At 61.1% G+C, this 56,841-nt stretch carries 52 protein-coding genes and 1 tRNA gene (2 of these 53 only partly in view); 23 read left to right on the top strand and 30 right to left on the bottom strand.

Features of this window, described 5'->3' with window-relative positions:
- The 5 genes from DDE77_RS02580 to DDE77_RS20030 all read right to left on the bottom strand — a co-directional run.
- Nucleotides 1–255, bottom strand: partial view of a competence protein CoiA family protein gene (locus tag DDE77_RS02580; RefSeq protein WP_157959623.1) — the 5' end (the start) only. The gene continues 1,197 nt to the left of window position 1, outside the view; 255 of the gene's 1,452 nt are visible here — the first part of the coding sequence; its start codon is at nt 253–255; its stop codon lies beyond the left edge, outside the window.
- Nucleotides 256–297: 42 nt separating this feature from the next.
- A complete protein-coding gene (locus tag DDE77_RS02575; RefSeq protein ID WP_157959622.1) occupies nt 298–453 on the bottom strand; it encodes a hypothetical protein in 156 nt (51 codons plus the stop codon).
- Nucleotides 454–473: 20 nt separating this feature from the next.
- Nucleotides 474–944: an AAA family ATPase gene (locus DDE77_RS02570; protein ID WP_108395844.1), complete on the bottom strand. Its 471-nt coding sequence runs from the start codon at nt 942–944 to the stop codon at nt 474–476.
- 5 nt (nt 945–949) lie between these two features.
- Nucleotides 950–1,543, bottom strand: coding sequence for a hypothetical protein (locus tag DDE77_RS02565; protein WP_157959621.1), 594 nt, complete (start codon nt 1,541–1,543; stop codon nt 950–952).
- A 143-nt stretch (nt 1,544–1,686) separates the two neighbouring features.
- Nucleotides 1,687–1,821, bottom strand: coding sequence for a hypothetical protein (locus DDE77_RS20030; protein WP_281261283.1), 135 nt, complete (start codon nt 1,819–1,821; stop codon nt 1,687–1,689).
- Nucleotides 1,822–2,064: 243 nt separating this feature from the next.
- Between DDE77_RS20030 and DDE77_RS20190 the strand changes: the two genes are divergently transcribed.
- A complete protein-coding gene (locus DDE77_RS20190) occupies nt 2,065–2,334 on the top strand; it encodes an ArsR/SmtB family transcription factor (RefSeq protein ID WP_108395896.1) in 270 nt (89 codons plus the stop codon).
- On the opposite strand, the gene DDE77_RS02555 is transcribed toward DDE77_RS20190, so the two are convergent.
- Together DDE77_RS02555 and DDE77_RS02550 are read right to left on the bottom strand one after the other, a co-directional pair.
- Complete coding sequence (locus tag DDE77_RS02555; protein ID WP_108395842.1) at nt 2,331–4,313, bottom strand: DUF6538 domain-containing protein; 1,983 nt, start codon at nt 4,311–4,313, stop codon at nt 2,331–2,333. The genes DDE77_RS20190 and DDE77_RS02555 overlap by 4 nt on opposite strands.
- A 109-nt stretch (nt 4,314–4,422) precedes the next feature.
- Nucleotides 4,423–4,496: transfer RNA gene (locus tag DDE77_RS02550), tRNA-Gln, on the bottom strand.
- A 177-nt stretch (nt 4,497–4,673) separates the two neighbouring features.
- Between DDE77_RS02550 and DDE77_RS02545 the strand changes: the two genes are divergently transcribed.
- Both DDE77_RS02545 and arfA read left to right on the top strand, forming a co-directional pair.
- A complete protein-coding gene (locus DDE77_RS02545) occupies nt 4,674–5,603 on the top strand; it encodes an ArsR/SmtB family transcription factor (RefSeq protein ID WP_108395841.1) in 930 nt (309 codons plus the stop codon).
- Between the two features lie 102 nt (nt 5,604–5,705).
- A complete protein-coding gene (arfA, locus tag DDE77_RS02540) occupies nt 5,706–7,217 on the top strand; it encodes an arabinosylfuranosidase ArfA (protein ID WP_108395840.1) in 1,512 nt (503 codons plus the stop codon).
- Nucleotides 7,218–7,466: 249 nt separating this feature from the next.
- Here arfA and DDE77_RS02535 read toward each other — a convergent pair whose 3' ends face one another.
- From DDE77_RS02535 to DDE77_RS02510, 6 genes are all read right to left on the bottom strand, one after another.
- Nucleotides 7,467–8,567: a M24 family metallopeptidase gene (locus tag DDE77_RS02535; protein WP_108395839.1), complete on the bottom strand. Its 1,101-nt coding sequence runs from the start codon at nt 8,565–8,567 to the stop codon at nt 7,467–7,469.
- A gap of 220 nt (nt 8,568–8,787) precedes the next feature.
- Entirely contained in the window at nt 8,788–9,825 is a 1,038-nt protein-coding gene (locus DDE77_RS02530) for a sulfate/molybdate ABC transporter ATP-binding protein (RefSeq protein WP_108395838.1), read from the bottom strand.
- 15 nt (nt 9,826–9,840) lie between these two features.
- Nucleotides 9,841–10,710, bottom strand: coding sequence for a sulfate ABC transporter permease subunit CysW (gene cysW / locus DDE77_RS02525; protein WP_108395837.1), 870 nt, complete (start codon nt 10,708–10,710; stop codon nt 9,841–9,843).
- Nucleotides 10,700–11,560 carry a sulfate ABC transporter permease subunit CysT gene (gene cysT / locus DDE77_RS02520; protein WP_108395895.1) on the bottom strand — a complete coding sequence of 287 codons (861 nt, stop codon included), beginning with the start codon at nt 11,558–11,560 and terminating at the stop codon, nt 10,700–10,702. Before cysT ends, cysW begins: the two co-directional genes overlap by 11 nt.
- Nucleotides 11,561–11,878: 318 nt before the next feature.
- The gene (locus DDE77_RS02515; RefSeq protein ID WP_108395836.1) at nt 11,879–12,355 is read right to left on the bottom strand and encodes a group III truncated hemoglobin; all 477 of its coding nucleotides are present in this window, start codon (nt 12,353–12,355) and stop codon (nt 11,879–11,881) included.
- Nucleotides 12,352–13,017: a helix-turn-helix transcriptional regulator gene (locus tag DDE77_RS02510; RefSeq protein WP_108395894.1), complete on the bottom strand. Its 666-nt coding sequence runs from the start codon at nt 13,015–13,017 to the stop codon at nt 12,352–12,354. Before DDE77_RS02510 ends, DDE77_RS02515 begins: the two co-directional genes overlap by 4 nt.
- A gap of 93 nt (nt 13,018–13,110) precedes the next feature.
- Between DDE77_RS02510 and DDE77_RS02505 the strand changes: the two genes are divergently transcribed.
- The 3 genes from DDE77_RS02505 (at nt 13,111) to DDE77_RS02495 (ending at nt 14,754) form a co-directional block, all read left to right on the top strand.
- On the top strand, nt 13,111–13,713 hold the full coding sequence (locus tag DDE77_RS02505; protein WP_108395835.1) for a superoxide dismutase: 603 nt from the start codon (nt 13,111–13,113) through the stop codon (nt 13,711–13,713).
- A 137-nt stretch (nt 13,714–13,850) separates the two neighbouring features.
- Complete coding sequence (locus tag DDE77_RS02500) at nt 13,851–14,390, top strand: flavin reductase family protein (RefSeq protein ID WP_108395834.1); 540 nt, start codon at nt 13,851–13,853, stop codon at nt 14,388–14,390.
- A gap of 85 nt (nt 14,391–14,475) precedes the next feature.
- Entirely contained in the window at nt 14,476–14,754 is a 279-nt protein-coding gene (locus tag DDE77_RS02495) for a DUF6894 family protein (protein WP_108395833.1), read from the top strand.
- A 494-nt stretch (nt 14,755–15,248) separates the two neighbouring features.
- Here DDE77_RS02495 and DDE77_RS02490 read toward each other — a convergent pair whose 3' ends face one another.
- Nucleotides 15,249–16,280, bottom strand: coding sequence for a sulfate ABC transporter substrate-binding protein (locus tag DDE77_RS02490; protein WP_108395832.1), 1,032 nt, complete (start codon nt 16,278–16,280; stop codon nt 15,249–15,251).
- A gap of 278 nt (nt 16,281–16,558) precedes the next feature.
- Here DDE77_RS02490 and DDE77_RS02485 point away from each other — a divergent pair, with 278 nt between their 5' ends.
- The 11 genes from DDE77_RS02485 (at nt 16,559) to DDE77_RS02435 (ending at nt 31,841) form a co-directional block, all read left to right on the top strand.
- The gene (locus DDE77_RS02485) at nt 16,559–21,214 is read left to right on the top strand and encodes an NAD-glutamate dehydrogenase (RefSeq protein ID WP_108395831.1); all 4,656 of its coding nucleotides are present in this window, start codon (nt 16,559–16,561) and stop codon (nt 21,212–21,214) included.
- Nucleotides 21,215–21,304: 90 nt separating this feature from the next.
- Complete coding sequence (locus DDE77_RS02480; RefSeq protein WP_108395830.1) at nt 21,305–22,252, top strand: class 1 fructose-bisphosphatase; 948 nt, start codon at nt 21,305–21,307, stop codon at nt 22,250–22,252.
- A 129-nt stretch (nt 22,253–22,381) separates the two neighbouring features.
- The gene (locus DDE77_RS02475) at nt 22,382–23,653 is read left to right on the top strand and encodes an AGE family epimerase/isomerase (protein WP_108395829.1); all 1,272 of its coding nucleotides are present in this window, start codon (nt 22,382–22,384) and stop codon (nt 23,651–23,653) included.
- 129 nt (nt 23,654–23,782) lie between these two features.
- Entirely contained in the window at nt 23,783–24,568 is a 786-nt protein-coding gene (locus DDE77_RS02470) for an SDR family oxidoreductase (protein ID WP_108395828.1), read from the top strand.
- Nucleotides 24,569–24,639: 71 nt separating this feature from the next.
- A complete protein-coding gene (gene cysQ / locus DDE77_RS02465) occupies nt 24,640–25,473 on the top strand; it encodes a 3'(2'),5'-bisphosphate nucleotidase CysQ (protein WP_108395827.1) in 834 nt (277 codons plus the stop codon).
- A 132-nt stretch (nt 25,474–25,605) separates the two neighbouring features.
- Nucleotides 25,606–26,154 carry a PadR family transcriptional regulator gene (locus DDE77_RS02460; protein WP_108395826.1) on the top strand — a complete coding sequence of 183 codons (549 nt, stop codon included), beginning with the start codon at nt 25,606–25,608 and terminating at the stop codon, nt 26,152–26,154.
- 14 nt (nt 26,155–26,168) lie between these two features.
- Nucleotides 26,169–27,446 carry an efflux RND transporter periplasmic adaptor subunit gene (locus tag DDE77_RS02455; protein WP_108395825.1) on the top strand — a complete coding sequence of 426 codons (1,278 nt, stop codon included), beginning with the start codon at nt 26,169–26,171 and terminating at the stop codon, nt 27,444–27,446.
- A complete protein-coding gene (locus tag DDE77_RS02450) occupies nt 27,443–30,781 on the top strand; it encodes an efflux RND transporter permease subunit (RefSeq protein WP_108395824.1) in 3,339 nt (1,112 codons plus the stop codon). Before DDE77_RS02455 ends, DDE77_RS02450 begins: the two co-directional genes overlap by 4 nt.
- A gap of 84 nt (nt 30,782–30,865) precedes the next feature.
- Entirely contained in the window at nt 30,866–31,027 is a 162-nt protein-coding gene (locus DDE77_RS02445) for a hypothetical protein (RefSeq protein WP_157959620.1), read from the top strand.
- Nucleotides 31,028–31,096: 69 nt separating this feature from the next.
- Complete coding sequence (locus DDE77_RS02440) at nt 31,097–31,312, top strand: hypothetical protein (RefSeq protein ID WP_108395822.1); 216 nt, start codon at nt 31,097–31,099, stop codon at nt 31,310–31,312.
- Nucleotides 31,313–31,322: 10 nt separating this feature from the next.
- A complete protein-coding gene (locus DDE77_RS02435; RefSeq protein ID WP_108395821.1) occupies nt 31,323–31,841 on the top strand; it encodes a Clp protease N-terminal domain-containing protein in 519 nt (172 codons plus the stop codon).
- Between the two features lie 5 nt (nt 31,842–31,846).
- Here DDE77_RS02435 and DDE77_RS02430 read toward each other — a convergent pair whose 3' ends face one another.
- The 8 genes from DDE77_RS02430 to DDE77_RS02395 form a co-directional block, all read right to left on the bottom strand.
- On the bottom strand, nt 31,847–33,742 hold the full coding sequence (locus tag DDE77_RS02430) for an ABCB family ABC transporter ATP-binding protein/permease (protein ID WP_108395820.1): 1,896 nt from the start codon (nt 33,740–33,742) through the stop codon (nt 31,847–31,849).
- Nucleotides 33,742–34,062, bottom strand: a complete 321-nt coding sequence (locus DDE77_RS02425) for an ArsR/SmtB family transcription factor (protein WP_108395819.1) — start codon at nt 34,060–34,062, stop codon at nt 33,742–33,744. Before DDE77_RS02425 ends, DDE77_RS02430 begins: the two co-directional genes overlap by 1 nt.
- Nucleotides 34,063–34,155: 93 nt before the next feature.
- On the bottom strand, nt 34,156–36,240 hold the full coding sequence (locus tag DDE77_RS19710) for a LysM peptidoglycan-binding domain-containing protein (protein WP_108395818.1): 2,085 nt from the start codon (nt 36,238–36,240) through the stop codon (nt 34,156–34,158).
- A gap of 9 nt (nt 36,241–36,249) precedes the next feature.
- Nucleotides 36,250–37,866, bottom strand: coding sequence for a citramalate synthase (gene cimA, locus DDE77_RS02415; protein ID WP_108395817.1), 1,617 nt, complete (start codon nt 37,864–37,866; stop codon nt 36,250–36,252).
- Between the two features lie 3 nt (nt 37,867–37,869).
- A complete protein-coding gene (locus DDE77_RS02410) occupies nt 37,870–38,343 on the bottom strand; it encodes a GFA family protein (protein WP_108395816.1) in 474 nt (157 codons plus the stop codon).
- Nucleotides 38,340–39,755 carry a cysteine--tRNA ligase gene (cysS, locus tag DDE77_RS02405; protein WP_108395893.1) on the bottom strand — a complete coding sequence of 472 codons (1,416 nt, stop codon included), beginning with the start codon at nt 39,753–39,755 and terminating at the stop codon, nt 38,340–38,342. Before cysS ends, DDE77_RS02410 begins: the two co-directional genes overlap by 4 nt.
- 236 nt (nt 39,756–39,991) lie before the next feature.
- Nucleotides 39,992–40,450: a c-type cytochrome gene (locus DDE77_RS02400; RefSeq protein ID WP_108395815.1), complete on the bottom strand. Its 459-nt coding sequence runs from the start codon at nt 40,448–40,450 to the stop codon at nt 39,992–39,994.
- 134 nt (nt 40,451–40,584) lie between these two features.
- Nucleotides 40,585–41,586, bottom strand: coding sequence for a fumarylacetoacetate hydrolase family protein (locus DDE77_RS02395; RefSeq protein ID WP_108395814.1), 1,002 nt, complete (start codon nt 41,584–41,586; stop codon nt 40,585–40,587).
- A 134-nt stretch (nt 41,587–41,720) separates the two neighbouring features.
- Here DDE77_RS02395 and DDE77_RS02390 point away from each other — a divergent pair, with 134 nt between their 5' ends.
- Nucleotides 41,721–42,890, top strand: a complete 1,170-nt coding sequence (locus DDE77_RS02390) for a DUF2865 domain-containing protein (protein ID WP_108395813.1) — start codon at nt 41,721–41,723, stop codon at nt 42,888–42,890.
- Here the strand turns inward: DDE77_RS02390 and gltX are convergent.
- From gltX to DDE77_RS02375, 3 genes are all read right to left on the bottom strand, one after another.
- Nucleotides 42,835–44,160 carry a glutamate--tRNA ligase gene (gene gltX / locus DDE77_RS02385; protein WP_108395812.1) on the bottom strand — a complete coding sequence of 442 codons (1,326 nt, stop codon included), beginning with the start codon at nt 44,158–44,160 and terminating at the stop codon, nt 42,835–42,837. The two genes, DDE77_RS02390 and gltX, sit on opposite strands and share 56 nt — an antisense overlap.
- Nucleotides 44,157–45,824: an NAD+ synthase gene (locus DDE77_RS02380; RefSeq protein ID WP_108395811.1), complete on the bottom strand. Its 1,668-nt coding sequence runs from the start codon at nt 45,822–45,824 to the stop codon at nt 44,157–44,159. The genes gltX and DDE77_RS02380 overlap by 4 nt, the downstream gene beginning before the upstream one ends.
- A gap of 120 nt (nt 45,825–45,944) precedes the next feature.
- Entirely contained in the window at nt 45,945–47,018 is a 1,074-nt protein-coding gene (locus tag DDE77_RS02375; RefSeq protein ID WP_157959619.1) for a hypothetical protein, read from the bottom strand.
- 215 nt (nt 47,019–47,233) lie between these two features.
- Here DDE77_RS02375 and DDE77_RS02370 point away from each other — a divergent pair, with 215 nt between their 5' ends.
- Nucleotides 47,234–47,641 (top strand): response regulator, encoded by a 408-nt coding sequence (locus DDE77_RS02370; RefSeq protein ID WP_108395809.1) that lies wholly within the window; start codon nt 47,234–47,236, stop codon nt 47,639–47,641.
- Here the strand turns inward: DDE77_RS02370 and DDE77_RS02365 are convergent.
- The 5 genes from DDE77_RS02365 to rpiA all read right to left on the bottom strand — a co-directional run bounded on the left by DDE77_RS02365 (nt 47,638) and on the right by rpiA (nt 53,819).
- The gene (locus DDE77_RS02365; protein WP_108395808.1) at nt 47,638–49,539 is read right to left on the bottom strand and encodes a PAS domain-containing protein; all 1,902 of its coding nucleotides are present in this window, start codon (nt 49,537–49,539) and stop codon (nt 47,638–47,640) included. The genes DDE77_RS02370 and DDE77_RS02365 overlap by 4 nt on opposite strands.
- Before the next feature lie 84 nt (nt 49,540–49,623).
- A complete protein-coding gene (locus DDE77_RS02360) occupies nt 49,624–51,000 on the bottom strand; it encodes a class II 3-deoxy-7-phosphoheptulonate synthase (RefSeq protein ID WP_108395807.1) in 1,377 nt (458 codons plus the stop codon).
- A 94-nt stretch (nt 51,001–51,094) separates the two neighbouring features.
- A complete protein-coding gene (gor, locus tag DDE77_RS02355) occupies nt 51,095–52,474 on the bottom strand; it encodes a glutathione-disulfide reductase (protein WP_108395806.1) in 1,380 nt (459 codons plus the stop codon).
- Nucleotides 52,475–52,589: 115 nt separating this feature from the next.
- On the bottom strand, nt 52,590–53,102 hold the full coding sequence (locus tag DDE77_RS02350) for a DUF2059 domain-containing protein (protein ID WP_108395805.1): 513 nt from the start codon (nt 53,100–53,102) through the stop codon (nt 52,590–52,592).
- Between the two features lie 15 nt (nt 53,103–53,117).
- Entirely contained in the window at nt 53,118–53,819 is a 702-nt protein-coding gene (gene rpiA, locus DDE77_RS02345; RefSeq protein ID WP_108395804.1) for a ribose-5-phosphate isomerase RpiA, read from the bottom strand.
- A 316-nt stretch (nt 53,820–54,135) separates the two neighbouring features.
- Here rpiA and DDE77_RS02340 point away from each other — a divergent pair, with 316 nt between their 5' ends.
- The 4 genes from DDE77_RS02340 to DDE77_RS02325 all read left to right on the top strand — a co-directional run.
- The gene (locus tag DDE77_RS02340) at nt 54,136–54,666 is read left to right on the top strand and encodes a L,D-transpeptidase family protein (RefSeq protein WP_108395892.1); all 531 of its coding nucleotides are present in this window, start codon (nt 54,136–54,138) and stop codon (nt 54,664–54,666) included.
- 94 nt (nt 54,667–54,760) lie between these two features.
- Entirely contained in the window at nt 54,761–55,774 is a 1,014-nt protein-coding gene (moaA, locus tag DDE77_RS02335; RefSeq protein ID WP_210204321.1) for a GTP 3',8-cyclase MoaA, read from the top strand.
- A gap of 38 nt (nt 55,775–55,812) precedes the next feature.
- Nucleotides 55,813–56,490 (top strand): dienelactone hydrolase family protein, encoded by a 678-nt coding sequence (locus tag DDE77_RS02330; protein ID WP_108395803.1) that lies wholly within the window; start codon nt 55,813–55,815, stop codon nt 56,488–56,490.
- On the top strand, nt 56,483–56,841 hold the 5' portion of the coding sequence (locus tag DDE77_RS02325) for a hypothetical protein (RefSeq protein WP_108395802.1). It continues 76 nt past the right edge of the window; only the first 359 of its 435 coding nucleotides appear in the window; it begins with the start codon at nt 56,483–56,485; the stop codon falls past the right edge of the window. The genes DDE77_RS02330 and DDE77_RS02325 overlap by 8 nt, the downstream gene beginning before the upstream one ends.

Genomic DNA, 56,841 nt, shown 5'->3' with positions numbered 1-56,841 from the left:
CAGGATGCTGCCCTCGCCACGCTCATGCGCAATTGCCCGCCTCACGGTGGTGAGGTCGACTGCGGTGAGGCCATCTAGCACCGCATCAACCGGCATCAGCACTGGCTCAGAGCCGCGGGCATCGATGACCTTCTTGATAGCGCGGCGGGTCTTCCGGTTGCCGACGACAGCTGGAATGGAGCTGCTGCGCTGTGCGACAGCACTTCCGCTTTGAACGGTTGCGGCGAGGTTGTTAGCTTTCTGAGTGCTGGTCATGATGAAAAGCTTTCGATTTTTGGATTTTTTCAAGAAATTGGGTCAGTGCAGGGATGGACGGCGCAGCGTGGCCTCTGCGGCATCGAGTGCCTTGTGAAGCTTGCGCAGGCTCTTGATCTGACCCCGGGCGCAGGCGCGGGTCAGTGCAGTGATGAGTTCGGGCTCAAGATGACGCTTACGAACCTCGGCTTCAGCCACAGTGGTCAGGTCCTTGGGCGTTAGCGGCGGTATCTGGATGACCTTGCAGCGGTCGCGCACGGTCTTTGGGACCTTGTCGATGTCGTTGGCGAGCAGCACCAGTTGAGGAAGCGCAGGTCGAGATCGATCTGCAGGAAGTGCTCGCGCACCCGTCCCGCAGTTGCCGGCTCCAAGTACGGCAGCAGGGCTTCGGCTGGGTTCTCCCGAGCGCCGTGGCTCATGTCTGCGAGCTTGTCGATCTCGTCGAACGCCATGATAGGGTTGCCGACCCCGTGCTGGATCAGTCCCTGGACGATTGTGCTGGGCGGCGACGAGCGGAACACGGCGTCACCGCCAGTCAAAGCCACGGTCGTCATCATGGTGGATCCATCGAGACGGATGACCGGCAACCCCGCAGCTTCCCCCACCATGCGAACAACGGTGGTTTTGCCCATCCCCGGCGGCGATACGATGAGCAGCGGCCGGAAGTGGAGGTAGTTGGCGCCGCGCATAAGGCTCAGATGCGCGCTGTCGCGCAGAGCCTGCAGGAATGGTGCGAAGGCGGGGCACGCTCATAAAGCGCGCTCACGACTTCATCGATGGCGTGTTCGGTAGGCGGACCAATCAGCTTGAGCGGGGTGTCCGCCTCCAGCTTGAGCTGAAGCCTCTGCTGGTGCTCAGCTCCATCACTTCGGGAGCCGTCCCTGATACCGTCCTTAGTCAGACGGTCGGTGAGGCGCAGATAGGTGACGGGACCCGTTGAGAGCAGCACCGTCCTGGGCTTACCCATCTCAACCGTCTCCATAGCCCGGTTCTGGCGGTCCACCTCTTCAAGGGTCAAGCCATCCGGGTGGTACCAGAACCAAGGATTGATGAGATCCTTATCGCCCTGATCCGCAAGGGAAGAGGGATGCAGGTGCTCGTCCGGCCAATCGTCCTGCTCATTGGCGAGGTCAAACGGGCAGCAATCTTCTGCACCAGCGGGCCGAGGCTTGAAGAGCTCCGTCTCCTTGGGTGCGCCTTCGCCACCATCATCCGAGGCTGGAGGCAGATCGTCCTCATCCTCAGGCGTGCGGTCATACATCTTGTAGTCTTTGAGCTTCTTGATCATCAAAGCGACCTTTTGGTCGAGCGAAGCCATGGCGTGACAAGCACGCTGGAGCCAGGCTCAGAGGTGATTGGATGCGCAGCTTCGCTGCCTCGGGCACTCAGCCGGAGATCAGGTCAGCAACGATGCGCGGGGCGGGACGGCGGCTAAAGGCGCGCCGATGTCGACAAGGTGCTGTGCATCGCACAGGTGCCAAGCCATACAATCGACCAAGGATCACGATGATCGAGAAGAGAAGGGTTGCTGCGAATCTTGTCGCAGCCGTAGATACGGTCAGCCATGTGGCTTCTCCTGTTCAAGCAGGTTGATGGTCACCTGGTCAGGCCGTCAAAGTGGGTCCAATCACTTTGGCGGCCGCCTTATCGGTGGCCATGAGCCCGGGTGGACTCGGTATTAAGCGTGACAGCGCGTAGGAAATTGTCACGCGCATTCGGCGCCGATGGTTAACAGACCCCCTTTTATTACTCCGAAGGATTTCGAAATGACGGATAGTGAGGCCGCGGAAACCCTTTCAGCTCTAGCCGATAAAGGTCGTTTCGAAATTTTTCGAAAGGTGTGCGGCCGGTCTGGGCTCACCCGCTACAGAACTGTCCGCGGGCAAGGCTGCGTCCACTGTTTCACATCATCTTGCGAAGCTGGAAAAGGCTGGCATTCTCCGCGCCAGGCGCGATGGCAAGACCAAGCGTTATTTCGTCGAAGCGGCCCAACTCCATGCGCTCGCTGCCTGGATGTCCTCCTGTGCCACGGATGTTGAGTTCAGCGGCTTCGATGAAGTTCTGCTTAGCGTCGGCTAATTTTCTTTCACCTGCCGGCGGGCCGGAACGATCTTCCATTCTGTTGATGCCTGATAGGCCGCATTAGTCACATCGGGAAGCCTGGCTATCGCTTCAAGCATAACGTCTAGGGGGGTGGGGTCCTTATAAACGCGGTCGGTGGTGCCGACATTTTCGTGGCCGACGATGTCCTGGACGATCTTGTCCTTAAGGTCATTGAAGCCGCCGAGGGTGGTGCAGATGTAGTGCCTGAAGCTGTGAAACGTCTTGTTCTTGTCTTTCTCCACCCTGTCCTCGCCCAACATCATTGCAACAGCCTCACTGAACTTCCGAGTGACGCGCGCGCCCCAAGAGGTCTCGGTGCCTGGATTGGGTTTAAGTTCAGGAAATAGGTGCTCGGCACACTCCTTCTTCTTTGCAGCGACGTATCGGAGGAAACCAAGCGTTAGGAGCAGTGGATGGATTGGGACCTTCCGCTCAGATGAGATGGTCTTGAGGCCCCTGTTCTCGTTTTCCTGGATGATCAAGTGCGGAATGGGGTAATCCGTGATAACCTCCGTCATCTTAAGACCGGCGATTTCTTCCAACCGCGCTCCGCAATAAACACTGATCAGCGGACACCAATAAATGGCGTCCCAGACGATTACCTTGCCTGGCAGATGCCTCCTTACAGCCGAATGACAACCTGTCCAGATCGGATGCTTGAAGAGCAGGAGGAGGTCTTCCTGCTGGTAAGTCGGACGCCTCTCATTGGCTTTACCCTTCTTCTTCTTACGGAAGCCGCCAATCTCGAGAGGTGCAATGCCCTCTATGCCCGCCATGCGGGCACGCCGAATGAGCACTGAAAGGTAGCTCAGGTTCCGGTTTACGGTATCGGCGGCAAGTCCAACCTCCTTTTTCGGGAGCGTTCGGCCCTTCGCAATCAGCTCCTCTACCGACAGCTCCTGTTCTGCTGCAGAACGACGGCGGACCTTGGGAAGAAGCGCCATGGTGTCGACGAACTTCTTAATGTCAGTTTGTTTGAGCGACTGAAAGGTCTGCTTGCCGGTGATATCCACGAATAGCACAATAACAGCCAGCTTCTGACGTGCCGTGGCCCGCCTGATTTCATTATCCGCCACAACGGCGCTGATCGAATTTCGGGCAAACTCCAGAATGCTGTCGTCATTCGATTCCGCCGTTACACGAGCGGCGGGGTCGGCGATCAAAACTTCAGTTTCAAAGGCGAAACTCGTCGCAGGTTCTGTGTCGCTAACAGAAATGTGGTCTTCATTGATGACGGAGCTGAGCTCAGGATCAACGGACCTTTGCGAGCTAACTTGAGCCGTCGGCGCCTCTGAAAAGCGAGCGGCGAGAGCGGTCAGGTCAGCGAGGGATTTCGGTGCCCCTCCGAATTTTGCCGCGATCGTTGCGCCGGCTGCTGCGTAGGCTTCCAGAGTAGCCGAGCGTGCCTGAGCAATGTCCACCGCCGTAGGTTCTTCGATACCGAACTTCTTGCTAAGCTCATTTTTCAGCTGCCTGGCGCGCTCGTCTGAAAAGTGCTCCTGACGATAGTTATCGAAGAACGCCTTCACTGTTCGGATGGTACCCGGGTCAAACTCACTATTTCCTATGCCCGGCCAGTCCGACAGGTTCGCGGAGCGTCCGTGTTGCGCGAGGATTGACATGGCAATGGCTGCAGCGCGTGTGGCAATAACCTCCTCTTGCCAAGAGCTCTTGAGATCGCGCTCTACCTCGTGCAGCTCACTTAGCCTGTCCCGGTGCTCAGCGAATTTCTGCCTAGCGAAATAGTCGACTTGCTCCGGCGTCATCTTACCCTCACGCAATACTGCAAACGCGCGATCTGTCTCGATCGTGAGCATGGAAGATAGTCCGCGGGCGACACGCAGGTCTTTAGTGCCCAGGCTGAATTCCACGGACATTTTGAAGGGGCTTGGGAGGCGGCGGCGCCAGTAGAAGGTGGTGCCCCGCAAGATGCAGAACGGCAGTTTGGTACCCATGCAGATCTCGCTTTGGAGTCGGCGTGTGTGGGACCTTGTGTGGAAGTCTGTGTGAAAGATTCACACAGCACACATATTTCTCTGCATAATCAAAGACTTACGAGAGTTTTGGCTGGGGAACCTGGATTCGAACCAAGATTGACGGAGTCAGAGTCCGCAGTTCTACCATTGAACTATTCCCCAGCAGGCCGGAACCGGCTGGCGCGGGGTGGTTGCCCGGCGCGGGGTCTGCATAGACAATGATGGGGGAGATTGCAAGCGCCTCGTTTGGGTTGTGAGCACAGGCTGGGGATAGTTGATTGTATCAGGAAAGCTGATACTGATTTGACCTCTTATCCTGCTTGTCCCCGAAAGTCCCGCATGACGCGTAATTTCCTGGTCGTCGACCCCGAAGAAGACATGGACGTGCTCAAGGGGCTAGCGTCGCCGGTCAGGGTGCGGATCCTGAAGCTTCTGCATGTGGAAGGTGCGATGAACGGCAATGACATTGCAGACAGGCTCTCCCTCCCCCAGTCGACGGTTTCAACCAATATACAGATCCTGGAGAGTGCGGGACTAATTCGCACCGAAACGCAGAAGGCGCGCAAGGGCAACCAGAAGATCTGCCACTCGATGTTTGACGAGGTGATGGTGATGTTCAAGGAGGACATCAAGCCAGTGCGGTCAAACTCGATCGAGGTGTCGATGCCGCTGGGGCTTTATACCAGCTGCGAAGTTTCGGCGCCGTGCGGGCTCTGTTCCACAGAAGGAATCATCGGGCTGCTGGATGTGCCTGATACGTTTCTGGACCCGGACCGGATGAAGGCGGGGCTGATCTGGTTTACGCGCGGCTTTCTGGAATATCAGTTTCCCAATAATGCGAAGCTCAGCCAGAGCACGATCGAGGCGATCGAATTTTCGCTCGAACTCAGTTCGGAAGTGCCCGGAACATCAGCCGATTGGCCCAGCGACATCACGCTTTCGGTGAATGGGACTGAGATCGGAACGTGGCTGTCCCCAGGGGATTTCGGCGACAAGCGCGGGGTTTATACGCCGGACTGGTGGAAGCTCAAGGGGAGCCAATATGGCAAGCTCAAGAGCTGGCGGGTAACGACAGACGGCTCCTATGTAGATGGGGTCAAGATTTCGCCGGTGTCGCTGAGCGATCTGGATCTGGAGCAGCGCCACTCCATCCGGCTGCGCATTGCCGTTAAGCCCGACGCCAAGCACCCTGGGGGAATCAATATTTTCGGGAAGGGCTTTGGCAATTACGATCAGGAGATCGTCATGCGGCTGCAGACGGAGGCCTGAGGCAAGAATTATTTGGCTGCTGCGCTTGATTGCGGGCGCCCAGGTCGTTTACAACGGCTGGACTGATACAAATCAGAATTTTGGATTTGCTGGGAGGATAATGTGAAGGCCTCGGTCATCGCACACAAGGATTTCACGATCTCGAAGATCGACGATCGTGTTTATGGGGCATTCCTGGAGCATCTGGGTCGTGCCATCTATGAAGGTATCTATGAGCCCGACCACCCGACCGCTGATGCCAATGGCATGCGCGGCGACGTAGCCAAGCTCGTCAAGGACCTCAATGTACCCGTGGTTCGCTACCCCGGGGGCAATTTTGTTTCCGCCTATAACTGGGAAGACGGCATCGGCCCTCGCGACCAGCGCCCTACCCGGCTCGATCTGGCCTGGCACACCTCGGAAAGCAACCAGGTCGGCATCCATGAATTTGCCGACTGGTGCGACAGCGTCGGCACGGAAATGATGCTGGCGGTGAACCTTGGCTCACGCGGCGTCGACGATGCCCGCAATTTCCTTGAGTATGTGAACCATCCGGGCGGCAGCTATTGGAGTGATCTGCGCGTCAAGAACGGCCGCAAGGACCCTTGGGATGTCAAGCTCTGGTGCCTGGGCAACGAGATGGACGGCCCCTGGCAGGTCGGACACAAGGACGCCGCTGAGTACGGCAAGCTGGCCGCCAATACCGCCCGCGCTATGCGCATGTTCGACCGCTCGCTGGAACTGATCGCCTGCGGCTCGTCCAATGCCGACATGCCCTCCTATCCCGATTGGGAGCGGATCGTGCTGGAGCACACCTATGATCACGTCGATTATATTTCGCTCCACATGTACTTCGCCAACCACGAGAAGAACACGGGCAATTTCCTGGCGCTGAGCCACAAGCTCGACACCTACATCGAGACCGTGGCGGCGACGATCCGGCAGGTGAAGAGCAAGAAGCGCAGCAATCGCGACATCTATATCTGCTTCGATGAATGGAACGTTTGGTACCATTCGCGCCAGCAGGACCGGGTGATCCTCGAGGGCAATAGCGGCTGGCCGCATGCGCCAGGGCTTCTGGAAGACATCTACAATTTCGAAGATGTGCTGATGGTCGGCCTGATCCTCAACACCTTTATCCGCCGCTCGGATGTGGTGAAGATCGCCTGTATCGCGCAGCTGGTGAACGTGATCGCGCCGATCATGACCGAGCGTGGTGGCCCGGCCTGGGCGCAGACGATCTACTACCCCTATTACTTCGCCTCGATCTATGGCCGTGGCACGGCGCTGAACCTCCTTGTGAACTCGCCTGGCTATGACAGCATCCATGCCGACAATGCCCCCTATGTGGACGTTTCGGGCGTTTACAACGAAGAGGAAGGCATTCTCACCTTCTTCCTCGTGAACCGCCACGCCAGCGAGACGGCCGATGTGGAAGTGAGCCTGCAGGGCTTTACGGCTGGCCAGATCGTCGACCACCAGGTGATGACGCACAACAATCTGGAAGCGGTCAACACGGCCAAAAACCAGAACGAAGTGGCGCCGCGCAAGGGCACTGGCGCCAAGGCGGAAGGCGGCACGCTTTCAGTTCAGCTGCCGGCCTATTCGTACCAGATGGTGCGCGTGAAGGTCTGATCGACCCCTGCGGCACCGTTTCGAGTGGTGTCGCATTTGAGCGCTTGGCGTTAGCAGACTGCTATCGTTTGGAGGCGCAAAGAGCTTGAAAAAGGCGCATCAGCGGTGATGCGCCTTTTTCTTGTTTATCGGCTTTGTTGATATGGAGGGTGGGGATGGGCCGACCCGTTGGGCATTGCTTGTCCCGGCGGTACGGGTCTGGCGTCGATGGACCACCCGGACGAGCCGGGTGGTGACGATGGGGAGAGTCTAGTTCGTTGCTACCGCGTCCCGCTTCATTTCGCTGAGCACTTCGGCTTGGCCGTTGCGGATGATGACGATTTCTTCGAGCCGCAGGCCGAACTGGCCTTGGAGGTAGATGCCGGGTTCGATGGAGAAGACCATCCCCTCCTCCAGAACTGTTTCTGATGTGGCGGTGATGTAGGGCGTCTCGTGAATGTCGATCCCGAGGCCATGGCCAGTGCGGTGGAGGAAGTTGGGGCCATAGCCGGCTGCGGTGATGATGTCGCGGGCGGCTTTGTCAACGTCGCTGGCCTTGGCGCCGGGCCTGGCGGCGGCGATGGCGGCCTGGACAGCGCGGTCCAGGATGGCGTGGATTTCAGCAAAGTTGTCTGGCACGGAGCCGAAATAGCCGACACGAGTCATATCCGAGGGGTAGCCGCCGATGCGCCCGCCGGTGTCGATCAGGACGGCGTCGCCCGATTTGAGCTGGGTGTCGCCGGTGTGGTGGTGGGGGAAGGCGCCGTTGGGGCCGAAGCAGACCGAGGTGAACTCGGGCGTCGCGCCATTGTTCTTGTAGAAATCGCGAATGACCGAGGCGATCTCGCGCTCGGTGATCCCCTCGCGCAGGGCGGCAAAGCCAGCGGCCATGGCGGCGTCGTTAAGGATGGCGCTCTTTTTGAGGGCTTCGTATTCGCTCTCGTCCTTGCGGGAGCGGAGGTAGCCAACCGTGTCGTGGGTGAAGCGGCGATGGGCACCGGGAAGTGCGTCGATCACGAGGAGCGCGAAGTCGGCGCGCATGGTTTCATCAAGGACGATGGAGGGCGCGATTGGTGAGGTCCCGGTTGCGGCAAGGATGTCCTTGAGGGCAGCGTCGGGGCCTTCGGCATCGGCCCAGGGGAAGAAGGGCAGATCGGTGTGCTGGCGGGCGCTATCGACATTGAGCGCGGGCATGAGGAAGCCGGCAAAGCTCTGGCTGACCATAAGGAGGACCGGGCGCTCGTCGCCATGGGGCGAAACGCCGGTGAGATAGAGCATGTGGCTGGAGGGACCGATCACGACGAGGTCGGTTGCTGTCGCGGCCATGCGGGCGCGGAGGTTTTCGAGGCGCTGGGTGTGAATGGGGTTCATGGCTGGGACTCGGGATTGGTGTGGCACGTGCTGGTCGGTGTATTTGAACGAGGTTGCTAGGGCAATGGCGGCACGACCTCGTGGTTTGATGGGCACACCATGAGGTCTACTGGAGCAGCGGGGAAACACTTGATCGTCACCCTCGGGTTAGGCCCGAGTCCCTCGGATCAGGCCCGAGGGTGACGCGCGGTGGGTGGGAGTCTTCGGTGACCAAGCGCGCTTAGGCGGCTGGGAAGAGTTTCCAGCGGCGGGGGCGGAAGGTCAGGGCAGCGTTTTCGGTAGCGGGGTGATCGAAGGGAAGGTCGACTTCGACCGGTTGGTTGGCGCCGCTAATGGTGAGTTCGACGCGGCGGGTGCCGCCGACCCGGCGGGCGGTATTTACCGCTCCGGTGAGGGCGGCGTCGGCCTGGACGAGTTCGACGTCATGGGGGCGGAAAAAGAGGCGGGCCTTGCCGGGCTGCGAGTCGCCTGCGGGAAGGCCGAGGGGGCGGCCGCCCAGCCAGACCTCGTTGTTTTGGACGGTAACGGGCAGTTCGCTCGATTCCCCGATGAAGCCAAAGACGAAGGGCGAGGTCGGGTGGTCGTAGACATCGTCGGGGGTGCCGACTTGCTCGATGCGGCCCTGACTCATGACGCAGAGGCGGTCGGAGAGTTCAAGGGCTTCTTCTTGGTCGTGCGTTACGAAAACCGTGGTGTGGCCGGTGCGATCATGGATTTCACGCAGCCATTTGCGCAGCTCGCGGCGGACCTGTGCGTCCAGCGCTCCAAAGGGTTCGTCGAGCAGGAGCACAGCGGGCTCGATGGCGAGGGCACGCGCAAGGGCAACGCGCTGGCGCTGACCGCCGGAAAGCTGGTTGGGGTAGCGCTTTTCGAGGCCTGCGAGCTGGACGAGATCGAGCAATTCCAGGGCGCGGCGGCGGATTTCCCCAGCGGGTGGGCGCGTCGCGCGCGGGCGCACCTTGAGGCCGAAGGAGATGTTTTCCAGGATCGTCATGTGGCGGAACAGGGCATAGTGCTGGAACACAAAGCCGATGTTGCGCTCCTGGACGGTTTTTTCCGAAGCGTCGGTGTCGCCAAAAAAGATGCGGCCGGCTGTGGGCATTTCGAGGCCCGCGATGAGGCGCAGGAGCGTGGTCTTGCCCGAGCCGGAGGGGCCCAGCAGCGCGATCAGCTCGCCCGAGCGGATATCGAGCGAGACATCATGCAACGCCGGGAACCGGTCGAATTCCTTGCGTACATTTTGAACGCGAACTTCCATAGACACCAAATCCTGTTAGTGACTACCGGCGGCGATTTCTTCGCCAAAGCGCCATTCCAGCACGCTTTTAAGTACAAGCGTGACCAGCGCGAGCAGCGCCAGCAAGGACGCCAGGGCAAAGGCCGCCGTGGCATTGTACTCATTGTAGAGCATTTCCACCTGCAAGGGCATGGTGGTGGTCTGCCCGCGAATCTTCCCGGAAACGACAGCCACGGCGCCGAACTCACCCATGGCGCGGGCATTGCAGAGCAGCACGCCGTAGAGGAGCCCCCATTTGATGTTGGGCAGGGTGACGCGGAAAAAGGTCTGCCAGCCGTTGGCACCGAGGGAAAGCGCAGCCTCCTCGTCGCCCGTGCCCTGATCCTGCATGAGGGGGATGAGTTCGCGGGCAACAAAGGGGAAGGTGACGAAGATGGTGGCCAGCACGATGCCGGGCAGGGCGAACAGCACTTCAATGCCATAGCTCTTGAGCCAGGGGCCAAGAAAGCTCCCTGCCCCGAACAGCAGCACATAAACCAGGCCCGAGATCACTGGCGAGACGGAAAAAGGCAGGTCGATCAAGGTGATCAGGAAGGCCTTGCCCTTGAATTCGAACTTGGCAATGGCCCAGGAGGCGGCGAGGCCGAAAACCACATTGAGCGGCACGGCAATGGCAGCGACCAGGAGGGTCAGCCGGATCGCGGCCTGGGCATCGCGCTCGGTAAGGGCAGCGAGATAGGCGCCGATGCCCTTGCTGAATGCCTCGTGGAATACCGCATAAAGCGGCAGGACGAGGATGATGCCCATGAACGCCAGTGAAATGGCGATCAGGAGCCACTGAACCAGGGGGCGCTCACTGGTGGGGGAAATGCGCCGCTTGGCGCGAGCGCGGAGCTTAGTTGCCATAGCCGTACCTGCTGCGGCTCCAGGCCTGGATGAGGTTGATCAGGAGCAGGATCGCAAAGGAGATCAGCAGCATGATCACGGCGATCACCGTGGCGCCGACATAGTTGAATTCCTGCAGGCGAATAAAGATCAGCAGCGGCGCGATCTCGGAAACGAAGGGGATGTTGCCGGCGATGAAGATGATCGAGCCGTATTCGCCAACCGCCCGGGCGAAGGCCAGGGCAAAGCCGGTGAGGATGGCCGGGGTGAGGCTGGGCAGGATCACGCGGGTGATGGTCTGGAATCGGTTAGCGCCCAGGGTCGCGCTGGCTTCTTCCACCTCGTGGCTGACTTCTTCGAGGATGGGCTGGATGGTGCGCACAACAAAGGGAAGGCCGATGAAGATCATGGCTATGACTATGCCGGCCGGGGTGTAGGCGATGCGCCAGCCTAAAGGCGCGAAAAGCGCGCCCATGGTGCCGTTGGGCGCATAGATGGCCGTGAGGGCAATGCCGGCGACAGCGGTGGGCAGGGCAAAGGGAAGGTCGATAACAGCGTCGAAGATGCGGCGGCCGGGAAAGCGATAGCGGACCAGCACCCAGGCGAGAAGCGTGCCGAACACGACATTGATGCTCGCGGCGATCAGGGCCGTAACGAAGCTGACGCGGAGCGAGCCGAGGACGCGCGGGTCGCTGGCGGCTTTGAGGAAGCCGTCAAGGCCCAGGCCGGCAGAGCGGATGGCAAGGGCGATGAGGGGGATCAGGATGATCAGCGAGAAATAGGTGAGCGTGAAGCCAAGCGTCAGGCCGAAGCCTGGAATGACATTGGGTTTGCGAAGGCCCCAGGCGCGGCGCGGTGTGGTCGCGGCCAGCGTGCTCAAACGGCAATCCCCGGGATGAAGCTATTCAAATGGCTCACGGCGACCTCTCCAGCGGCTCGGCGGCGTGACCCTAGTTGAATGGTCGGGTTTCTCAAAGACGAGGCTGTGGCGTTTGCGCGGAGGGGTGTGGAAAATAATTCTGCATGTGGGGGAGATTTTGGGAGGGGAGGAAGGCTGCCGACTAAGCTCCCCTCTGCAAGGGCGCTATCGGCTGACACTCCTACCTTGCGGCAGGGGTGGGATCTCGGGATGGGTCCCGGCTTAAAGCCGGGATGACATCGGGGGTGGGGAGGGCTGGGTGCGCAGCACTTAGTCCTTGGGGGGCCAGGGGGGAGATTCGCGCTCGAGGGGGGACATGTGGGTGATGTCTTGGCCGCGGCGCATGGCGATGTTCATGCGGAAGCTGTTGCCGATGCGTTCGGAGCGCTCGATAAAGAGTTCGGCTATTTCGGGTGGGCAGAGTTTTTCCGCGGTTTGGCGGAACAGGCTTAGCCAGCGCTGGAAATGGTGATCGGACAGTTCGGGAATGGCCATGTGCTTGGGCATGGGGCGGCCGCCATAGCGGCCGGTGCCCAGGAGCATGGAGCTCCAGAAATCGGTGATCACATCGAGGTGGTGCGGCCAGGCCTCGTTGGGGATGACGCGGTTGAAGACGGGGCCGATGACGGAATCACGGCGCGCCTGGGCATAGAATTGCTCCACCACGGAGCGGATCAGCTCTTCGGTGAGGCCATCGGGGGTTTCCCAGCCGATGCGATGAAGGCGCGTGGGTTCGGTTTGGCTCATGAGGCGATCTCGCGGATGGCGTAGCTGCAGCGGCGGCCGCCAGAGACAATGTGCTCTTCGCGCGTGACGGACACGTCGGGGCCAAGAACGGCGCTGAACACGTCGAGCTCGGCGCGGCAAAAGCCCTGGCAAGCCGTGGCGGCGGCGCAGATGGGGCAGTGATTTTCGACCAGCAGGAGCGAGCCGTCCTCCTGCTCGTGCCAAGCGGCCATGTAGCCTTCCGCTGAGCGCAATTGCACCAGCCGGGCGACCCGCTCGCGCAAGCTCGGCTCATCGGCCATGACATTGTGGTAGGCCTGGGTGGTGGCGGCTTCGCGCGTGCTGATGATGGTGTCGAGGGCGTCCTCCCCAAGGGAAGAGCGCACGATATCGAGCAGCTGGACGGTGAGCGCCGCGTGCGTATCGGGAAAGCGCTTTTGTGCGGCTTGGGTGAGCTGCCAGTTCTGGGTGGGGCGGCCGACGCCCCTGGCAAGGCTTGTAGCATGGACAAGGCCGTCATCGGCGAGCCGCGCCAATTGCTGGCGAGCCGCTTCGCCTGTTGTGCCCAGCATCTGGCCAATAGCCGTAGCCGAGAGCGCACCATGCATCTTGAGCAGCATAAGAATGCGCTCGGAGGCGGAGCGTGGCGACCAGCCCGTGTTTTCCAAGTCGGCGCTTGACATATCAGCGGCAGAGGTTTTCAAAGTCATTGCTTGGAAATTAAACGCCGCGCTCGAAAATAGCAAGCGGCGGCCAGCCATGAAGAGGATGCAAGAATGGCCTTTGAACTTCCCGCCCTGCCCTATTCCCATTCCGCGCTTGCCGAACGCGGCATGAGCCAGGAAACGCTCGAGCTGCACCACGACAAGCACCACCAGGCTTATGTGACGGCGCTGAACGGCTTCGTGGAAAAGAACGCGGACCTGCAGGGCAAGTCGCTTGAAGAGATCATCGCCTTTGCCAATGGCAAGCCGGACCTCGCGCCAGTGTTCAACAATGCCGGGCAGCACTGGAATCACATCCATTTCTGGAACGCGCTTTCGCCCAATGGCGGTGGCCTGCCCGGCAAGCTGCAGGACAAGATCATCGCGGATCTGGGCAGCGTCGAGGCGTTCAAGGAGCAGTTCAAGACGGCCGCAACGACGCAGTTCGGCTCGGGCTGGGCGTGGCTGGTGCTGGGCACCGATGGCAAGCTCAAGGTCACCAAGACGCCGAACGGCTCGAATCCGATTGCCACGGGCGAAGGCAAGCCGCTGCTGGGGCTCGATGTATGGGAGCACAGCTATTACGTCGATTTCCGCAATCGGCGGCCGGACTATGTCTCCAATTTCCTTGATCGGCTGGCCAATTACGAGTTTGCCGAAGCCAATCTCGGCTAAGACAATCCGCCGGCCGCGGCTTTGCGCGGCGGCCGGCACCTTTATTGGAATGATGCGTTGAGCCCCCATGTGGCCCGAACTGTGGCCAGCGGCGGCGCTATTCCCAAGCAGCCGGGAGAAAGATTGTGACGAGTGCCATGGCTGACTTCGACTTGCCTGACGCCATGAGGCTGCGCCTGCCCACCCGCCCCGTGGTGGGCAATTCCGAGTTTCGCGCGGCCATGTCGGCCATTGGCTCGAGCGTGCATGTGGTGACGGCACGGCGCGGGGATGAGCGGATCGGGCGGACTGTGACATCGCTGATGTCGCTAGCGGCCGAACCGCCGACGCTGCTGGTTTCCATTGACATCATGAGTCGCCTCGCGGACCTGATCGCCAAGACCGGTGGTTTTTCAGTGGCGGCGCTGGCGGACAATCAGCAGGCGATTGCCGATGCCTTTGCCGGGCGGGTGAAGGCGCATGAGCGGTTCAATCTTGGCGAGTGGAGTGCCTGGCCATCGGGGCATCCAATGTTGCTGGGCACGGCCGCGGCGATGGATTGCGAGGTTATCGGCTCCATCGAAACAGGCACGCATGTGCTATTTGCCGGGGCGATCGTGGATGCCGAGACGACAACCAGCCGGACGCCACTGATCTGGCAGCGGCATGGCTATCGCCAGCTTGCCGACACGGAATGAAACTGGCAGGCTCCCCCTTAACCCGCCCTGCCCTTGCGCAACCCATGTGTGGCAGCGGCATTTCTCCCAAAACAGGGAGGCGAGAATGCCCCGATATTTTTTCCATTATCGCACCGATGACGAACTGATCCGGGATTCGGACGGGCGCGAATTGCCTAATCTTGACGCGGCGGAGCAGAGTGCCGCCGAACTCGGGCGGGCGATCGTGGAAGAAGCGGCGAGTACCGGCGGGGATCTGCGCCTGCCGCGCTCGATCGAGATTACCGACGATCGGGGCGAGGATCTGCTTTACGTGGTGTTCTGGGCCGGGCCCAAAATGGGCGGCGGGTCAGGGGTTCCGGTGGAGCCAATGACGGTGCATTGAAGTTTCACCCCCTTACCCGGAAGCAAAGGGATGGGGCGGTGCGTGGGGCAGATTGGTTCACCAGTAGACCTCATGGTGAGCTTGTCGAACCACGAGGTCGTAGCGCCCAGGCCTCCACTCGCGAGGCCTCGTGGTTCGACAGGCTCACCATGAGGCCTATTGGCACACTGCGCACGGGGGGAATGGCACCATAGCCAGGAGCGTCGTGCCGGGCTTGGTACGATCCTTGGTGGCCGTCGTTCAATCCACCTTGCGGCTGGGGACGGATCTCGAGATGGGCCCCGGGTCGGCCCGGGGTGACACCGTGGCTGCGTCGAGACAATGCCACATCCACGATCGTCATCCTCGGGCTTTACCCGAAAGATCTGTGTTTTTTGCCCACGTTGTAAGTGAAAAGCCCTCGGGTCGAGCCCGAGGGTGACGAGCGGTGGGGGTGGATGTTGTGATCCACTCCAAATTTCCTCCCCTTCCGGAGGAGAGGGGATGGCTGCAGCCTATTGTGCTGGGGCGCCAGAATAGATCTGGTCGAAGATGCCTCCGTCGCCGAAGAATTTAGGCTGGGCTTCGCGCCAGCCGCCGAAATCGGCGATGGTGACGAGGTTAACCTCGCCGAAGCGGGCGATGTCTTCGGCGGCTGCGGCTTCAGGTTTGAAGGGGCGATAATAGTTGGCGGCGGCGATGGCCTGTCCTTCATCGGAATAGAGGTATTCGAGATAGGCCCGGGCGGCGTCCGTGTTGCCCTTCTTTTCGGCGTTGCCCACAACTAGGGCCACGGAGGGTTCGGCAAGGATCGAAACCGAGGGGGTCACGATGTCGAAGGCGTCGGGACCGAGTTCTTCAAGGGCAAGATAGGCTTCGTTTTCCCAGGCAAGGAGAACGTCGCCAATGCCGCGCTGGACAAAAGTGGTGGTGGAGCCGCGCGCGCCGGTGTCGAGCACGGGAACGTGCTTGTAGAGCGCGGTGATGTATTCCTGCGCCGTTGCATCGGAGCCGCCCGGTTGTGCCTTGGCCCAGGCCCAGCCAGCGAGGAGATTCCAGCGGGCGCCGCCGGAGGTCTTGGGATTGGGCGTGATCACTTCAACGCCGTCCTTGATCAGATCGCCCCAGTCGGCAATGCCTTCGGGATTGCCCTTGCGGACCAGGAACACGATGGTGGAGGTGTATGGGGCGTTGTTGTTGTCGAGCGTGCCGCGCCAATCGGCGGGAATGAGGGCAGGATTGGCGTCGGAGATGGCGTTGACGTCACTTTCAAGCGCCAGGGTCACGACGTCGGCTTCAAGGCCGTCGATCACGGTGCGGGCCTGGGCGCCGGAGCCGCCATGGGTGGTCTGGACGGCGACAGTTTCACCGGCTGTTTGCTGCCAATGGGCGATAAAGGCTTCGTTGAATTGCCGGTAGAGTTCGCGTGTCGGGTCATAGCTGACATTGATCAGGGTTCGGTCCTGCGCATGGCCGGTAACGGCAAAGCCGAGTGTCAGCGCGGCAGCGAGGCCCGCATAGGCAAGGATTTTGGTTGAGGTCTTCATCTCTGTCTCCCCGGAGATCGAATAGTGAAACCCTACCAGAGCAGTAGGGTATTGCAAGGTAGCGGCTGTGCGCGGCGGCCCGGTTGGTAGAACAGCTTTTCTGCAAGGCGCGGCAAACGGGGAAAAGATCGCCCTGCCCTGCCCATTATTGCCGTTGTGCGGAATGCTGTTCCTTTAGGGCCAAAGGGGCAACTTAACCCCATGCGTCACATTGAGCTTGAGGGGCTCCTTGCGGGCGAGCACCCAGGCGATTGCATGAAGAATGGGGAGACGACGGCATGGATCAAGAACAGCGCAACGAGCCGGCAGCAGGTGCGGGCGAGCAGTTCAGCGCCTTTCTTGCAGCGGCGTTGAAGGCGACGGACCGGGAAGATCTGTCGCGGCTTGCGCCGGGCGTGTTCGAAGATGCCATGCGGGGTGCCTATTATTTCGCCCAGAAGCACAAGGGCGAAGGCAGCGCCATTTCGGTTGAGCCGCCCCTTGGCGCTGATGATCATCTAACGGTCAATATCGTTTCTCCCGACATGCCCTTTATCGTCGACAGTGCCCTGGCGGCCGTGCGCGCATCAGGGGGCATGGTGGAGCTGTTTTCGCACCCTGTGGTGCAAGGCCATGACGGGCGGCGGCTGAGCGTGCTGCATATTCGCAGTGCGCGCGTCGAGGATGTGGATGCCTTGCGGGCTGAATTCGCCGCAACCATGGAGGATGTGTCGCGGGCGGTGCAGGATTGGGAGTCTATGCTGGAGCGCCTGCATCGGGCGATCGGAGATCTGGGCCAGCGCGGGGGAAGCCAGCACGAGGAGGCCCTGCAGTTTCTCCACTGGCTTACGGACGATAATTTCACCTTTGTGGGCACGCGCGAATATCGGTTGGGCGGGCATGGGCTGGAACAAGTCGCGGGAAGCGGGCTCGGCATTTTGCGCGATGGCGAACGCCGGGTGTTGCGCAGCGGGACGGAGTTCGTGGAGTTCACGCCACAGCATGGGCTGTTCCTGCAGTCCGGTGAACCGCTGTTTGTCAGCAAGGCCAATGTGCGCTCCCGCGTGCACCGGCGGGCGCATCTCGATTATGTCGGGATCAAGCTCTGGGGGGCTGATGGCGAGGTCGCGGGCGAGCTGCGCGTTCTGGGGCTGTTTACCGCCAAGGCGCTGGCCATCCCCCACACGGAAGTGCCGCTGATCCGGCGCAAGATCAGCGAAGTCATGCTCAAATCCGGTGTAGACCCGCAGGGGCATGACGGGCGCACCTTGCTGAGCGCGCTCGACAGCTATCCGCGCGATGAATTGTTTCAGATCGATATCGATCAGCTGTTCGAGTTCGCAACGGCCATTGCAGCGCTTTATGACCGGCCGCGGGTGCGTGTCTTGCCGCGGGTGGACCGGTTCGACAATTTTGTGTCGATCCTGGTTTATGTACCGCGCGACCGGTACGACGGGGCGGCACGCGAGCGGATCAATGCGTTTTTGGCCCAGAGCTATGACGGGCGTGTTTCGGCCTATTATCCCCATTTCCCCGAAGGGGATCTGGTGCGGCTGCATGTGATCATCGGCCGGATCAATGGTCCGACGCCACAACCCAGCCGACAGGCGCTGGAGCGGCGCGTGGACGCGCTGACCGCGCCATTCGGCGACGCACTGGTGGCGCGGGCGAGCGATCCGGCTGAGGTGAGCGATTACCGGAATGCGTTTTCGGCGGCATACCAGTCGCGCAACAGTGCTGATGATGCGCTGGCTGATATTGCCGTGCTGCGCGGGCTCGATGAAGGCCAGGGCGTGGCCATTCGACTTCATGCCCGTAATGGGAGCGACGGGACGCTGGGGCTCAAGTTCTACCATAAGCTGAGCCCGATTCCGCTGAGCGACCGGGTGCCTATGCTGGAAGCCTTCGGGTTCCGGGTGATTGACGAGCGAACCTATACGATCGTGCCGCGCGATGGCGAGGAGCGCTATCTGCACGACATGGTGCTCGAGCCACTGGCTGGGGGCTTCGACCCCGTGGCGCGCGGCGCTGCGGTGGAAGCGGGCTTGCTGGCGGTGTGGGAGGGACGCGCGGAAAGCGATCAGCTCAACGCGCTGGTGAGCAAAACGGCGTTGGAATGGACCGATGCGGCCTTGCTGCGGGCGCTGTCGCGCTATCTCCGGCAGATCGGGACTTCCTATTCGCAGCGCTATATCGCGCAGGTGCTGGTGACGCAGTCGAGCGCGGCCCGGGGGCTGGTGGCGCTGTTTAATGCGCTGCATGATCCGGCGGTGGAGGATCGGGAGGCCGAGGCGGAAGCGGCGCGGGCGGTGATCGCGGGAGCGCTCGATGCCATGGCATCGCTGGACGAAGATACGATCGTGCGGCGCTTCCAAAATCTGATCGAAGCCTCGGTGCGCACCAATGCCTTCCAGCGGGACAGCCAGGGGGCGCGTCGGCCCACGCTGGCGATCAAGTTCGACAGCCACAAGGTTGAGGGCATGGCGGCGCCGCGGCCGTTCCGCGAAATTTCGGTGTGTTCGCCGCGGGTGGAGGGCGTGCACCTGCGGTTTGGCGCCATTGCCCGCGGGGGGCTGCGCTGGTCTGACCGGCCGGAGGATTTCCGCACCGAAGTGCTGGGGCTGGTGAAGGCGCAGCAGGTGAAAAATGCCGTGATCGTGCCAGTGGGCGCCAAGGGCGGGTTCGTGCCCAAGCAACTGACCAAGGGCATGCCGCGCGAGGCGTTCCAGGCGGAAGGCGTGGCGAGCTATCGATTGTTTATCGGGGCGCTGATGGATGTCACCGATAATCTGGTTGGTGGCGAGGTGGCGCCGCCCGAAGGCGTCGTGCGGCGGGATGGGGACGATCCTTATCTCGTGGTCGCCGCAGACAAGGGAACGGCAAGCTTTTCGGACACGGCGAACAGCATTGCGCTGGAGCGTGGGTTCTGGCTCGGCGATGCCTTCGCGTCGGGCGGGTCGGCCGGTTATGACCACAAGGAAATGGGCATAACGGCGCGTGGCGCCTGGGAAGCGGTGAAGCGGCATTTCCGCGAGATGGACCGCGATATTCAGACCGAGCCCTTCACCGTGGCAGGTGTGGGCGACATGAGCGGGGACGTGTTCGGCAATGGGATGTTGCTGAGCCCTGCAATCCGGCTGGTGGCGGCGTTTGACCACCGCGATATCTTTATTGATCCCAATCCTGATCCGGCAACGAGCATTGCCGAGCGGCAGCGGCTGTTCCACCTGCCGCGCTCGAGCTGGCAGGACTACAACAAGAGCCTGATCTCGCCTGGTGGCGGCGTGTTTCCGCGGAGCCTTAAATCCATTCCGCTGACGGCGGAGATGAAGGCCGTGCTCGGGCTTCATGTGGAGCAAGCAACGCCGGCGGAGATCATGTCGGCGATCCTGCGGGCGGAGGTGGATCTGCTGTGGTTTGGCGGTATCGGCACCTATATCCGCGCCAGCACGGAACTGGATGCCGAAGTAGGCGACCGGGCCAACGACGCGATCCGTGTCGCCGGCAGCGAGGTGCGCGCCAAGGTGGTTGGTGAAGGCGCCAATCTGGGGGTGACGCAGCGGGGCCGCGTGGAGTTTGCCCTTGCAGGTGGGCGGATCAACACCGATGCGATCGACAATTCGGCGGGCGTCAATTCGAGCGACCTTGAGGTCAATATCAAGATCGCGCTGGCGCCGCTGGTGGCTGGTGGGTCGCTGACGCTGGAAGCGCGCAACAGCTTCCTCCAAACCATGACCGAGGAGGTGGCGGCGCTGTGCCTGCGCAACAACTATCTGCAGGGGCTGGCGCTTTCCCTTGCGGAGCGCGCAGGGCTTGCGGAACTGCCCGATCATCGCGAGTTGATCGAGCGCCTCGAAGCACGCGGGCTGCTGGACAGGCAGGTTGAACATCTGCCCTCGGACGCGGTGATGGACGCGCGGGCGGCCGCCGGCAAGGGGCTGACGCGGCCGGAACTGGCGGTGATCCTCGCCTATGCCAAGCTCACGCTTTATGCCGAGCTATTGGAAGGGCATGGGATCGATGATGAATATCTGGCTGGGGAGCTGTTCCGCTATTTCCCCGAAACACTGCACCGGACCTATCCCGATGCGGCGCGAGGGCACCGGCTGCGGCGGGAGGTGATTGCAACGGTTCTGGCCAATGCGATGATCAACCATGGCGGGCCGGCCTTTGCCAGCGAGTTGATGGCGGCGAGCAGCGCAACGGCCGGGGAGATAGCCCTGGCCTATGCGGCGACGCGGGATGTTTATGGCGTGGCCGAGCTCCACGACATGATCGATGTCACGGATGGGATCGTGCCGGGCGCGGTGCAATTGCGCCTTTATGAGCGCGTCATGCATGTGTTGCGGCGCGAAAGCCTGTGGTTCCTGCGCAATGCCGTGGTGGGGCAAGGCCTAGCGGGGCTGGTGGAGCGGCATCGTAGGGGCGTTGCGAGCTTGCGGGCCATGCTCGAAAGCACCCTGCCCGCTTCGCTGCGGGAGCATCTGGCCGATGAGGTGGCAGCGCTCCAGGGACAAGGCGTGTCGCAGGAATTGGCGCGGGCGGTCGCGGAACTGGATGTCCTCAGCTATGCCAGCGACATTGTGCTGGTGAGCGAACGGGCTGGCGTTTCGGTGGAGGACGGCGCGGCGGCGTTCTTTACGGTGTTCGATTGTTTTGCGCTCTGGCCGGTGATCGAGCAGGGGCGGGCGATCGTGCTCAGCGATCGGTTCGAGCGGATGGCGCTGGATCGGGCCCTCGCCAATACAATGCGCGCGCAGCGTGATCTTACGGCCGACCTGCTCCAATCGGGCAGCGGCTCGGTCGGTGAGCGGGCACAGGCCTGGGCGCAAGCCCAGAAGCGAGGGATCGAGCGGACGCGACAGGCGGTGGCGGAGCTGACGCAAGGGCAGCTTACCGTGTCGCGCCTGTCGGTGGCCGCGGGGCTGCTGGCCGATCTGGCGCAGGAGGCTTGAGGCTCTCGCGGGTGCTCTTAGGCGAAAGTTGTTCTTGGCAGCGGAGCCTGGGCTGGGCAGACTGCCACCAATTACAACAGAGAGCGCGATATGACCAATCTTGCCCAATGGCTTTCCCAGCACGCAGTTGACCAGAAGCTGGCCTCCGTGGTGGCCAGCATGGCAGCGGCCAGTGTTGAGATCGACCAGGTGTTGCGCAGGGCGCCGATCACCGGGCAGATCGGCGTCGTGGGGCGCACCAACATCCAAGGCGAGGCGCAAAAGGCGCTTGATGTCATCTCGAACGATGTTGTTCTCAAGCACTTGCAGGACAATCCCGAAGTTTCGATTCTGGTTTCCGAAGAGCTCGATGAGGCGGTGCATTTCGGCACCAACGGTCCTTATCTGGTAGCCACCGATCCGCTGGATGGGTCGTCCAACCTCGATGTCAATGTGACGGTCGGGACCATCTTTTCCGTTCTTGATGCGGCCGGCGGGCTTTTGCAGAAGGGCTCGGCGCAGCTGGCGGCGGGCTATGCCGCCTATGGGCCGGCCACCAATCTGGTGCTGACCTTTGGGCAGGACGTGACGGTGTTCACGCTCGACCTCGACGGCGATTGGGTGCTGAGCAAGGAAGGGCTCAGGATCGCGCCGGCATCGGAGGAATATGCGATCAACACGGCGCGCGAGCGGTTTTGGGACGCGGCGACCAAGGGCTATGTCGCAGAAAATGTCGCCGGGGAAAGCGGGCCAGCGGGAAAGCGCTATAATATGCGCTGGGTGGGCTCCATGGTCGCGGACATTCACCGCATCCTGATGCGAGGCGGGATTTTCATGTATCCGCTCGACAGCGAAACCATGAGCAAGGGCGGGCGGCTGCGGCTGCTTTACGAGGCCAATCCAATGGCGCTGCTGGTGACGGCGGCGGGGGGCGGGGCGACCACGGGGCGCCAGAAGATCCTGGATCTGCAGCCCAATGATATCCACCAGCGGGTGCCGGTGATTTTGGGGTCGGCAGAGGAAGTGGCGCGGGTAGAGGCTTGGTATGAGCGGGGGTAGAATTGCCCCCGCCTAACCACCTCTCGAGGGGCAGGGACAGACGCGGTTCCTGTGAATAGCTTGCGGCTGGGCTGAAGATTGCAACGTTGCGATGGCGCGGATATAGCTCGGGGGAGATGAGGAGCCAGCATGATCGACGCCCCAAGCCATTTGCCCCAGACCAATAGCAGCGCCTGGGCGCTGCGGCCGTTTCACCGCCAATATCTGATGCGGCAGGCCAATAATCTCTTCGATTTTTTTGTGCAGGCTTCCATCAATCCCAAGGGCGGGTTCTTTGAGCTTGATGACGAAGGCAAGCCGCTGGGTGGGGACAATCCAGCGCGCCAGATCCATGTGACGACGCGCATGGTCCATTGTGCCGCAATCGGGAGCCTCTTAGGGCGTCCAGGGTCGGACGAGGTGGTGGACCATGGCATGCGTTATGTATGGGAGCATCATCGGGACGCCAAGCATGGCGGCTATGCCTGGGGCGTCAACAATGATGGGATCAGTGACGGGTCCAAGCAGGCTTATGGCCATGCTTTTGTGCTTCTGGCGGCGTCCAGCGCCAAGCTCGTCGGCCATCCGCTGGCTGATCAGGTGCTGGCCGACGTGACTGGCGTCATCAATGCCAAGTTCTGGGATGAAGAGCGCGGCGCCGTGCGCGACGAATACAACCAGGACTGGTCGGAACTGCTGCCCTATCGTGGGCAGAACGCCAATATGCACATGACCGAAGCGCTGATGGCAGCCTTCGAGGCAACAGGGGACCGCAAATATCTGGGCAAGGCCGAGCGCATTGCCGAGCTGATCATCCTCAAGAATGCCGTGCCGCTAGGGCACCGGGTCGCCGAGCATTTCGATGATAATTGGGTGCTCGACAAGGAGTACCAGGGCAATGAAATGTTCCGCCCATCGGGTACGACGCCGGGACATTGGCTGGAATGGTCGCGACTCCTGTTTCAGCTTTGGGCACTGGGCGACAAGCGGCTGTCATGGATGACCGATGCTGCGCGCAATCTCTTTCGGCAATCGATCGATCTGGGTTGGGACCAAGCGCATGGCGGGTTCTTTTACACGCTGGACTGGGACAACAAGCCCATGATGCGCGAAAAGCTGTGGTGGCCGGTGAGCGAGGCGATCGGAGCCGCAGCTGTGCTCAGCACGCATGATCGAGACGATTATTTCCAGGGCTGGTATCGCAAGCTTTGGGACTATGCCGAGAACCATGTGATCGATCACCAGCGTGGCGGATGGCTGAGCGAGCTCAAGGAAGATCTAACGCCGACCTCACGCCTGTTTGTGGGCAAGCCGGACATTTATCATGCGTTGCAGGCCTGCTTGATCCCCCTGTTTCCCTCGAGCGGAAGTTTGACGGCGGCGATCATCGAGGCGAATGGGGCGACGAGATCCGGGCATTAGCTTGAGCGTACCGCGGAAAGTGTAGAGCCCTCGGGTCGAGCCCGAGGGTGACGATTGGAGTTTGCCGACCGCCCCCTTCGCCCAACCATATTCCGCCTTGTGCGTTGGAGCCTTAGCACGGAGGCTCTGATGTATTATTTGACTGGAAAAGTGGCGCTCGTGACGGGCGCTGGTTCGGGGATCGGCAAGGCTTCGGCGATGAAATTGGCCGAGGCTGGAGCGACTGTGGTGGTGATGAGCCGCACGGCCGATGAGGTCGAGGCGACAGCTGCGGAAATTCGCGGTAAGGGCGGACAGGCCACGGCCATGACGGCCGATACGTCCGACGAAAACGCCATGCGCGAGCTGATGGATGCAATTATCCGGGACTACAAGCGGCTCGACATCGTGGTGGCCAACGCAGGGATCAATGGCGTATGGGCGCCGATCCAGGATCTGCAGCCCGATGAATGGGACAAGACGATCCAGGTCAATCTGCGCGGAACCTATCTGACGATCCACCTTGCTGTTCCGCATCTGATTGAAGCAGGCGGCGGGTCGATCATCGTTGTGTCCTCAATCAACGGGACGCGGACTTTCACAACACCGGGCGCCAGCGCCTACTCGGTGACCAAGGCTGGCCAGCTCGCATTGGTGCAGCAATTGGCGCTCGAGCTGGGCGATCGAGGTATCCGCATCAATGCCCTATGCCCTGGCGCGATCGAATCCAAAATTTCGGACAACACCCAGCAGCGCGGCAAGGAAGAAGCCGAAGTTCCCGTGGATTTCCCCGAAGGGGACATTCCCCTGACCGGAGGCAAGAGCGGCAAGGCTGAGGACGTGGCCGACGCAGTGCTGTTCCTCGCCTCGGACGCCTCGCGGCACATCACGGGCACCCCAATCTGGATCGATGGCGGGCAGAGCCTTCTTCGCTAAGCGATAGAGGCTGGTTGCAAGGCATCGGCACGGCGCGTAGATGAGGCGTCCGCTGCCGAGGCCCCTGCCCCATGATCACCGCCGAGCCACTTTCCGCTTCACAGGATAGTCTTTTGACCCTGGCGCTCAAGGCGGCAATTGCCGCTGCAGGCGTGATCATGGATGTTTATGGGCGACCCATCAATGCGGTGAGCAAGGCGGATGGCTCGCCGGTGACCGAGGCGGATGCTGCCGCCGAAGCGATCATTATCGAGCATTTGCGTCCCACCGGCATTCCCGTGCTGGGCGAGGAAAGCGTTGCCGCCGGGATCATTCCCCAATTGGGCGAGCGCTATTTCGTGGTCGATCCGTTGGACGGGACCAAGGAATTCATCAAGCGCAATGGGGAGTTCACGGTGAACATCGCCCTGGTGGAGCATGGCGTTCCCATTATGGGCGTGGTGCTGGCGCCAGCCACGGGCGATGCTTTCATAGGTGATGTGAACGGCGCCTTTTATCTCGTTGTTGCCAATGGAAAAGCTGGTGAGCGGCAGCCTATCCGCACATCATCTGCCGAACCACTGCGGATTGTGGCAAGCCGGTCGCATGGTCATGCCGCGCTGGCGGATCTGTGCGACTGCCTTGCGGTGGAAAAGGATGTGTCGGTCGGATCGTCGCTGAAGTTTTGCCTGCTGGCGCGCGGCGATGCCCAAATTTATCCACGGTTCACGCCCACTTGTGAATGGGACACCGCTGCGGGGCAAGCCGTTTTGGAGGCTGCGGGTGGCGCCATACTGACATTGGATGGCGAACGCTTGCGCTATGGGAAGCAAGATCGAGGTTTCCTCAATCCATTTTTTGTTGCCGCAGCTGATCTTACGCTGGCGCAGCGCGCGGCACGGGAAATGCACCGGATCCTGGGCTGATCTGTGAGCCATGCAAGGCTGGTTTGACTGATCTGCCCGCCGTGCACTGCCGTACATATTGCACAGTTCACGGCCAATATATACATAGCCAGCATATATTGAACCAGCATATGGCTGGTGGAGCAGGCTTGCATGAACGTTCGTACGCTTTGTTTGTCGATCCTTTTTGAGGGCGACGCCACCGGATATGAGATCCGGCGGAATTGCACCGAAGGAGAATGCTCCTATTTCCTCGAGGCGAGCTTTGGCTCTATCTATCCCGCGCTGGCCAGGCTCGAGGATGATGGACTGGTAACCAGCCGCATCGAGCCGCAGGACGGCAAGCCTGCAAAAAAAATCTATTCCATCACAGAAGCCGGCCGGCAGGCTTTCGCGGCTGAGTTAACCGAAGCGCTCGGGCCCGACATTTTCCGCAGCCCGTTTCTGCTTTTTGCCAGGTTTGCCCATATCTTGCCGCGCGATCTGGTGGAGCAAAGGGCGCAGGAATTCCTCGATCGGACCACCGAAAAGCGCAAGCATCTGGACGAGGCACTGGAACAGTGCAGTGCCAATGCTGCTGAATCCTGGATCATAAATTATGGGCGCACAGTCATGGCCGTTGCAGAGCAGCACACGCGCGCCCATATGCACGAACTCATAGAATTGGCGCGAGCCGAGCCAAATAAAGACGCGGCTGAATAGGGGGCGACTTCATCATGCGTGCATTGTTTTCTTATGGGGTCGCGTTCCTGATCCTTGTTCTGGCCGGTGGCTGGTTGGCTACCGGCACTCTCGTTATGGGGGGCAATGGCCCCGGTAAGGGCGAGCGCCCGATCATTTCGGTGATCGAGGGCGAGGAACATGGGCCGATTGCCACCCAGCTTGCCGAAGCGGGGGTGCTGGCAGAACATGCCGAGGCCCACGGACCCAATCCGCACCTGACCATTGCCCAGCGCAACGAGCAGGAAATGGGTGGCCAGACCAATCTGCAGTCGGTTCGCACATCGACCTATGTAGCGCAGGCCATGCCCATCGAAGTGCCGCTGCGCGGGCGTACGCAGGCTAAGTCGAGCGTTGGCGCTGTCGCCGAAACGTCGGGCATCGTTGACGTGGTGCATGTCAGCAAGGGGCAGGATGTCGCTGTTGGCGATCTGCTGTGCACGCTGGACCAGGGTACGCGCGCCGCAGCTGTTGCGCAGGCCCAAGCTGGGCTTGCCCAGGCAGAAGCCGCGCTCGAGCAGGCGCAGGCAGATTTCGAGACCAATCAGGAGCTGCGCGACAAAGGCTTGGCGCCGCCTAATACGGCACGCGCCACGCAGGTCGCGGTAAGCGCTGCCGAGGCGCAGGTGACCACTGCACAGGCGGCCCTGGACAATGCCGAGGCGGAACTGGAGCGCACCGAGATCAAGGCCAAAGTGGCCGGGGTTGTGCAGGATCCACTGGCCGTTGCCGGCTCGATGCTGCCCATGGGTCAGCCATGCGCGACCATTGTTCAGCTCAACCCGATGGTCTTTATCGGCCAGGTGCCGGAAGCGCGTATCGGCCTGGCCAAGCTCGGGCTGGAGGCTGATGTTGCCACTATCACGGGGCAGAATGCCAAGGGCAAGGTGACGTTTATCTCGTCCACCGCCGATCCGGCGACGCGTTCCTTTGCGGTCGAAATCGAGATCCCCAATGATGATGGCGCCATTCGCGACGGCATCACGGCGACTGCTACGGTTAATATGGGCTCCGCGCCAGCGCACCTGCTGCCACAATCTGTCCTGACGCTGAACGAAGATGGCGTCCTGGGCGTGAGCACGGTGGCGGATGGCAAGGCCAAGTTCGTGCCCATCACCATTTCCAGCGACACGCGCGACGGCGTGTGGGTGCTGGGCCTGCCCGCATCGGCCGACGTGATCACCGTGGGCCAAGAATATGTCGTTGATGGCCAGGCCGTCAACGCCACCAACGTGCCTGTTGCCGGAACCGATGCTGAAGGGACACCAGCATGATCGATTTCCTTGAACGCTTGCTGAGGATGCCGCGCGTCATCCTCACGGTCATGGTGCTTCTGCTGGGAGCAGGCCTTTCAGCCTATCTTTCCTTGCCCAAGGAAAGCTTCCCGGCGATCGACATCCCCTATTTCTATGTCTCGGTGACCCAGACCGGCGTTTCACCGCGCGACGCCGAGACGCTGCTGACCAAGCCGATCGAGGATCGCATCAAGGATGTCGATGATCTGGAGAATTATACCTCCACCTCGACCACCGGACATGCCGGCGTTTTCCTTGAGTTCAACGTCAATGCCGACAAGGACCAGGCGCTGAGCGATGTTCGCGCGGCGCTTGATGGCGTTTCTGCCGAATTGCCGGCCGATGCCGACGAGCCGATCGTGCGGGAAATCTCGTTCACCGACATGCCGACCATTTCGGTTGCGGTTTATGGTTCGGTGCCCGAACGCGAGCTGGTGCGCCGCGCCAAGGATTTGCAGGACGAACTCGAAAGCATGGGCGATGTGCAGAGCGTTACGCTCTCGGGATCACGCGATGAAGTGCTGGAAGTCCAGATCGACCTTGTGCGCCTCGAGGCCTATGACCTTACGGCGTCGCAGCTGTTTGATGCCCTGGCCAAAAACAACATGGTGGTCCCGGGCGGCACGCTGGACACGGGCCAGGGTTCGTTCAACGTTGAAGTTCCGGGCCTGATCAAGAGCGCGGCCGACGTTTATTCCCTGCCGCTCAAGACGGCCGGCGACACGGTGGTGACCTTTGGCGACGTGGCAACCATTACCCGCACATTCGAGGACGCAACGTCCTATGCCAATGTGAACGGGCAGCCGGCGATCACGCTCGGCGTGGTCAAAAAGCTCGGCACCAATGTCATCACTATTTCCGAGAATGTGCGAGCCACGACAGAAGCCTTTACGGCCGACTGGCCGCAAGGCGTTCAAACCAGTTTCCTGATCGACCAGGCCGATACGACCCGCAATCTGTTCCGCTCGCTGGAAGCAGCCGTCTTGACCGCCGTGGCACTGGTGTTGATCACCTGCGTGGCCACGCTGGGCGTCCGGCCGGCGATCATGATCGGCATGTCGATCCCGATCTCGTTCATGATCGCGTTCCTGGTCGTGCAGATGATGGGCATGACGATCAACATGATGATCATGTTCGGGCTTGTACTAGCGGTGGGCGTGCTGGTGGACGACCCGATCGTGGTGGTGGAATATGCCGAGCGCAAGCTGATGGAGGGCGTTCCCAAAAAGGAGGCCTTCATTCTTGCAGCGCGTAAGATGTTCGTGCCAGTGGTTTCGGCCACGCTCACGACTTTGGGCGCGTTTGTGCCCCTGCTGTTCTGGCCGGGCATTATCGGCAAGTTCATGAGCTATCTGCCGATCATCGTAATCGTTGTGATGGTGGCCTCGCTCGTCTCCGCGTTGATCTTCATGCCGATCATCGGCGCCTTCATTGCCTCCACTCATGTGGACCCCAAGGCGAAGGAAGCGGCTGACATCGTGATGTATGCCGACAAGTTCGATCCCAAGAAGGTGCGCGGGGTGACAGGCTTCTATGTCCGCACGATGGAGCACCTGATCCGCTGGCCCGTGGCAACGCTGGCTGTCGGGTTCGTCCTGATCGCTATGATGTTTGCCGCCTACATCATGAACCCGACGGGCACGGAGGCCTTTCCGGCCTCCGAGCCTGAGTTCGGGACGGTGAACGTCATCACGCGCGGCAATTACTCGCCAATCGAGATCCGCGATCTGCTTGCTGAGGTCGAACAGGAAATCCTGCAGGTGCAGGGCATCCAGGACGTCATCATGAGCTTTGGTGGCAGCGGAGCGGATGGTGGGCTGAGCAGTGCGGCACCGCCCGACACGATCGGCTCGTTCAATTTGCAGCTGATGCCCTACAACGAGCGCGTCAAGGCCGCCGAAATCTTCCAGAACATCCGTGACCGGGTGGCGGACATTTCCGGGCTCGAGGTGCAGATCGCAGCGCAGGAGAATGGGCCTCCTGCGGGCAAAGCGATCAATCTGCGGGTGGAAGGCACGGTCTACAACGACATTGCCCCGGCGGTAGCCAAGCTGCGTGATTATGTGGAAAACGAGCTGGGCGATACCATCGACGTGGAAGACGGCCGCCCTGCCCCGGGTATTGACTGGCAGGTGACGATCGACCGCGAAGCCGCTGCCCAATATGGCATCGGCGTGCGGGAGCTCTCGCCCTATGTGCAGTTGGTCACCTCGGGCGTGAAGCTCGGGAGCTATCGCCCCGACGACGGCACGGATGAAGAACTCGACATCCGGGTGCGCCTGCCCGAAGGCGAGCGGACTTTCGATGCGCTTGACTCCCTGCGAGTCGTCACCGCCCAAGGGTTGGTGCCGGTTTCCAACTTCATCGATCGCCAGGCCGTGCCGAAGGTCGCCAACATCGAACGACGCAATGGCGTTTACGCCATGACTGTTGCGGCGAACCTGACCGAGGGCGTAGCAGCGGACGCCAAGATCGCGCAGTTGCAGGAATGGCAGCAAACGCAGGAATGGCCGGCAAGCGTCGAGATCGTTTATGGCGGCGCGGCCGAACAGGTTGATGATACCAACGCCTTTATCGTGGTGGCGCTTGCGGCGGCTCTCGCCCTGATCGCGCTGATCTTGCTGATCGAATACAACAGCTTCTATCAGGTCGTTGTGACGCTGATGACGGTTGTGATGTCGATTGCGGGCGTGATGCTGGGCATGGTGGTCACGGGAATGAGCTTCTCGGCCATCATGACGGGCCTGGGCATCGTGGCGCTGGCGGGTATTGTGGTGAAAAACGGCATCGTGCTGATCGACACCTACAACCACTACCATCGCGACGAGCATGTGGAGCCCGTCAAGGCCATGCTGATCACCATCAGCCAGCGTGTGCGGCCTGTGCTGCTCACGGCAACGGTGACGGCGCTGGGCGTCATCCCGATGGCGCTTAATATCGAGTTCGACTTCATCCGCCGCGAAGTGGTGGTGGGTGGTCTGGCTGGTTCCTGGTTCATTCATTTGTCGGCAGCATTGGTGTCAGGATTGTTTGTATCGACCATGCTGACGCTGGTGATGGTGCCGGTTATGGTGACTGCACCGAACGTGATGTGGGGGCAGATCAAGTGGATCGGCCACCAGTTCGGCCGGCTCGGTCGGTTTGCAACTGGACGCGGGCGGCAGCCCCAGATGGCTGTGCCGGCAGGCTTTGACGGGCTGGCGGTGGAGATCCCTGCTGATGCCGATGGCACCAAGCGGTATATCGTCAGCAAGAACGAGGGGCTGGCGAGCAACAAGGATGGGCCCGATGTGCGGCCCGAAGCGGCCGAATAGGGCTTCCAGCTAAGCAGAAGGCCCGCAGCGATGCGGGCCTTTTCCGTTGTACTTCGGATGGGCATCCAACAAGGGAATAGCTTCATGCCGGTCAAGAAAGTCAAGGATCTCGATACGCAATTCGAAGCCCTGCTGAAGGACGCTGCCCGGGAGCCGGTGCGCATCCAAAAGGACGGCGCTGATGTGGGAGTGGTGCTGTCTCCAGAACATTTCCGGGCGCTGACACGGCCTTCTTCTCGCCTCTAAAGTCAGGTACCTGATCCCTGTTCGTCAATAAAGGTTGACAACAGGGCGAGCGTCAACTATGGTTGACGCATGGATGATGCTGACCACAATCGCGATGATGACCCAGACGCCAGCTTTGCGCAGGTCGTTGCCCTGCGCCTAATGGCTAATCGGCTGGAACGCAAAGCCGTGCGTGACGCGCTGGCGCAGGGATGGTCCTGGGCGCGTATTGCCCAGGCGCTTGGCGTCAGCAAGCAAGCTGCGCACAAGCGGTTGTCGAGCATCGATCCCACAACCAAGATCTGAGGGACATAAGATGTTCAACAAGCTTAAGCAGCGCTTTGCCGATATGGGTACGATCAAGACGCTTTGCGAGCGAGCAGAGGCGGCCGCCCATGAGCAACATCAGGGACGGCCTGGAGCGGAGCACTTCGTGCTGGCGGCGTTGGACCTTTCGGACGGATCGGCGAAGCGAGTGTTCAGCAAGCTCGGCATCAGCGGAGCGGATTTCCGCAGGGCTTTGCGTGATGTCCACCACAAGGCCCTGAATGCAGCTGGCGTGGGAGCTGAGCAGATTGTCCTTTCGGAGCAGAATGTGCCGCCCCTGCCCCACCCTGCCGGAATCTATGATGCCGCTCCTTCGGGCCAGGCCGTGCTGCAAGGTCTCGCAGCCCTGCGACAGCGCGGGGTACGCGGGCCACTCTTGAGCGTCCATGTGCTGGAAGTGGTCAGCGCCATGCAGCACGGCACGACCAACAGCGCATTTCAGCTGCTCGGGCATAATCAACCCAGCGTCATGGCAGCCATTCAGAGCGAAATGGTCCTGGCTGCCTGACGGCTTTATTCAGCCGCAGGGGTGCCGCGCTTGACGAAGCCCTCGGGATCGTTGGCGGTTTGGAGGAGCTTTTCTTCAGCTTCGGTGGCTTCGCGCTGGCGGTTCCACATCTGGGCGTAAAGGCCGTCCTTTTGCAGCAGGGCAAGGTGGTTGCCGCGTTCGGCCACGACGCCGTCGCGCAGCACCAGGATTTCGTCGGCGTTGACGACGGTGGAGAGGCGGTGGGCAATCACAACCGTGGTGCGGTTTTGGGAGACCACGTCGAGAGCTGACTGGATGTCGCGCTCGGTCTTGGTGTCGAGAGCCGATGTTGCTTCATCCAGGATCAAGATGGACGGGGATTTCAGGATCGTGCGGGCGATGGCAACGCGCTGCTTTTCCCCGCCGGAGAGCTTGAGGCCGCGTTCGCCTACGGGCGTGTCATAGCCCTTGGGCAGGGTTTCGATAAAGGGGCCGACCTGTGCCATGGCGGCAGCAGAGCGGATTTCCTCTTCGGAGGCGCCGGGGCGACCATATTCGATGTTGTAGCCAATGGTATCGTTGAAGAGGACCGTATCCTGCGGGACCATGCCGATAGAATTGCGCAGCGATTGCTGGGTGACGTTGCGCAAGTCCTGCCCGTCGATGGTGATGGCGCCGCCCGTGACGTCGTAGAAGCGGTAAAGCAGGCGCGAAATGGTGGACTTGCCGGCGCCGGTGGGGCCGACAATGGCGACGGTCTTGCCCGCGGGCACTTCGAAGCTGACGCCCTTGAGGATGGGGCGGTCGGGATCGTAGTGGAAGGTGACGTTGTCGAAGCGGATCACCGGGCCGGTAATCCTAAGCGGTTTGGCACCGGGACGGTCTTCGATTTCGGGATCCTGGTCGAGGAGCTTGAACATCTCCTCGATATCGGTGAGGCCCTGGCGCAGCTCGCGATATACGAAGCCAATGAAGTTGAGCGGGCGATAAACCTGCATCAGGAAGGTGTTGAGCAGGACAAAATCGCCAAGGGTCAACGTGCCGTTCATGACGCCATTGATGGCCATGACGGAGATGACGAGGAAACCGCCATAGAAGATGACGGCCTGGCCGAAATTGAGGAAGCCCAGCGAGGTCCAGATGCGGATGGCGGAGCGTTCATAGCCGGCCATGGAGGCGTCGTAGCGGCGTGCTTCCATGTCTTCGTTGGCGAAATATTTCACCGTTTCGAAGTTGAGCAGCGAGTCGATGGCCTTGCCATTGGCGTCTGTATCGGACTGGTTCATGTCGCGGCGAATGGCGATGCGCCAGTTGGACGCCTTGATGGTGAAGTAAAGATAGCCCCAGATCATCACCACGAGTACGCCGAGATAGCTGACCCCGAAGAGCCACACGAAGATCACGGCGGTGATCAGGAACTCCACCAGGGTGGGCGCGATGTTGAGCATCGTGAAGCGCACGATGGTTTCGATGCCCTTGGTGCCGCGCTCGATGACGCGGCTCAAACCACCCGTTCGGCGCGCCAGATGAAAGCGTAGCGAGAGGCGATGTAGGTGGTGGAAGGTGCGCAGGGCCAGCTTGCGCACGGCGTTTTGGCCGACGCTGGCGAAGAGGACATCGCGCAATTGCTGGAAGCCTGCGTCCAGGACATTGCCCAGCACATAGGCGATGACCAAGACGATCGGCACGGCGAGCCCAAGGATGACGCCGCTATCGGGTGAGCCCGTATCAAGGCTGTCGATGATGCCCTTGTAGGCGAAGGGGATCAGGGTCGTCGCGACTTTACTCAGGAGCAGCGCGCCGATGGCGAGAACAACCCGGAGCCGCAGATCAGGGCGGTCGGCTGGCCACATGTAAGCCCATAAATTGCGGACCGTGGAGAATACCGAGCCCTCCTCCGCGCTGACGGAGGGCTTCTTTTCAGCATTGTCCAGGGCCATCAGGCGGGTTCCGATTCCAGTTTGGCCGCAGCGGGACCCAGTTTAGCCACCATGCCGGAGAAGGCCGAGCCGAGGGCGGCGAGGCGCTCATGCTGCACGATGTAGCAGTTGCGCGTGCCACGCGGCTTGCGCTCGATGAGACCGGCGTCGAGCAGGACCTTGATGTGCTGGCTGACGGTGGATTGGGCGAGCGGTAGTTCCTCGGTCACGTCTGCGCAGCAGCATTCGCCGCGCTGCTGCTTGGCCAGGATGCGCAGAATGTGGAGGCGGACCGGATGGCCCAGGGCTCGCATGATTGTGGCAATATCGTCGTCTTGCATGGCGCTCGACTGCGTTGATCGGTGAATTACGATAGAAATGGGCGTTGCCCACCGAAAAATCAATGGCCCGCACGCAGGCGGGCCATTTTGTCCTCAGTTTGCCGCATCTTCCGGCAGGGCAAAGACCTGGCCCGGGTAGATCCGGTTGGGATCGCGGATCTGGCCGGTGTTTGCCTCGTAGATGGTGGTGTATTTGACGCCCTGGCCATAGACGCGGCGCGCAATGGTCCAGAGGTTGTCGCCGCGCCGGATGATAGCCTTGCCGGCGGCAAAGCGTTCCGCATCCGGGCCGCCCACTGACACGGCCACCATGGTGGGGATCTCAGCGTCAGCCGAGGCTGGATTGTCCGGAGGGGTGGGCTCGGAGATGGGTTCGGCAGACGCGCTTGCAGCTGGGGTCTCCGCAGTCTGGCTCGGTTCGGCTGCTGGCGGGGCGCTCGCTGCAGCCACGGGCTCGGCTTCGGGTTGGGCTGCCGGCGCGGGCTCAACCGTGTTAGCTGCTTCCGCCGGAGGCTCTGGCGGCGCAGCTGGCTGTTGTGGCACGGCAGGAGCAGTAGCTGGCTGTTCTGCCACTGCAGGAGCAGATGAAACTGCGGCAGGTTCAGCCGGCTGAGGCGCGGGGGCGCTTGGCTGGGGAGCCTGGGGCTGAGGCGTAGCGGCTTCGGTTGCTCTAGCGGTTTGCTCGGCTGGTGCGGCTGGCTCGGCTGGTGCGGCTGACTGGGCAGCGGGGGCACTTGGCTGTGGGGTCTGCTGCTGGATCGGGGCAGATGGAGGTGCTGCAGCGGGCTGTTGCGCTGGGTCAACGGACTCCGCCGGCAGTGGAGCCTGGGGCTCGGCTGCGGGAGCAGCTGGAGCTTCGGTGGATGGTGCGGGCGTTGATGCTGGCGCAGGGGCGTCGGCCTGAGCGATAGCGACCGGTTCTTCGGCGGGTAATTCCACCACGAAGTTGACCTCTGCGCGCGCAGCGACATCGGCCGTGCCCGGCTGGAGCATGTCGATGCGGACGCGCTGGCTGGGCTGGTCAAGGACGGGGCCGGCTTCCACGAGCCAACGTCCGCCGGACACCTCGGCGTCGGCGATGAACTGGTCATCCACATAGAGCCGGATGTCGGCGCCTTCGGGACCAGCGCCGGCAAAGAATGTCCGATCGCCTTCGATCTCGACAGCGTCGATGGTGGGCGGGGTGCTGCCAAGCGAATGCGTGGCGGGCGCTGGGGTTTCAGGTGCAGGATCGGCGCTGGCTACGCTTGCTTCAGGGGGCTGTGAAGCCTCTGAGGGTGCTGGTTCCGCTACTTCTGGCTCGACAGGAGCTTCGGGCTGAGGAGCAGGCGGGGTGTTCTGCGGATCCGCGCTTACATCTGGCGTAGCCAGCGCTTGGGTCGCAGGCGGCTCGACTGGCTCGGGCGCTGTGGCGACGGCGGGTTCGGGCTCGGCATCGGGAGCCGGGCTTGGGGCGGCGGGTGCCGCAGCAGGCGCAGCTGCGGGTGCAGGCTCGGCCGAGGCGATCTGGGTGTCTTCTTCGGGGCCCTGGAGGATTTCGCTGGGGGCGCCGGGTTTGCTGGCAACTACTAGGGGCTGGCTGGTCCGGTCTTCATTGATGGCAACGACAATGGATTCAGCCGCGCGGCCAGGCTTACCGGCCTCGCCCAAGGTAATCTCGAGTTCGCCAGGCCTGAGTGGGGTGGCGGGAACAAAGACCCAATCGCCATTAGGTTCGACCATTGCCGTTCCCAGCAGGTCGTCATTAGCAAAAACTTCCACCTCGGAGCCCGGCGTGCCGCTGCCCGCGATAACGACGGAGCCATCGGGTTCAGCGCGCAGGAGGCCAAAAGTTGCGGCGACAACGCTGTCGCTATCGGGGGTGGCAGGCGGGGTGGCATCCAGCGCTGGTTCAGCGATGCCCGTTTCCGGTTCCGATGTTGCGGGAGCGGCAAGAGGCTGGCTGGTGGGTGCAGGGTCTACTGCGGCTATCTCGGGCTGGCGGAGGAGGCCAGACTGGACCATCTGCCCACGCAGGCATTGTCCCATGCCGCCTTCGGCATTGAAGCAGTAGACGACGGATGGGCCAGCAAGCACACCAATAATCACGACAAGGGTTACAGCCGCTGCTCCAAGCGTCAGAGCAAGAGGTTGTTTCGGAACGGTATCGGCCAGTTCGTCCTCCGGAGGATGGCCCACGCCATCCAGTTAAGCCACCAGTTCTGTTGTTTTCTGTGCCGCTTCAGTTTTCAACAGCTTGTAGGTAATCGATTCATATAGAGCTTCAAATGATGCATCAATGATGTTGGGCGATACGCCGATCGTGTACCAGCGCTCGCCAGTGCCATCGCGGCTTTCGACCAGCACACGGGTGACCGCGCCCGTGCCGCCATCCAGGATGCGGACCTTGAAATCGACGAGTTCGAGATCCTCGATGCGGGAGGAATATTTGCCGAGATCCTTGCGCATGGCCAAGTCCAGGGCGTTGACCGGGCCATTGCCTTCAGCGACGGACATCAGCAATTCACCCTCGACGCGGATTTTCACCACCGCTTCGGTAACGGTGATCTCCTCGCCTTGCGAATTGTGGCGGCGCTCAACGCTGGTGCGATAGTTTTCGACCTGGAAGTAATTGGGCAAGGTGCCCAGCACTTCATGGGCGAGGACGGCAAAGGATGCGTCGGCACCATCATAGGAATAGCCGCGGGCTTCACGGTCCTTGACGGTGGCGAGGAGCTTTTCGAGGCGCCGGTCGTCCTTGGCGAGATGGATATTGTGGCGGGCCAGGGCCGTCAGCAAGTTGGATTTTCCGGCCTGCTGGCTGACCATGATGGAGCGCTCATTGCCAACGCTCTCGGGCGGCACATGCTCATAGGTGGAGGAATCCTTAAGCAGGGCCGAGGCGTGGATACCCGCCTTGGTGGCGAAGGCGGACGCGCCGACATAGGGTGCCTGCTTAGACGGGGCGCGGTTTAGCCTGTCGTCAAAAGCGCGAGAGATGTGGGTCAGCTGTTCAAGGCGCGACGCATCGATGCCGGTTTCGAAGCGGTCGGCGAAGATGGGCTTGAGCACAAGCGTTGGGATGATGGTGATCAGATTGGCATTGCCGCAGCGCTCGCCTATGCCATTGAGCGTGCCCTGAATCTGGCGGACGCCAGCTTCCACGGCAGCGAGGGTGTTGGCGACGGCTTGGCCGGTATCGTCATGGGCGTGGATGCCGATCTTGCTGCCGGGGGCGACGGCAAGAACCTTGCCCACGATGTCCCTGATTTCAGAAGGCATGGTGCCGCCATTGGTGTCGCAAAGTACGACCCAGCGTGCCCCGGCGTCGAGTGCCGTGGACACGCAGGCTAGCGCATAATCCGAATTGGCCTTGAAGCCGTCAAAGAAGTGTTCGCAATCGATCAGGGCTTCCTTGCCGCTCGCGACGGCGGCGCTTACGGTTTCGCGCAGGTTTTGCAGGTTTTCCTCGAGCGATAGTTCAAGCGCAAGGCGGACCTGGTGGTCCCACGTCTTGGCGACGAAGCAAACCGCCTTGGCTTGGGAATTGAGAAGAGCCTGAACGCCGGGGTCGTTCTCGACAGAGCGCCCTGCCCGCTTGGTCATGCCGAAGGCGGTGAAGGTGGCGGTGTGGGTCCGGTTGGTTTCGAAAAACTCGGTGTCCACCGGATTGGCGCCGGGATAGCCGCCCTCGATGTAGTCAACGCCAAGGTCTTCGAGCAGGCGGCAAATGGAAATCTTGTCTTCCAGAGAAAACTCGATCCCAGCCGTTTGTGCGCCGTCGCGCAGCGTCGTGTCAAAGATGTAGAGGCGTTCTTTGGGCATGATCTACTCGGGCCAGCGTTCGGTGTCGTGGTCGGGGTGCTGGTGGTTGGTGGACTGGATGAAATCGGCATGCTCGTTTTCCCCCTCGGTGGGTGGATGATCGGGCAGATGGCCGAGATCGTTGACCCAGCTCAGGCGGCTCTCGATGCCGTGCTGATCCTCAGGTGGGAAGGCTTCGAGATTGTCGAGGGAGCCAATGGAAACAGAGATGCGGTCACTATCGATGTAGCGGAAGGTGAGCGGGGTGCCGCATCGGGGGCAGAAGCCGCGTTCGGCCTGGTCGGAGGACATGAAAGTGCCAAGCGCCCCGCGCGTGATTTCGAAGCTGTCGCGCGGGCCGCCGACCAGCGGCGCGTAGAAGGCACCGAAGGCTTTTTGGCACATGCGGCAATGGCAGATATGAGCGCCGGATGGGCTTTGCGTGAAGCGATAGCGAATGGCGCCGCACTGGCAGCCGCCGGAATAGGCCTGCGTCATCGCTTGACTTCCCATCTGGTGCGGCGCTCGCCAGTTTCGTCCTTGTAGTCCATCAGCGCTATGCCCTGCTCGGCCAGCTCGTTGCGGATGGCGTCGGCGCGGGCGAAATCCTTGTTGTTGAGGGCAGCCAGGCGTTCGGCGATCGCGGTGGCGATATGAGCCGGCTCTTCCCAGCCCTCGTCGGAGGTGAGGAGGGAATCAAGGCTGAAGCCGAGGAAGCGGAGAGTTGCGGCGAGGCAATGCTTGGCGTCGCCCTCGTTCCGGTTGGCGCGCTTGGCGATGAAATCGAGCGCAACGCTGGCGCGGTGGAAGTTGAGATCGTCTGCCAGTTCCTTGACCACGGAAGCATCGGGCTGGCCCGATTCGCTGATCTCAGCGCCCCAGGCAGCCTGCTGCCAATTGCGCAGCTTGCTTTCGGCTTCTTCGAGACGCTTGAGCGAGAAATCGATGGGCTCGCGATAATGGGTCATCAGCATGGCAAGGCGCAGAACTTCGCCGTGCCAGGCGTGGCCGCCCATGGCACCGGTCTGCAGGAGGTCGTTGATGGTGATGAAATTGCCCAGGCTCTTGCTCATCTTCTGGCCTTCGACCTGAAGAAAGCCATTGTGCATCCACACCTGCGCCATGGCATGGGTGCCGTGGGCGCAGCGGGATTGGGCGATCTCATTCTCGTGGTGCGGGAAGATAAGGTCGAGACCGCCGCCATGAATATCGAAGGTTTGTCCAAGATAGCGCTCGCTCATGGCTGAGCATTCAATGTGCCAGCCCGGCCGGCCCCTGCCCCATGGGCTATCCCAGCCCGGCTCGTTGTCTGCCGATTGCTTCCAGAGCACGAAATCGGCGGGGTTCTTCTTGTGCCGGTCGACGGCCACGCGGGCGCCGGCGAGATTGTCTTCCAGATTGCGGCCCGAGAGCTGGCCATAGTCAGGCATGGTATCAACGGCGAAAAGGACTTCGCCGGCGGCATTATAGGCGTGATCGCGCCTGATCAATTCAGCGATCAGGGTTTGCATTTCCCCGATGTTGTCCGTGGCGCGAGGTTGGACGGTCGGCGGCAGGGTGCCGAGGGCTGACACGTCGGACAGGAACTGCGCTTCGGTTTTCTCGGTGACCCGGCGGATGGCTTCGTTGAGCGGCAGATCAGGGAAGTCGCGCAATGCGCGGGCGTTGATCTTGTCATCGACGTCAGTGATGTTGCGGACATAGGTGACGTGGTCTGCGCCATAGACATGCCGCAGCAGCCGGAAGAGCAGATCGAACACGATCACCGGGCGCGCATTGCCGATATGGGCGAAGTCGTAAACGGTGGGGCCGCACACATACATACGCACATTGCTGGGGTCCAAGGGCGTGAAGGCTTCCTTGGTGCGCGTAAGCGTATTGTAGAGGGTGAGTTGTGGTGTGCCCGACATCATCGTCCCAAAGATCGTGGCCATGCGAAAAGTCGCGGGCTGCTTGGCTCTTCAGGTATCAGAATTGTGGGTGAAGAAGACCGCGCCGCCAACGAGTGGTTAGCAGGTAATAATGCAGCGGTTAATCAGAATGATACCGGTCTTCATGCGGCTGTTGTGACCGGAACGGGCGCAGAAATCAAGCGCAAACAAAAAAGGCGGCCCCAGAGGACCGCCAATTGCCTTGGAGGCATTCTTCAGCTCTGCGCGGCGCGGAACTGCTGGTGGCACTGGCCACAGGTGGCGCCAATCGCCTTGACAGCTTCGCCATAAGCCGCGGCATCACCCGCTTCGGCAGCGGCAAGGCCGGCTTCGGCAGCAGAGCGGCCGCTTTCGACAATGGCCGTGAATTCTTCCCAATTTTCCCAGATTACGGGCAGCGCCTTGCTGTCACCAACCGCAGAATCTTCGGGGAACAGGGCGGGTATGTTTGTGTAGTTATCCAGCAGGGTCTGCATGGCGGCGACAGCCTCAGCGCCGCTGAGCTGAGCGGCCGTGCGCAGGGTTGCACCATTTTCCTTCATGGTGGCTTGGCGCGCCTCTACTGCCTCTTCGGGCGTGGTCGGCGCCACGAAAGCATCCTGTGCGAAGGCAGCTACTATGCCCACGCTCATCAAACCAGCCAAGGCCAAGGTCGTTATTTTTCTGATCGACATCAACTGCACCCTCAATGCGATAGCCGGACAGCTTTGTGTCAGGCGCTGCGGAGAGTGGCACGGCTCTGTGACGCCCCCAACGAGTACACGGGAATGTTATCGGATCAGGTGACGACGTATTGCCGCAGGCCGCGCTAGATCACCGACACCTTCTGGGTGATGGCACCGAAGACGGAGCTTCCGTCTGCGCCTATTGCGCTGATGCGGACGGTATCACCATCTTTGAGGAATGGCGTGCGGGCCCGGCCGTATTTCAGTTTTTCGACCGTCCGCGCTTCGGCAATACAGGCAAAGCCGATGCCATCCTTCTTGATGGGGAGGGCTTCGTCGTGGCGATTAGAGACAGTGCCGCCGCCCACGATGGTGCCACAAGCGAGATTGCGGGTGCGGGCGGCTTCGACGATGAGGTCGGCGAAGTCGAAGTGGACATCGGTGCCGGCATTGGGTTGGCCATAAAGCGCGCCATTCACCTCGATGCGGACGGGAAGATGGAGGCGATTGTCACGCCAGGCGCTACCGAGTTGATCGGGCGTAATCACGACGGGAGCAAAGGCGGTGGAGGGCTTGGCGTGGAAAAAGCCGAAGCCATTCTGGAGGTCGTCCAGAACAAGGCGGCGCAGCGATACGTCATTGCAGATAGTGACAAGGCGAATAGCGGCTGCGGCCTGTTCGCGATTGGCGCCCATGCCTACCGGGCCGGTGATGACCGCGACTTCGGCTTCGAAGTCGATGGCAAGATCGGGGCTGGTGGCGATTATGGGATCGTGAGGAGCGGAAAGGGAGTCCGAGGCGCCCTGATAGAGCAGAGGCCGGTCCGATTGTAGTTCGGCATCCTTGCTGCCCTTGAGGCTGCGGACGCGTTCGAGATGGCTGAGATAGCCGGAGCCGTCGATCCATTGATAGGCGCGGGGGAGCGGGGCCAAGGCTTCGGATGGCTGGAAAGGCTGACCCGAAATGGCGCCGGCGTCCAGTTGGGCGGCCAAGGCCGTTAATGCCTCGCGAGAGCGGTCCCAATCGTCAAGCGCCGCTTGCAGATTCATGGCGATTCGACCGGCCGAAACAAAGCGGCTCAAATCACTGGAAAGCACAACCAGCTGTCCATCGGGGCGGCCGTTTCTGAGCGTTGCAAGCTTCATTGGTTCATTTCTCTGCTGGTGTGACCGTGTAGCGCTTTTGCCCTACCCTCGCCGTCCCTATAATGTTGTGAGCGGCCCTAGCGTTCTCTTAAGAGCTTCTTCGCGATGCGCCACCCATCACATCACGGGATCTCATGATAAAGCCAGGCAGGAATTTTGGACGCGCCCTTTTTGCGCTGGTGCTTGCGGCTTTCTGCCTCGTGCTGGACATCGAGACGGCCTATGCGCAGGCGGCGCAATGCGCCCGGCTCGAAAACATGCTGCGCCAGGTCGACCGGAACGGCGACTTCCGCCAGATGGGCGGAAATTCCCAGGCGGCGCGGAGTGCTGCGCGCGACGTACAGCAGATGGAAAGCCGCTACATTCGCGAGGGTTGTAACGACGATGCCAAGGCGGGGCGGACGCTGACGCCGCGTTGCACGCAGATCGGACGGGAAGTGCTGCGCCTGCGCGAAGTGGCAGCTTCAGTGGGGCAGCAGGTCGAATCGGCCAATGCCGTTGCGGGGCAGCGGGAAGCCATTCTGCAGGAACTGGCGCGCTTCGGATGCGGCTCGAACCGGGGCTCGAGCGAAACGTTCAGCCAGGACCGCCAGTCGGTGTTCGATCGCATTTTCGGGACGACCTCGGAAGGCGATTTCAGTGACGGGCAGATGATCGATGGTGGCGGCTATTGGGATTATCAGGGCTACCGGACGGTGCGGACCGTGTGCGTTCGCCTGAGCGACGGATATTTCTGGCCCATCAGCTATGCGACGCTGCCGGACTATGTGGTCAATGACGCGCAGACCTGCCAGGCGAGCTGTACCACGACGCCCGTAGCGCTGTATTTCTATGACAATCCGGGCCAAGAGCCCGAGCAGATGCGCAATGAATATGGCGAGCCCTATACAGCGCTGCCCAGCGCATTCAAATATCGCACGGAGCTCGATACCAGCCCATCGGCCAGCTGCAAGGTGGAGCCGCAATCGGATGGAACGCTCTCGGTCGCGACGGGAAGCGATGGCTCGGAGCGCGCCATGCTGGAGGTGCGAGGCGAGCGTTTCCCGCTGCCCTTGCGGGACCCGCGCGGCGTTCAGCCCATCGCCGCAGCCGAAACACCAATGCAGGCGCCGCTTGAAACGGCAAATCTGGTGGATGTCCCCCTGCCCAGGCCGCGCCCTGCAGGCCCAGGCGAGACTGTTGTATCACGCCCGGTTCAGGCCGCGCAGGATAATCAGCTGCGGCTGGTGCAATTTGGAAACAAGGTGGTCAGGGTAGTCGGTCCAGACACGCCGTACGCCCAACCAACGGGAGCAGGGACTTAAGTTCGGGACCATCGTGCCGGCCGGTCAAGGCGAGGCGCAGGGGCAGGAAGAGAGCCTTGCCCTTGCGGCCCGTGGCTGTCTTGAGCGCGTCGGTCCAGTGTGACCAGGTGGTTTGATCCCAGGGTTCGGGCGGAAGCAGCGCCTTGGCGAGGGCAAGGAAATCACGATCTTCGTCGGCGACAACTGGATCGACAGGGCCGGTGACGAGCTTTGAAAGCTCCTTGATGTCGTCAAACTTGCCAAGGTTATCGCGCAGGAGGAGCCAGATTGCTTCTCCTTCGAGGCCCAGGCTTGAAAGGCGCGCCCGAACAGCCTCATAGGGCATGGCGTGCAGGAGGCGGGCGTTGAGCGTATCGAGTTCAGCCGGATCGAAGCGTGCGGCGCCGTGGGAGATCATGCCGAAATCGAGACGGTTGGCGATTTCGTCCAGCGTTTCATAGGTCTCGATAGGCAGGCTCGTGCCGGTGATCGACGCCATGATGGCGATTGCCATGGGCTCGTAGCCCTCGGCGCGGAAATCGGCGATGGACTGCGAACCCAGGCGCTTGGAGAAGCCCTGCCCTTCCGAGTCGGTCAGGAGATTATGGTGCGCGAAGGTCGGGATCTGGCCGCCAAGCGCTTCGAAGATTTCGATCTGCGTGCCGGTATTAGAGACATGGTCTTCCCCGCGGATCACGTGGGTGATGCCAAGGTCGATGTCATCAACGACCGAGGGGAGCGTATAGAGATAGCTGCCGTCTTCTCGCACCAGTACCGGGTCGGACATGGAAGCGGTGTTGACGGTCTGGGGCCCCTTGATGAGGTCGTCGAACTGGACGGGCTTGCCATCGAGTTTGAAGCGCCAATGGGGCTTGCGGCCTTCCGCCTCGAGGCGTGCACGATCCTCGTCAGTCAGCTTGAGCGCTGCACGATCATAGATCGGAGGCTTGTTGAGCGCGCGGGCGCGCTTGCGGCGCCGGTCCAGCTCGTCCTCGGTTTCATAGCAGGGATAGAGCCGGCCGGCTGCAATCAGGCGCTCCTTGGCCGCGTCGTAAAGCGCAGTTCGCTCCGACTGGCGCACGAGCAGGTCCGGCGTGACACCGAGCCAGGCCAGATCGACCTCGATGCCATCGGCGAATTCGCGCGTGGAGCGAGCGTGGTCAGTATCGTCCATGCGCAGCACATAGCGGCCGCCATTGCGACGGGCATAGAACCAGTTCAGGAGGGCCGGCCGGGCATTGCCCAGATGGATGCGGCCTGTGGGGGAAGGAGCCCAGCGTACAACAGTCATCCCAGGGTCCGATCCTTGTAGCCATTGGTGATGGGATAGCGACGGCCCAGTCCGAAAGCCTTGACGGTCAGCTTGGGACCGGGGGCGGACTGGCGGCGCTTGTATTCGGCGAGGTTGAGCAGGCGCTCGATGCGTTCAACCAGCGCACGATCGTGCCCGCGCTCGACCAGCGTTTCGAGCGGCAGCTCGTCCTCAACGATGGCGGTGAGGATTTCGTCGAGCACGGGATAAGGCGGCAGGCTATCCTGGTCGGTCTGGTTAGGGCGCAGTTCGGCGCTAGGCGCCTTGTCGATGATGGCTTGCGGGATCACATCGCCCTTGGGGCCCAGGCAATCGACCGGGCGATGGCTGTTGCGCCAGGCGGCGAGGCGATAGACCTCCATCTTGAACATGTCCTTAAGGGGGTTATAGCCGCCGTTCATATCCCCATAGATGGTGGCGTAACCCACGCCCATCTCGGATTTATTGCCCGTGGTGAGGAGCATGGAGCCGAGCTTGTTGCTGACGGCCATAAGGACAAGGCCACGCATGCGGGACTGGATGTTTTCTTCCGCCAAGTCTGCCGGGCGATTGTCGAAGATGGGGGCGAGTTCAGCCAGGGCGTTGTCCACCGGGTTACCGATGGAGACGACGTCGTAGCGCACGCCGAGACGCTCGGCGCAATCCTTGGCGTCCTTGAGGCTTGCTTCGGAGGTGTAGCGATAGGGCAGCATGATGCAATGCACGTTTTCCGCGCCCAACGCATCGACGGCCATGGCGGCGACGACAGCACTGTCTATGCCGCCGGAAAGGCCCAGAACAACATGCTTGAAGCCGTTCTTGCGGAGATAATCGCGCAGGCCAAGCACGCAGGCCATCCAGGGTGCTTCATCTGGCGAGGGAAGCTCGGTGACCTGACCATTTGTGCAGGTCCAGCCGTTCTCGCCAAGGGTCCAGTCTGAGACGATGAAATCGGGCTGGAAGGATTTGCCCTGGAACGCCAGTTTGTTTCCCGGCTCCATGGCAAAGGATGCGCCATCGAAAACCAGTTCGTCCTGACCGCCGACTTGATTGAGGTAGAGCAAGGGGATGTCGTGCTCAGCAACGCGGTTACGGACCAGTTCCTTGCGGATGTGCTGCTTGTTGGACCAAAATGGCGAGCCATTGGGGCAGAGCAGGAGCTGCGCTCCGCGCATGGCGAGGTGTTCGCACACATTGGGGTGCCAGATATCCTCGCAGATCGGGATGCCGATCGGTACGCCTTTGATGGTCACCGGATCGGGCGGTGGGCCGGGCGTGAAATAGCGCTTTTCATAAAAAACGTCGGCATCGGGCAGTTCGCGTTTGAAGCGGATGGCGGTGATTTCGCCCCCTTCGGCAACGAGCACTGCGTTGTAGAGGCAGGCTTTCTCGAACCAGACGCTGGGCAAGATCAGCGCGAGATCGGTGCCCGCGGTTTGCGCAGCCAAATCGCGCGCCGCTTGCATTGCGTCGGAGATGAACTTGGGCTTGAACAGCAGATCGTCGGGAAAATAGCCGGTCAGGAACAGCTCGGGGAACATCAGGATGTCGGCACCAGCGGCGATCGCGTCATCCAGTGCCGCGCGGGCCAGCGCGAGGTTGCCAGGCAGGTCCCCCACCTTGGGATTGAGCTGGGCGAGCGCAATTCGGAGGTGGTCTGTCACTGCTATACGGGCTCGCTGGCTGAGTAAGAGCTTGGCGCGCCGGCCGAAGGTGGCGCGCGCAAAGGCTTATCGCCTCACCCGATGGAGGGCAAGCAGGCAAAGACGCTTGCCGCTCCCGTGCTAGAAGCGGCCGGAGACTTCCAGCAGGCCGCCATAGCGAAGCATGGAGAAGGGATTGTTGTCACTGATATAGGTCTGACGGCTCAGAGTTGGCGGTCCGTAAGCTGGATCGGCTGGGATTGCCATACCTGTATCGGGGTCTATCGTGTCGGGATTGCTGGTGGGGTGGGTGACAGTTGCCACGTCATAGGTGGCGTCGTACTGACCCTGAAGATAGGACGCCCGGCCGCCCACACGGATGGTCAGGTTCTCCGTGGGGTGAAAGCCCACCATCAGCTTGCCGCCGACACCGTAGCCGAACCCGTTGATGGAGGCAGCCGAGCCCTGCAGAAAACTCATTCCGTTTGGTCCGCCGGCATATCCGTCTGTGAAGCCGGCGTCGTAGGCGCCGTATGTACCGCTTACCCAAGCATAGGGTGTCGCGTAAGCTTCGCCGGTAATGTCAAACACATCAGCGTCAAAGCGTCCAGCAAGGCCGAGCTTAAGGGCGTGGACGTCGAAATTGTTGATCTCGCTGTCGCCACCAACGCTCCAATCACCAGTCTGATCGGACCACGAGATGTCGCCCGCTGTTTCGGCCGTGGTGAAATCAACTCGGCCTGTGTCAGGAGAGTCATTGGTGTACTGGTATCCCGTAACAAAACCGAAGCTGGCACTGTCGCTGCCAAAGGGCAGCCAACCGAAGTCGGCGCCGATGTAGCCCAGGCGAGCGGCGGGCAAATCCAGACTCACACCACCGTTGGTGCTGTAGTCGCCATCGTGGGCAATACCATACCCGCCCGTTGCTTCTAGGTAGGACCGGGTCATCTTGTCATCGATCCGCACGAACGCCTCGCCCGAATTGGTTTTGGTGTTCATGGTTTCCGAGTTGGGACCAATATTGTGCTCCTGCTCGCCTAGGGAATACCAGTAACGCACACCCGCTTCGAACTGCAGGGAGTCCTCTGCTACGCCCCAGTCCTGAGCATAAGCCGGGCGAATTTCCTGGAAGCTGCCGAAATAGTCCGCGGCTAGGGCGGGCATGGCGGCAGTGAGCGAGAGGATCGCAGTGGTGCCTAGCAGCGAGCGGGACATGGAAGACTCCAGAACAAAACCCATTGGGTGACGCGCTATTGATCACTTATTAGGGTTAATGTTCCGCTAAGCGGCACCAACACGGTAGTTGTGAGTTGATCGCATGCTGACGCACAAACCGCATGGCGGCACGACCATTATGTGCGATAAGCGGGGCTGGCCGCGTCAAGGCAGCGGTCGAGTGCCAGAAGGCAGCGCGTCGAAGAGTGATTTGAATGACTTGTCGGATATTGGTTGTTGAAGACGAGATCTTCGTCGCGACAGAGATCGAGCATGTGATCGGTGATATGGGCTTTCAAACGGCGGGCATTGCTCCCGACCGGCAGACGGCGCTGGAGCTGGGCACGGAAAGCGATGTCGCCCTTGTTGACCTGAACCTCCGCGACGGCCCCACCGGCATGGCAATTGGCAAGGCCTTGGCGGAAGCCCATGGCGTTACCGTGCTGTTCATGACAGCCAATCCGTCCCAATTGGGACAGGGTGTACCCGGAACGATCGGCGTTCTTCCAAAGCCTGTTACGGATAGTGATCTGCGTGCGGCTGTGGCTTTTGCCGTGTCGCAGCGGCAGGCGGGCGATGCATCACCGCCGCGCCGGCTACAATTGTTTGCCCAGGCTGTCTAGTTTTGCAGACGAGCGGAGCGTTGCAGTCCTTGCAGGGGCAGGTCGATCTCGACCCGAAGGCCGTCGGGCTCCCAGAAGCGCTCGAGCTTGCCACTGAGCTGCCCCTGGACGCTGAGCTCGATCATCCTTGAACCAAAGCTGCCCTTAGCTGCTGTTCCCTCGAGCGGGGGACCCCCGATTTCTTTCCAGGACAGGTGGTAGTAATCGCCGGACTGGGATCCGGTGAGGACCACCCTGCCCTCCGTGGCGCTCAATGAACCATATTTGGCAGCATTGGTGGCCAATTCGTGGAACAGCATGGCCAAGGGCGTTGCGGCAGCATCGTCGATCACAACATCATCGCCGATGATCTCCATCCTGTCGCCATTGGCGGCCCGATAGGGCTGCATCAGCCGCTCTACGAGTTCCTTGAGCGTACCCCGGCCGCCGGCCGCAGCCGAGGCATGAGAGCGGGGACGGATATAGTCGTGTGCCTCTCCCAAGGCGAAAATGCGCTGCCGTAGTTCGTCGGCATAGGGCTTGATCTCGGGCCGGCTGCGTGCGGAAAGGCTGATGATGCCGTTCAGAACGGCGAAGATGTTCTTGATGCGATGACTTAGTTCCTGGGCCACAAGCTCGCGTTCTTCGGCGGCGATCTTGGCCTGGTGAATGTCGGTGCAGGTGCCAAACCAACGCACGATATTGCCCGCTGAATCGCGAATGGGCTGTGCGAGACCAAGCGTCCAGCGGTAAACGCCGCTATGATGCTTGAGCCGGTACTCGATTTCGTAGGGTTCTCCGGTCTGCAGCGAATGCATCCAGACTTCGCGCGCGCGCTCCTGGTCATCGGGATGGAACATATCGTTCCAGGCCTCGCCATCCGTGCTGCCCACGGGAACGCCGGTGAACTCGTACCAGCGCGCATTATAGTAATCGTGATAGCCATTGGGCAGTGTGGACCATACCATTTGGGGCATGGTGTCCGCCAATGTGCGAAATTGCAGTTCGCTCTGCTGGAGGGCTTCGGCAATGCGGCGTTGCTCAGTAACGTCGAACACCACGCCAGGAAAACGCTCGGCACGCCCATCCGGGCCCATGCGCGGCCTTCCGGAAGCGACAACCCAGCTGATCTCTCCGTTGGCGCCCACAAGGCGATACTCGGAGCGCAACTGGCCACCCGTTTGCAGTGCCTCCTCGATCTCCTTGTTGACCCGCCCGGCATCGTCGGGATGGATGGCCCGCACGAAATCACTGACCGGAACGCCCAGGCCGGCGCGCAGCGGATCAAGATTGTACATCTGGGCGAACTTGTCGTCGGCGGTGACCACGTCGCCGCTCACATCCCAGTCCCAGGTCCCGACCAGGGTGGAGCCGTTGAGAGCCAGGGAAAGCCGCTCTTCACTGCGAGCCAGGGCCTTTTCGGCCATCATGCGATCTGTGATGTCGTGCAGGATGGCGAGCGAGCCCAGGGGGAGGCCATCATCGCCCATGACGGGGCTATAGTGCAGCTCAAGCCAGAATGTTTCGGGCTGACCGTTGAGGTTGAGCGTCATCTCTGCAGCAGGCAGGCTGGTGGATAGCCCGGCAAGACCGCGCTCGATTTTGTCGTGATTAAATGCGGCGGCTTCGGGCCAGGCCTGGACTGCCGGCATGCCGAAGATCTCGGGGTGACGCGTACCGACGAAATCAGCATAGGCCTGGTTGTAGACGAGAATACCTTCCTCGCCGATCAGCATGGCCATGGCGGTGGAACTGGTCATCATTACCCGTACCGCGCCCTTGAGGCTTTCTGACCAGCCCGTGATCGCCCCTAGAGGGGTCAAGGACCAATCGAAATTGCTGATGAGCTTGAGCAGCGGGATTTCTCCAAGCCGCTCCAGGGTTTCAGGTGTCGCCGCGGGAAAGAGATGATGAGGCATTCGCGGCTTCCATTGGCGGATTGGGTGATTTCGGCGGCGGCAAGACGGCCCGCCCACTTCACGCGGGCAAGTCGAGACCTTGCCTTATTCGCCGGCTGCCCACTGCCGACGCGGCGGCTTTTGCACGTGGATTTCTTCGGCGACAAGGAAAGCCAGTTCCAGCGCCTGGCTGGCATTGAGCCGGGGGTCGCAATAGGTGTGATAGCGATCCGACAGCGAGGCTTCAGTAACGGCGGACACGCCACCGACACATTCGGTCACGTCGTCGCCCGTCATCTCGATATGCACGCCGCCGGCATATGTGCCCATTTCGCGGTGAATTTCGAAGAACGACCTCACCTCCGAAAGGACGCGTTCGAAGGGGCGCGTCTTGTAGCCCGAGGACGCCTTGATGGTGTTGCCATGCATCGGATCGGAGCACCAAACGACGGTGCGGCCAGCCTTCTGCACGGTTTCGATCAGGCGCGGCAGATGTTCGTTGATCTTGTCGGAACCGAAGCGAGCAATCAGCGTAATGCGGCCGGCTTCATCAGTTGGGTTCAAGCGATCAAGCAGGCGCAGCAGATCTTCGCTGGTGAGCGAGGGCCCGCACTTGATGCCGATGGGGTTCTTGATGCCGGCGAAATATTCGACGTGAGCAGCGTCAGGCTGGCGGGTCCGGTCGCCGATCCAAAGCATGTGACCCGAGGTTGCGTACCAATCATTGGTGATGGAGTCGCGACGGGTCAGCGCTTCCTCGTAGCCGAGCAAGAGCGCTTCGTGGCTGGTAAAGAAGCTGGTCTGGCGCAAGGCGGGAGTGTTGTCGGGGTTAAGGCCGAGCGCGCCCATGAAGGTGATCGCATCATCGATCTTGCGTGCCACTTCCTCGTAGCGTGGGTACCAGTTGGAGCCCTTCATGAACCCAACGGTCCATTCGTGGATGCGGGTCAGTTCGGCATAGCCGCCCATGGAGAAGGCGCGCAGCAGGTTCAGGGTCGCCGCGGATTGACGATAGGCCTGCAGCATGCGGTCGGGATCGGGAATGCGGGCCTTTTCGTTGAAGTCGATCGCGTTGATGATGTCGCCGCGATAGCTCGGCAGTTCCACACCATCGATGGTTTCAGTGTCGGCGGAGCGGGGCTTCGCGAACTGGCCGGCGACGCGGCCGACCTTGACCACGGGCTTGCTGGCGCCGTGGGTCAATACCACTGCCATCTGCAGGAAAACGCGGAAGAAGTCGCGGATGTGGTCGGCGCCATGCTCGGCAAAGCTCTCTGCGCAATCGCCACCCTGCAGCAGGAATGCATCGCCCCGCGCAACGGTGGCAAGGCGCGCCTTGAGGTCGCGCGCTTCGCCCGCAAAGACCAGCGGGGGAAAGGTCGACAATTGCCGCTCGGCTTCGGCCAGGGCCGCCGCATCGGGATAGGCCGGGACCTGTGAAATGGGCTTTGCGCGCCAGCTATCGGGGGTCCAGTTGGTCATCTCGGCAAGTCCTTACAGGTCGCAACAGCGTGAATGGCGGAATACCAAGGCTTGGATGCCCTGCCAAGTGCAATCGGGCCACGCCAAACCGGCATCAGCCGCCGATCTTTTCACCTTTGCGATAGCGATAGCTCGGCGCCTTGAAGGTCACCAATTCCTCGGCGGCTGACGGATGCACTGCCATGGCCCGATCAAAATCGGCCTTGGTCGCATTCATGCCCATGGGAATGGCGACCAACTGGATCATTTCGCCAGCGCCCGGGCCCAGGATATGGCAGCCCAGCACCTTGCCCTCGTCCTTTTCGGTAATCAGCTTGATTATCATGCGCTCGGTCCTGCTGGAGAGCGTGTTGATCATCGGGCGGAAGCGGGTGAGGTACACATCGATGTCGCATTTCCCAGCCGCTTCGGTTTCGCTGAGACCGATAACGCCCAGTTCGGGTTCGGAGAATACAGCCGTAGGGATGAGGCCATAGTCCACGGCTTGCCGATTATTGTTGAACAGCGTTTCGGCGAAGTACCAGCCTTCGCGGATTGCAACGGGAGTGAGCGCCACGCGCCCTGTGACGTCGCCCACGGCGTAGATGGAGGGCACGGATGACTGGGAATAGGCGTCCACCACGATAGCGCCATTGCCGGCGAGCTTGACGCCGGCTTCTTCAAGCCCCAGCCCTTGCGTGTTCGGCGTACGGCCGGTGGCAAACATCACCGCGCCATAGGGGGCGGTCACCCCATTGCTGAATGTGGCGGAAATGTCGTCTCCCGCATGAGACAGAGCGGTGATCGTGCTTCCGTAGATCAGCCTGATACCGCGCTCTTCGAGCCCAGCTTCAAGGCCAATGCGCATGTCTTCGTCAAAGCCGCGCAGCAGCCGGTCCCCGCGATAAACAATGGTGGTGTTGACGCCAAGGCCGGCGAAAATGGTGGCGAATTCCACTGCAATATAGCCACCACCCTCGATCAGGATGGAATGAGGCAACGCCGGCAGATCAAAGGCCTCGTTGGAGGTGATGGCCAGTTCTGCGCCAGGGATATCGGGGATGAAGGGGTGCCCGCCGGTTGCAACCAGGATGTATCTCGCGGTCAGCTCGCGGTTCTGCCCGATAATCTGAACGCTGTTAGGTCCGGTGAGGCGCGCGCGGTCCTTGACGATCTCGACGCCAGGCTTTTGCAAATTGGATGTGTAGGCGTGCTCGAGGCGAGTAATTTCCTTTTCCTTGGCGGCCACCAGGGTGGGCCAATCAAAGGAGGCGTCTACCTGCCAGCCAAAGCTGGAGGCGACGTCGAACTGGTCCTTGAAGCGGGATGCATAAACATACAGCTTTTTGGGCACACAGCCGCGGATCACGCAGGTGCCGCCGACGCGGTATTCCTCAACCACGACGACCTTGGCACCATAGCTCGCCGCCATGCGGGCCGCGCGAACACCGCCAGAACCGCCGCCGATAACAATCAGATCATAATCAAAGGACATGGGCGCTCCTGGTCAGGCGAGATGTATCGGCAAATACCGATAAATATGGGTAATGTTACAGCGCAAAAAAAGACCCCGCTCTAGGCGGGGCCGGTGGTGCCTTGCCGGGGCAGGATCAGAGTTCAATACCCTGCGTGCGAAGCTCGGCGCGGACCTTAGCGAAAAACTCAGGCCGCACATTGTTGGTGAACACCTGCATGACGCGCTGCAGATCGATGTTCACTTCCGAATTGGCCATGGACAGCTTCTGCCCGGTTGGCGATTCATAGAAGGCAACGATTTCCTGCAGTTCGGGTATGGTAAAGCGAACGGCATAAACGCGGGCGAACTGGTCCAGCAGCTCGCTCTTGCGCCCGCGGAATTCTTCCAGGACTTTGCCGATGGCGGTGTTGGTCTGCTCGGAAATTTCAGGGTTTTGCTGCACGATCTGGCGCATGGAGCCGATGGCGATCTCGACCATGGTGGTTTCGAACACGGCCGCACGGTCGGTCAGATCAACATATTTGCGTGCCAAGGCGAGCTGCTCAGGCGGCACTTCCTGCGCCATTGCAGGGGCGGCAAATGCAAGAACGCTTGCGCTCAGCGCGACTGCAAGGAGCGCTTTACCGCGCAACATCAAACCGGTCATTTCTTTCCCTCTCGTCTAAGGCTGTGGCCGCTTAAGTGCTTCTATTCCGGCCGGCGTCGCCACGTAAGCTGTTTCGCACATCTTGATGAATAGCCCATGCTGGACCACCCCTGCGATGTCCAGCAAGTCGCGCGAAAGCGCTTCTGGCCGCGAAATGCGGCCAAAAAAAGCATCCAGGATGAGATGGCGCCCATCAGTTTCAAAGGGCGTGTCGGGCGCAGTCTCGCGAAGCTGCAACGCTCCTTGTGCGCTATGCGCGGCCATGACCTGCTCGATGGCACGGCGGGTTGCACCGAGACCGAAGCGATTGACTTCGATGGGAAGAGGGAAGCGGCCCAGCGTCTGAACGAGCTTGGATGCATCTGCAATTACGATCATGGCATCAGAAGCAGCCGCAACGATTTTTTCGCGCAGCAAGGCACCGCCGCCCCCCTTGATGAGGTTGAGTTCGGAATCGATCTCGTCTGCACCATCGATGGTAAGGTCGAGGCGATCGAGGTGGTCGAGGTCTGACAAGGGAATGTCGAGGGACTGCGCCTGACGCGCGGTGACTTCGGACGTCGGGACGCAAATGCAGTCGAACCCTTGGGCGACTTTTTGGCCCAGAAGGTCTACGAAGTGCCTTGCTGTCGAGCCAGTGCCCAGGCCCAGGCGCATGCCGGGCTGAACCTGGTCCAGCGCCCTTGCAGCGGCTTGCCGCTTTAGATCCTCGCTCATAACTGCTTCCCTGCCCTACTACAGGTTCTCTGCCGACCTTCGCCGCCTGAGTCAACGTCGCGGCCCAAGGGGCATCACAGTTCAGTAACGAGCATCTGTAACTTTCCAGCAACACAAATAGGCGATGGTAAGGCGAGTATGGCGGAATGGGGGCGCGCGACCCTTTCCGCTGCAAACCATTAAGCGTAAGCAACCAAGATATTTCGATGCTCGAACAATTGGTTCGTTCTACTTCATGAGGCCAAGTCGTCAGATGTTGAATGCGAAGTCAGGGGCAGCCATCGGGCTGGCGATAGTCTTGTCGGTGGGGAGCGTCATGCCGACCATGGCTGCGCGCGTCTACAACAGCTTCACCAACACTTGGGAAGAGCCGTCTACAGCGCCCCGGAGCACGCGGCGCGGCAGCCCCATCAAGCGCGAAGTCGTCGACTATGCCACCAATCACAAGCCTGGCACGATCGTGATTGAAACGGGAGAGCGCCGGCTTTATCTGGTGCTGGAAGATGGCAAGGCACTGAAATATGGCGTGGGCGTTGGCCGCGACGGTTTTACCTGGTCGGGCAAGCACCGAATCACTCGCAAGGCAGAATGGCCCGGTTGGACCCCGCCGCCGCAGATGCGCAAGCGCGTGCCTGATCTGCCAGCCTACATGCCCGGCGGCCCGGACAATCCGCTTGGCGCACGCGCACTTTATATTGGGTCCACGCTTTATCGCGTGCATGGAACATCCGAGCCATGGTCCATCGGCCAAGCTGTCTCGTCGGGCTGCATTCGCCTCACCAATGAGGATGTGACCGATCTTTATGAGCGCGTGAAGGTAGGCGCCTTGATCGTGGTCAATCACTAGAAACGCAGAATTGTTTGGAAGGGCCGCCATCAGGGCGGCCCTTTTTGTTTGCCTGTACTTTGAAAACGGTGGGTGAGCGAATAGATTGCACCCCATGACCATGCCCTTGTCCGCTGCCAGGCCGCTTGTTGATCGCTATGGCAGGCACATCTCGTATTTGAGAATATCGGTCACCGACCGGTGCGACTTCCGCTGTGTTTATTGCATGGCCGAGAACATGACATTTCTTCCCAAGAAGGAGGTCTTGAGCTTTGAAGAAGTCGAAACAATTGCATCGGCGTTCATCGCGCGGGGTTGCACCAAAATCCGGCTGACCGGCGGGGAGCCGCTGGTCCGGCGCGACATCATGGATCTGGTGAACAGTCTGGGCGCCCGAATCGGCAGCGGGTTGGAAGAGCTGACGCTCACAACCAATGGCAGCCAATTGGCCAAGCACGCGCAGGCGCTTCACGATGCTGGCGTAAGGCGACTCAATGTGTCGCTGGACACGCTGGATGCGGAACGTTTTGCCGCGATCACGCGGCGCGGGCGGCTTACCGATGTTCTGGACGGGATCGAGGCGGCGCAGGCGGCGGGCCTTGCAATCAAGATCAACATGGTCGCGATGGCGGGCGTCAACGAAGACGAGATCGAGCCCATGATGGCTTGGGCGCATGGCCAGGGCCTGGGGCTGACGCTGATCGAGGGCATGCCGCTGGGCGAGGTCGGCATTGACCGGGTGGATACATATCTGCCCTTGCGCGAGCTGCATGACCGGCTCGCGCGACGCTATAGCCTCACCAAACTGAGCCAGCGCACCGGCGGGCCGGCGCGCTATGTTCATGTCGCGGAAACCAATGGCGTGCTCGGCTTCATCACGCCAATGAGTCACAATTTCTGCGAGAGCTGCAATCGCGTGCGCCTCACGGCTACCGGGCAATTGTTCATGTGCCTGGGGCAGGATGACCAGGTTAATCTGCGCGATGCGCTGCGGGAAGGTGGAGCAGCGGCGCTTGATCGGGCGCTAGATCAGGCCATGCTGCTCAAGCCGAAGGGGCACGATTTTGTTCTGGATCGCAATCGTCTTGCGCCAGCGGTCACCCGCCATATGAGCGTGACGGGCGGTTAAATCCGGCGTGGACAGTTACAAATGGGGCGAGGGCATGAATGGGTGAACATCTGACGATTACAGCTAGTGACGGCTTCACCCTCAACGCCTATCGGGCTGCACCCGAAGGAGCGCCGCGCGGTGGGCTTGTCGTGATCCAGGAGGTCTGGGGCGTCAATAAATGGGTTCGCAGCGTAGTGGATCGCTTTGCCGCGCATGGCTATCTGACCATTGCGCCTGCCATGTTCGACCGGGTGGAACTTGGTTATGAGAGCGAAAATTACGGGCCGGATCAGTTTGCCGTTATCGGCGAGATGATGAAGAAGTTCGACCAGCACACGGCACTGCTCGATGTGGAAGCCGCAATCAAGGCAGTCTCGGATGCGGGCAAGGTGGGCATCACCGGCTATTGCTTCGGAGGCGCCATGACATGGCGGGCGGCAGCGCATCGGGGCATGGGGCTGAGCGCAGCTTCGGGATATTACGGTGGCGGCATCCCCAATTATATCGAGCTCGCGCCGCAGATCCCGCTCGAGATGCATTTCGGGGGCGAGGATAAGGGCATTCCGCTTGAGCAGATCGAGCAGCTCAAGGCCACGCACCCCTGCGTCGGCATCCACGTTTATGCAGCGGGCCATGGCTTTTGCAACAGCGACAGGCCATCGCACTTCGATGAAGTGGCGTGCACAAAGGCCTCAGCGCGCACGCTGGCCTTTTTCCGCCAGCACCTTGGCTGAACTGCAGGAGCATTGGCGTTTTCTCGAGGACGCCATGCACGCCTACAGCAGATCTCCGCTTTCCATCCGGAAAGCCATGCTCGTGGTAGCACTGGCGGACGCCATGGTGGACCGCCTGTTTGCGGCTGCGGATGATCCGAAGGATCTGCTCGAGTTCCGGGCCGCTGTAAGCGCCGAGAACGGGGCTTTGTCACTCGTCATGGAGCTAGCGGCGCATCGGCCCCGTGGCCCCCAGCTCACTGTCATCGAGCGGCAAATTGCTCTTGAGCAGTATGGAGCGCTGCCGCTCGAGGACTTCATGGTCAGCCTCTACAACAACCATTCGGTTCAACGCCTGATGGTTGTGGGGCT

The sequence above is a fragment of the Devosia submarina genome (genome assembly GCF_003056345.1).
GTDB classification, from domain to species: Bacteria; Pseudomonadota; Alphaproteobacteria; order Rhizobiales; family Devosiaceae; genus Devosia; species Devosia submarina.
This window is presented reverse-complemented; position numbering and strand designations above follow the sequence as displayed.

What these genes read in the sequence shown, in the direction of transcription:
- DDE77_RS02390 (WP_108395813.1), top strand. Translation starts at nt 41,721, where the DNA reads ATGATAAAGCCAGGCAGGAATTTTGGACGCGCCCTTTTTGCGCTGGTG.
- DDE77_RS02505 (WP_108395835.1), top strand. Translation starts at nt 13,111, where the DNA reads ATGGCCTTTGAACTTCCCGCCCTGCCCTATTCCCATTCCGCGCTTGCC.
- DDE77_RS02410 (WP_108395816.1), bottom strand. Translation starts at nt 38,343, where the DNA reads ATGACGCAGGCCTATTCCGGCGGCTGCCAGTGCGGCGCCATTCGCTAT.
- DDE77_RS02395 (WP_108395814.1), bottom strand. Translation starts at nt 41,586, where the DNA reads ATGAAGCTTGCAACGCTCAGAAACGGCCGCCCCGATGGACAGCTGGTT.
- cimA (WP_108395817.1), bottom strand. Translation starts at nt 37,866, where the DNA reads ATGCCCAAAGAACGCCTCTACATCTTTGACACGACGCTGCGCGACGGC.
- DDE77_RS02340 (WP_108395892.1), top strand. Translation starts at nt 54,136, where the DNA reads ATGCCGACCATGGCTGCGCGCGTCTACAACAGCTTCACCAACACTTGG.
- DDE77_RS02485 (WP_108395831.1), top strand. Translation starts at nt 16,559, where the DNA reads ATGGATCAAGAACAGCGCAACGAGCCGGCAGCAGGTGCGGGCGAGCAG.
- DDE77_RS02430 (WP_108395820.1), bottom strand. Translation starts at nt 33,742, where the DNA reads ATGGCCCTGGACAATGCTGAAAAGAAGCCCTCCGTCAGCGCGGAGGAG.
- DDE77_RS02370 (WP_108395809.1), top strand. Translation starts at nt 47,234, where the DNA reads ATGACTTGTCGGATATTGGTTGTTGAAGACGAGATCTTCGTCGCGACA.
- DDE77_RS02365 (WP_108395808.1), bottom strand. Translation starts at nt 49,539, where the DNA reads ATGCCTCATCATCTCTTTCCCGCGGCGACACCTGAAACCCTGGAGCGG.
- DDE77_RS02375 (WP_157959619.1), bottom strand. Translation starts at nt 47,018, where the DNA reads ATGTCCCGCTCGCTGCTAGGCACCACTGCGATCCTCTCGCTCACTGCC.
- DDE77_RS02555 (WP_108395842.1), bottom strand. Translation starts at nt 4,313, where the DNA reads ATGGGTACCAAACTGCCGTTCTGCATCTTGCGGGGCACCACCTTCTAC.
- DDE77_RS02495 (WP_108395833.1), top strand. Translation starts at nt 14,476, where the DNA reads ATGCCCCGATATTTTTTCCATTATCGCACCGATGACGAACTGATCCGG.
- gltX (WP_108395812.1), bottom strand. Translation starts at nt 44,160, where the DNA reads ATGACTGTTGTACGCTGGGCTCCTTCCCCCACAGGCCGCATCCATCTG.
- DDE77_RS02455 (WP_108395825.1), top strand. Translation starts at nt 26,169, where the DNA reads ATGCGTGCATTGTTTTCTTATGGGGTCGCGTTCCTGATCCTTGTTCTG.
- DDE77_RS02530 (WP_108395838.1), bottom strand. Translation starts at nt 9,825, where the DNA reads ATGGAAGTTCGCGTTCAAAATGTACGCAAGGAATTCGACCGGTTCCCG.
- DDE77_RS02535 (WP_108395839.1), bottom strand. Translation starts at nt 8,567, where the DNA reads ATGAACCCCATTCACACCCAGCGCCTCGAAAACCTCCGCGCCCGCATG.
- DDE77_RS02330 (WP_108395803.1), top strand. Translation starts at nt 55,813, where the DNA reads ATGGGTGAACATCTGACGATTACAGCTAGTGACGGCTTCACCCTCAAC.
- DDE77_RS02480 (WP_108395830.1), top strand. Translation starts at nt 21,305, where the DNA reads ATGACCAATCTTGCCCAATGGCTTTCCCAGCACGCAGTTGACCAGAAG.
- DDE77_RS02350 (WP_108395805.1), bottom strand. Translation starts at nt 53,102, where the DNA reads ATGACCGGTTTGATGTTGCGCGGTAAAGCGCTCCTTGCAGTCGCGCTG.
- DDE77_RS20030 (WP_281261283.1), bottom strand. Translation starts at nt 1,821, where the DNA reads ATGGCTGACCGTATCTACGGCTGCGACAAGATTCGCAGCAACCCTTCT.
- moaA (WP_210204321.1), top strand. Translation starts at nt 54,761, where the DNA reads ATGACCATGCCCTTGTCCGCTGCCAGGCCGCTTGTTGATCGCTATGGC.
- DDE77_RS02515 (WP_108395836.1), bottom strand. Translation starts at nt 12,355, where the DNA reads ATGAGCCAAACCGAACCCACGCGCCTTCATCGCATCGGCTGGGAAACC.
- DDE77_RS02510 (WP_108395894.1), bottom strand. Translation starts at nt 13,017, where the DNA reads ATGTCAAGCGCCGACTTGGAAAACACGGGCTGGTCGCCACGCTCCGCC.
- DDE77_RS02445 (WP_157959620.1), top strand. Translation starts at nt 30,866, where the DNA reads ATGCCGGTCAAGAAAGTCAAGGATCTCGATACGCAATTCGAAGCCCTG.
- DDE77_RS02545 (WP_108395841.1), top strand. Translation starts at nt 4,674, where the DNA reads ATGACGCGTAATTTCCTGGTCGTCGACCCCGAAGAAGACATGGACGTG.
- cysS (WP_108395893.1), bottom strand. Translation starts at nt 39,755, where the DNA reads ATGTCGGGCACACCACAACTCACCCTCTACAATACGCTTACGCGCACC.
- gor (WP_108395806.1), bottom strand. Translation starts at nt 52,474, where the DNA reads ATGTCCTTTGATTATGATCTGATTGTTATCGGCGGCGGTTCTGGCGGT.
- DDE77_RS02400 (WP_108395815.1), bottom strand. Translation starts at nt 40,450, where the DNA reads ATGTCGATCAGAAAAATAACGACCTTGGCCTTGGCTGGTTTGATGAGC.
- cysW (WP_108395837.1), bottom strand. Translation starts at nt 10,710, where the DNA reads ATGGCAACTAAGCTCCGCGCTCGCGCCAAGCGGCGCATTTCCCCCACC.
- DDE77_RS02475 (WP_108395829.1), top strand. Translation starts at nt 22,382, where the DNA reads ATGATCGACGCCCCAAGCCATTTGCCCCAGACCAATAGCAGCGCCTGG.
- DDE77_RS02500 (WP_108395834.1), top strand. Translation starts at nt 13,851, where the DNA reads ATGGCTGACTTCGACTTGCCTGACGCCATGAGGCTGCGCCTGCCCACC.
- DDE77_RS02470 (WP_108395828.1), top strand. Translation starts at nt 23,783, where the DNA reads ATGTATTATTTGACTGGAAAAGTGGCGCTCGTGACGGGCGCTGGTTCG.
- rpiA (WP_108395804.1), bottom strand. Translation starts at nt 53,819, where the DNA reads ATGAGCGAGGATCTAAAGCGGCAAGCCGCTGCAAGGGCGCTGGACCAG.
- DDE77_RS02435 (WP_108395821.1), top strand. Translation starts at nt 31,323, where the DNA reads ATGTTCAACAAGCTTAAGCAGCGCTTTGCCGATATGGGTACGATCAAG.
- DDE77_RS02440 (WP_108395822.1), top strand. Translation starts at nt 31,097, where the DNA reads ATGGATGATGCTGACCACAATCGCGATGATGACCCAGACGCCAGCTTT.
- cysQ (WP_108395827.1), top strand. Translation starts at nt 24,640, where the DNA reads ATGATCACCGCCGAGCCACTTTCCGCTTCACAGGATAGTCTTTTGACC.
- DDE77_RS02570 (WP_108395844.1), bottom strand. Translation starts at nt 944, where the DNA reads ATGCGCGGCGCCAACTACCTCCACTTCCGGCCGCTGCTCATCGTATCG.
- DDE77_RS02425 (WP_108395819.1), bottom strand. Translation starts at nt 34,062, where the DNA reads ATGCAAGACGACGATATTGCCACAATCATGCGAGCCCTGGGCCATCCG.
- DDE77_RS02565 (WP_157959621.1), bottom strand. Translation starts at nt 1,543, where the DNA reads ATGATCAAGAAGCTCAAAGACTACAAGATGTATGACCGCACGCCTGAG.
- DDE77_RS02360 (WP_108395807.1), bottom strand. Translation starts at nt 51,000, where the DNA reads ATGACCAACTGGACCCCCGATAGCTGGCGCGCAAAGCCCATTTCACAG.
- DDE77_RS02490 (WP_108395832.1), bottom strand. Translation starts at nt 16,280, where the DNA reads ATGAAGACCTCAACCAAAATCCTTGCCTATGCGGGCCTCGCTGCCGCG.
- DDE77_RS02450 (WP_108395824.1), top strand. Translation starts at nt 27,443, where the DNA reads ATGATCGATTTCCTTGAACGCTTGCTGAGGATGCCGCGCGTCATCCTC.
- DDE77_RS02460 (WP_108395826.1), top strand. Translation starts at nt 25,606, where the DNA reads ATGAACGTTCGTACGCTTTGTTTGTCGATCCTTTTTGAGGGCGACGCC.